We start from the raw sequence: 54,963 nt of genomic DNA, 5'->3' as shown, positions 1-54,963 counted from the left end.
CATTCGTCTTGTACCTGAGGCCCGGGTTCTGGAGCGCTCGGCGCTCCGGAGGCCCGGGCGATCTGTGTGGAGAAGACATGGCTGCAGCTGGCAACAGGGCGGAGATCATCCGCTCTCTCTTCGCCGCCTATCTCGCCAATGACCGCGCGAGCGTCGAGGCGGCGTTTGCGGAGAATTTCCGCTTCTCGACGCCCTATGGCGAGAACATCGACAAGCCACGCTATTTCGCCGAGTGCTGGCGCGACTCGGGCTGGATCGGCCGCCACGAGATCGAGCGCATCATGGTCGACGGCGTCGAGGCCTTCGTCACCTATCGCTGCGTGGCGAAGGACGGCAAGAGCTTCCGCAACACCGAGTTCTTCGTGTTCGACGGCGACAAGGTGTCGCGGATCGACGTCTATTTCGGCCCGTCGCATCAGGACGGCGAACTCGTCAGGCAGGAGCGATAGGGCGGCCTCGTGATCGCGCGCTCACCCGGGCGTCGTCGTCGGCGAGCGTGAACTCTGCAAAGGAAACCGGACAATGTCGATAGCAAGTGAGGGCAGTGGTCTGTCGCAGGCACGGCTCGGACGCATGCGCGAGGTTCTGGCGCGGCGTATCGACGATGGCGACGTACCGGGCCTCGTGGCGCTGGTCAGCCGTCGCGGCGAGATCCATGCCGATGTGCTCGGACGCATGGCGGTGGGCGGGCCGCCGATGCAGCGCGACACCATTTTCCGCATCTCCTCGATGACCAAGCCGGTGACGGCGGTCGCCGCGATGATCCTGGTCGAGGAATGCCGGCTCAAGCTCGACGATCCCCTCGACCGCTGGCTGCCCGAGCTCGCCGATCGCCGTGTGTTGCGCACCATCGAATCCGAGGTCGACGACATGGTGCCGGCAAGGCGTGCGATCACGCTGCGCGATCTGCTCACCTTCCGCCTCGGGCTCGGCATGATCCCGATGTATCCGGCGCGCTATCCGATCCAGATGGCGATCGCCGATGCCGGCTTCGCGCCCGGGCCGGTGTTTCCGTCGTTTCCGCCGGACGAGTTGCTGCGCCGCTACGGCACGCTGCCGCTGGCCTATCAACCCGGCGAGCGCTGGCTCTACGACAGCGGGAGCCTGATCCTCGGCGTCCTGATCGCGCGCGTTGCCGGAACCTCGTTCGCGGGCTTCCTGCAGCAACGGATATTTGAACCGCTCGGCATGAAGGATACGGCCTTCCACGTGCCGCAACACAAGCTGACGCGGTTTGCGACCTGCTATGGCAGCGATCACGCGACCGGCACGCTGAAAGTGTTCGACGAACCCGCGACCGGCAAATATGCCGCGCCGCCGGCATTCGAGAGTGGTGGCGCCGGGCTGGTATCGACCGCGGACGATTTCAACGCCTTCGCCCAGATGATGCTCAATGGCGGGCGGCTCGGCACCGAGCGCATCCTGTCGCGTCCCTCGGTGGAGCTGATGACCTCGAACCAGATCACGCCGGAACAGAAACTTGGCTCCGAGTTCTTGCTCGGCGCGCGAGGCTGGGGTTTCGGGCTGTCGGTCGTGACCACGCGGGACGATCTCTGTGATGTGCCCGGCCGCTACGGTTGGGACGGCGGTTACGGCACCTCCTGGTATTCCGACCCGCGCGAGGCGATGACCGGAATCCTGCTGACCCAGCGCATGATGGATTCGCCGCAGCCGCTTCCGGTGTTTTCGGATTTCTGGACGCTCGCCTATCAGGCGATCGACGACTAGCGCGCGTGTCAATGACCTCGGAAATAATTTCAATGACCGTGTCGGTCGCGCAAATCCTCCATCGTCTTTCAACCGAGCGCCGGTGCTGAGATCGGCTCGGAGACAACGGAGCACGACGATGAAGTTCATGGTGATCGTGAAGGCGAACAAGGATACCGAGGCCGGCGTGATGCCGAGCACAGATCTGCTCGCCGCAATGGGCAAGTTCAACGAGGAGATGGTCAAGGCCGGCGTGATGCAGGCCGGCGAGGGCCTGCATCCGACCAGCAAGGGCGCGCGGGTCAGATATGCCGGCGGGCAGGGCACGGTGTCGCGCGGACCGTTCGGCCTGAGCAGCGATCTGGTTTGCGGCTTCTGGCTGATCGAGACCAAATCGCTCGATGAGGCGATCGACTGGATGAAGCGCGCGCCGTTCGACGGCGGCTCCGAGATCGAGATCCGTCAGGTGTTCGCTGCGGAGGATTTCGGCGAGGCGCTGACGCCCGAATTGCGCGAGCAGGAAGAGCGCCTGCGTGCGCAGGCAGGGCAAAAGTGACACCCGACGTCATTCCACGATATCGCTCGGGCGCACGGCGCGGACGACATGACCATCGTCGCATGTCATGGATTCCGGGCCTGTGTCTGGTGAAGCATCCTGGAATGACGAGCGTGAAGATTGCGAGTGATTCAACCGACAAGGAAATCCGACCAATGCGTTTCATGATGCTGATGATCCCGCTCGGCTACGAGTCCGCGCCGGCCAAGCTCGAGCTCGACCCGGAACGGGTCGCCGCGATGATGCGCTACAATCAGACGCTGAAGGACGCCGGCGTGCTGATCACGCTGGAGGGCCTGCATCCGCCGGCCGCCGGCGCGCGCGTCAAGTTCGACGCCGGTGAGCCCGTCGTGATCGACGGTCCGTTCACCGAGGCCAAGGAAGTGATCGGCGGCTTCTGGATGATCGAGGTCGCCTCGCGCGCGGAAGCGATCGCATGGGCGAAGCAGTGCCCGGCCACCGCGAACGAGATGATCGAGATCCGCCAGGTGCAGGAGGTGGCGGATTTCTCCGAGGAGGTGCAGCAGGCGGCTGCGACCTTCGAGCATCCGCAGGGCGGCTGGGGCAAGGCGCTGCGCTAGCATGATCCGGAAAAGTGCGAAGCGGTTTTCCGAAAAGATCGTGCGCAAAACAAAAGAGTCGAACAAGATGCGATGCCGCCGCACGGCGTCATCGTGCCACCAACCGATCGTCACACCACCAACCACCACAACGGAGAAGCACGATGAGCACCAACACCTTCCTCGCCGTTTATCTCGGCAGCAAGAACGGCTCGCGGATGGCGGCCTGGAACGCGATGCCGGAGGCCGAGCGGCGCGCCAAGGAACAGCAGGGCATGGCCGCGTGGGGCGCCTGGGTCGAGAAGCACCACGACGTGATCGTCGAGATGGGCGGACCGCTCGGCAAGACCAAGAAGGTCGGCGAGGGCGGTACCTCCGACATCACCAATCAGCTCACCGGCTTCACCGTGGTGCGCGCGCCCTCGCATGAGGCGGCGGCCAAGCTGTTCGAGAACCACCCGCACTTTTCGATCTTCCCGGGCGAAGCCGTAGAGATCATGCCGGTGCTGCCGATCCCGGGGCGCTAGTCCCCGGGACGCTAGTCCCCGGGGCGTTAGGCCACCAGTTCCCTGAACCTCTCCCGCTTGCGGGGTCGAGACGAGCGAAGCTCGCTCTTAGGTCGCATCGCATCATCGATGCGATGCGGGTGGGGGCTTTCTCCACGATGCGACATGCGGAGACAGCCCCCACCCCCCGGGAGCGACGTCGCTCTTACGTCACGCCGGCCCAATCCAATCTGAACTCTGGGTGGAGATTTGCGCGATGGCGAAGCTCGTCTTCGGATTGAACCAGTCGCTCGACGGCTATGTCGATCACGACCAGCCGATGCCGCCAGAACCTAGGCTGTTTCGTCATTTCATCGAGCAGGTGCGTGGCGTGACCGGTATGTTGTACGGCCGCCGCATGTACGAGGTGATGCGCTACTGGGACGACGACCTCCCCGATTGGGGCACGGAGGAGCGCGAGTACGCGGCCGCGTGGCGGAGCCGGCCAAAATGGGTCGTGTCGCGTTCGCTGACGTCGGTCGGGCCCAACGCGACCCTGGTCGCGGGCGATCTCGAGGCGGCGGTGCGCGAGTTGAAGGCGCGGCTCGACGGTGAGATCGAAGTCGCCGGACCGGAGCTCGCGGGACGTTTGACCGAGCTCGGCCTGATCGATGAGTATCAGATCTACCTGCGGCCCGTCGTGCTCGGGCGCGGCAAGCCCTTCTTCGCCGGCCCCCGTGCCCCGCTGCGCCTCGTGGCAAGCGATCGGCTGGGCGAGAACACGATCAGGTTGACCTACGTCCCCGCCTAGTCGCGCGTTCAGCCCGCCGGTCCGTTAATCTTGATGATCCCGTGACCCCGCCGCTAGTGACCTTTGCCGCCCGCTCATGTAAAAGCCGTTCACATGAGCTGGCGCAAGGACCAAGGCCGCGCCGAGCGCGGCTATCATCACGGCAATCTCAAAGAGGCGTTGCTGCAGGCCGCCCTCGACCTGATCTCGAAGAAGGGGCCGGCCGGCTTCACCTTCGCCGATGCCGCGCGCATGGCCGGTGTCAGCCCCGCCGCACCGTACCGGCACTTCCGCGACCGTGACGAACTGATCGCCAGCATCGCGCAGCGCGGCTTCGAGCAGTTCGAGTCTTTGCTGACGCAAGCCTGGGACGACGGCCGCCCCGATACCGTCACGGCGTTCGAGCGGGTCGGCAAGGCCTATCTCGCCTTCGCGCGCGAGGAGCCCGCGTTCTATTCCGCGATGTTCGAATCCGGCCTGCCGCCCGACGCGAATCCAACCTTGATGGCTGCAAGCGAGCGGGCGTTCGCGATCATTCGCGCCGCCGCCGAACGGCTCGCGGCGTTGGCGCCGCCGGGCATGCCGCGGCCGCCGGCGATGATGATGGCGCTGCACATCTGGTCGATGTCGCATGGTGTCGCCTCGCTGTTCGGCCGTGGCGATGCCGCGCGGCGCAAGCTGCCGATGTCGCCGGAGGACCTGCTCGAGGCCGAAGTCCTGATCTATCTGCGCGGCCTCGGCTTCCGGACCGACCAGCGGCCGGGAACCGCGGCCGCCGACGACAAGCCGGCGGGCGAGAAGGCTGGTCCGTGGGGCAAGGCGAAATGAGGTTCAACGACTGAGCCAAAAATAATCTGAGGGGTGCGTCATCCGCGCTGCTTGACTTTCCCGGGGGATGGGCTACCTATGTAAATGTTATTTACATTCACAACGGCGTGATGCCGTGATGGAGAAGGAAATGGCCTACACCGCTGATGTCAATCGCTGGCGCGGCCCCGTCGAAGAGCCCTACCGTCCCTACTTCTACGCGACGCCGTGGCATCCCCTGAAGATCGCCGGGATCATCCTAGGCTTCATGATCTGGTGGCCGATCGGCCTCGCCCTTCTCTTTTTCACACTCGGGAGCAGAAAGATGGCCTGTTGGAGTCACAACGACATGGATCGCTGGCAAAACAAGATGGAGCGCATGCAGGACAAGATGGAGCGGATGAAGAGCCGCATGGAGCGCCGCGGCTTCCCGTTCGGCGGCTTCGGCCCGCCCTCCAGCGGCAACCGCGCGTTCGACGAGTACCGCCAGGATACGCTGCGCCGTCTCGAGGAAGAGCAGGTCGAGTTCAAGAACTTCCTCGATCGCCTGCGTCACGCCAAGGACAAGGAAGAGTTCGACGCCTTCATGGCGCAGCACAAGACCCGTCCGACCCCGCCGAACGATCAGCCGCCGCAGAGCTGATCGAGGCAAGCGCTAGCCTTCAGGCGATGTGCCCCCATAGAACCTGATGGCCCTGAGCCGCCCGTTTGCGACAAGCAAGCGGGCGGTTTGCATTTTGGGGTAGTCACGCCCACTATCGTGTGAGCACGCGTGACGAGGCGAAGATGATGGCGGGATCTGCGACGGCGAGTTCTGACGATCTCTGGTCTGCGATCCGGCGCGAGGCGGAAGCTGCAATCGTCGCCGATCCCTTCCTCGAAGCGTCGGCTGCCTTCATTCTCGATCAAGGCGATCTCGGCGGCGCGCTCGCTTTCCTGATTGGCCGGGCAATCTGCCGCACCGATGCCGATCGCGCGCAGTTCATGCGGGCGGCGCGCGAGGCGTTCGCGGCGGAGCCCGCGCTGGTCGATGCCGCAGTCGTTGATCTCACGGCGATCGTCCGTCGCGACCCGGCGATTACGGGCTTGCTGCCGCCGCTCCTCAACTTCAAGGGCTACGCAGCGCTGCAGGCCTGGCGCGTGTCGAACTGGTTGTGGCGGGAGGATCGCCCCGACCTCGCGCTGATGATGCAAAGCGCGACGGCGGATCAGTTGCAGATCAGCATTCACCCGTCGGCCCAAATCGGAACCGCTGTGTTCCTCGATCACGGCACCGGCATCATCATCGGCGCGCTGGCCTCGGTCGGCGACGAGGTCACGATCCTGCAGAACGTCACCATCGCGCGGCATCAGGACGACCCGCGCCACGCCCCGACGATCGGCCGTGGCGTGCTGCTCAGCGCCGGCGCAACAGTCATCGGCAATCTCAGCATCGGAGATTTCGCCAAGATCGGCGCCGGCGCGCTGGTGACGTCGGACGTGCCCGCCGGCTGCACCGCCGTCGGCGTGCCGGCGCGGCTGACCAATTGCACGGAAGCGGGAGTTGTCGGCGTGAGGTGAGCTTGCGAGGAAGAATGCAGCCTGTAAGGCGAGCACACCTCCCAGGCTCCCTCTCCCCTTGCGGGAGAGGGTGGGGAGAGGGGTGGCCCCGGGCGCAATGCGCGCGACAGGATGATCGTCGGTCAAGGCGCGTCGCGAGCTGGTTCTTACAGAGAGCGGAGCAAGCGGTACCCCTCTCCCCAACCCTCCCCCGCAAGGGGGGAGGGAGCCCTGCCAGCGTGCTTACCTCACCGCTTCCGGCGATCGCAGTTGTTCACCCAACACATTCGACCCATGGATCGGGCCTGCACATCGTCACGCCGGCACGAGCGCGTCGGCGAGCTGCGTAAAACTGTCGACTTGGAGGTCGAACCAGGGCTCCGGCGCGACGTCGACCTTCGCCGCTGGCCCGAACTCCAGCGGGCGGGCGACGAACGCGGTGCGCATGCCGAAGGCGCGGGCGGCCTTCAGATCGTATTTGTGGCAGGCGACCATCAGGATCTTGTCGGCGGGATAGCCGAGATAGTCGACGGCGAGCTGATACACCGCCGGTGACGGCTTGTAGCTGCGCGCAAGCTCCGCAGTCAGCACGGCATCGAACGGCAGCTTGGCGTGCTTGACCACCGCCACCACGGCGGCCATGCCGGCATTCGACAATGTCGAGGTCACGAACCGGCTGCGCAGGCGCGCCAGCCCTTCGACGCTGTCGGGCCAGGCGTCGAGCTTGCTCCACACCCCGTTCAGTTCGTCGCGCTCATCTTTGGAGAAAGCCTCCGACAGGCCGTGGCGGTCGACCAGCACGTCCAGCGCCTCGCGATAGATGCGGTCGACCCGGATCCACGGCCGCTTGCCGGCGATCACGTCGTCGAGCGCGGCACGATAGAGATCGCGCCATTCGCTCGAGAGCTTGGCCCAGTCGAGCGCGAGCCCCTTCGCGGCGTTGACGGCTTGCCCGGCACGCAGGATCGGCTGATAGAAGTCGACGCATGTCCCCTGGACGTCGAACGCGATTGCGCGAATCTCATCGCGCCACGTCGCGGCCCTTGCCGGCTGCATCCCCGTCATCGCGGCCATGATCGATAGTCCTCCAGAGGTCATGAAGTGTCGTCTGGTCAGATCGGGTAGCACGGTTCTGTCCCTGGTTGCGGTATTGGAATCGGACACGACTCGTACGTCAGGTGAGCACGCGTCTCAGGCTCCCTCTCCCCTTGCGGGAGAGGGTGGGGAGAGGGGTGGCCCCGGGCGCGATAGACGAGGTGCTATAACGCTGCATCAATCGACGTACCGAGCATCGTCGTTTCTAACGGAGAGTGGAGCAAGCGGTACCCCTCTCCCCGACCCTCCCCCGCAAGGGGGGAGGGAGCCCTCACAGGGTGCTCGCCTCACTGCATCATCTGGCGAAGCAACCCCGCCCTCACACATTCGACCCATGGATCGCGTCGATCACCGCGTCCGTCACTTCCTTCGTCGTCGCCTTGCCGCCGACGTCGGGCGTCAGCACGCCGGCCGCGCAGACTTTCTCGACGGCCGCCATCAGGCGCGCCGCGGCGTCCTTTTCGCCGAGATGCTCCAGCATCTGCGCGCCGGTCCAAAAGGTCGCGACCGGGTTGGCGATGCCCTTGCCCGTGATGTCGAACGCCGAGCCGTGGATCGGCTCGAACATCGAGGGGAAGCGGCGCTGCGGGTCGATGTTGCCGGTCGGTGCCACGCCGAGGCTGCCGGCCAGGGCGCCGGCGAGATCGGACAGGATGTCGGCGTGCAGATTGGTCGCCACGATGGTGTCGAGGCTCTTCGGATTGAGCGTCATCCGCACCGTCATGGCGTCGACCAGCATCTTGTCCCAGGTGACGTCGGGGAAGTCCTGCGCCACTTCGGCGGCGATCTCGTCCCACATCACCATGCCGTGGCGCTGCGCGTTCGACTTCGTCACCACGGTGAGGAATTTGCGCGGCCGCGACTGCGCGAGCTGGAACGCGTAGCGCATGATCCGCGTCACGCCGACCCGCGTGAAGACTGCGACTTCAGTGCCGACCTCTTCCGGCAGGCCCTTGTGCGCGCGGCCGCCCATGCCGGCATATTCGCCCTCCGAATTCTCGCGCACGATCACCCAGTCGAGATCGCCGACGCCGACATTGCGCAGCGGCGAGGCGACGCCGGGCAGGATTTTTGTCGGCCGCACATTGGCGTATTGGTCAAAGCCCTGGCAGATCGGCAGCCGCAGGCCCCACAGCGTGATGTGGTCGGGCACGTCGGGCGCGCCGACCGCGCCGAAATAGATTGCGTCGAAGTTCTTCAGCTCGGCGAGCCCGTCGGCCGGCATCATCACGCCGTGCTTCTTGTAATAGTCCGAGCCCCAGTCGAAGGTCTTGACGTTGAAGCTGATGTCGCCTGAGCGCTTCGCCAGTGCCTCCAGCACGCGAACACCCGCGGAGATCACTTCGGGGCCGATGCCGTCGGCGGGGATGGCGGCGATGGAATGGGTACGCATGATTTTGTCTCCGGATGAGTGATTAGTGGGTTCGCACGGGATTGGGTTGCGGTTCGGATTGTGCAGGCGCGCCTTGCGCGCGCGACAGCAGCAGCGTGAGCACGGCTGACAGCACCAGCAGGCCGGCGACGAAATACAGGCCGCCGTCGAAGCTGCCGGTGCGTTCCTTGATCCAGCCGATCATCGCCGGCCCGACGAAGCCGCCGAGATTGCCGATCGAGTTGATGGTGGCGATCCCCGCTGCGGCGGCCGAGCCCGACAGGAACATGGTCGGCATGCTCCACAGCGGCGGCTTCGAGGAGGAGATGCCGATATTGACCAAGGTCAGCGCCGCGATCACGGCAACGAGCCCGGTCCATAGTCCTGCAAGCGCTAAACCAGCCGCCGCCATCAGGCAGGCCAGCACCACGTGCCAGGTGCGCTCGCCGGTGCGGTCGGAATGCCGCGCCCACAACACCATGGCGATCACGGCGATGGTCGCCGGCACCGCGTTGAGGAAGCCGACCTGGATCGACGACAGGCCGAACGCCTTGATGATCTGCGGCGCCCATACACCGAGTGTGTAGAGCCCGGCCGAGGTGCCGAAATAGACCATCGCCAGCGCCAGCACGCGCGGATCGGCAAGCCCGCGCCAGATGCTGCGGCTCGCGGTCGCGGCCTTGCCGTCGGTCTCGGCCTTCATGGCCTTCACCAGCCAGGCGCGCTCGTCGTCGGCGAGCCATTTGGCCTGCTCCGGCCGGTCGGTCAGGAAGCCCAGCACGACGAAGCCGAGCAGCACGGCGGGCACCGCCTCCAGCACGAACAGCCATTGCCAGCCCTTGAAGCCGAGCAGGCCGTCCATCTCCAGCAGCGCGCCAGACACCGGTGAGCCGAGCACGGTCGAGAGCGGCGCCGCGGCCATGAACAGCGCGGTGACGGCGGCGCGCTGCCGCGCCGGGAACCAGTAGGAGAGGTAGAGGATGATGCCGGGAAAGAAGCCGGCTTCGGCGGCGCCGAGCAGGAAGCGCAGCACGTAGAAGCTGGTCGCGCCCTGCACCAGCGCCATCGCCGCCGAAACGATACCCCAGGTGATCATCACCCGCGCGATCCAGATCCGCGCGCCGATCTTGTGCAGGATGATGTTGGAGGGCACCTCGAACAGAAAGTAGCCCCAGAAGAAGATACCGGCGCCGAAGCCGTAGACCGTCGGCGACAGGCCGATGTCCTTGTTCATGGTCAGCGAGGCGAAGCCGATATTGACGCGGTCGATGAAGGCCACGAAGTACAGCAGCATGATGAACGGCACGATGCGCAGTGAGATCTTGCGCAACACGCGCGTGCCAAGCTCGCTTTCCATGGGCTTCCTCAGGGTTCGTCTTGTTGTTGGGACGGCGCGTTTCGCCGCACCACCGGGAAGCCTAGAAGGCAGCGCCCTTCCGCTTCAACCCGTGTGGGTTTATACAAAAAAATGATATAATCCTGGTTCCGTCATTGCGAGGAGCGAAGCGACGAAGCAATCCACCGCTCCGCATATGCGGTGGCCATGGATTGCTTCGCGGAGCCTGTCATCCGGCGGCGCTTCGCGTCGACCGGGTGGCTCGCAATGACGGCGGGCCGTTTGGAGTAAACACATCTTGGAACTGCACCAGCTTCGCTGCTTCGTAGCGGCCGCCGAGGACCTGCATTTCGGCCGCGCGGCGCAGCGCCTGCAGATGATGCCGTCGGCGCTGGGCCGCCACATCAAGCTGCTGGAAGAGGACCTCGGGGTGCGGCTGTTCGCGCGCACCACGCGCGCGGTGTCGCTGACCGAGGATGGCGCCACCCTGCTGCGCGAGGGACGCGCGCTGCTCGGCCGCGCCGAGGCGATCGAGGACGGCTTTCGCCGACGGCCGCGCAAGCCGCAGGCGCGGCGCTTCCGGATCGGCGCGATCGACAGCGCCGCGGCCGGGCTGCTGCCGCCGCTGCTGCGCGACGTCCGCGCTGCCCATCCCGATGTCGCCGTGCAACTGCTCGAGGAGAAGACCATCCGGCTGCTGCCGAAGCTGCTCTCGGGCGCGCTCGATCTCGCCTTCGTGCGCCCGCCGGCGCGGCCCGACCGGCGCATCGAGTTCGTTCCGCTGCTGCAGGAAACCGCCGTGGTGGCGCTGTCGCACCAGCATGCGCTGGCGCGACGCAAGCAGATCGTGCTGCCCGACATCGCCGATCAGCCGTTGATCGTGCCGGAGCGCCGCTCACGGCCGCACAGCCACGATCTCACAACCAAACTGTTCGACGAGGCCGGGCTGACGCCGCGCATCCAGGAGATCGCCGACGAGAAGCAGACCATCGTCAACATGGTGGCCGCACGGCTCGGCGTCGCCATCGTGCCGCGCTGGACCGCGCGGATGGCGATCCCGGGCGTCCGCTTTGTGCCACTTCGCCTGAAGCGCGGCAGCAGCGCCGGCCGCCTGCCGCTCGCCGCCGCCTGGCTGAAAGGCTCCCGCGATCCGGTCCGCGACCAGGTGATCGCCGTGCTGGAGGCAAGGTTGAAGAGTTACGCAAAGGAGGCGTGACGATGCAAAGCGAGTGTCATATTAGCCTGCTAGCGATTCCGCCGCGGCTGCAAATGCACTTCCCGCGTCGGAGTAGCCCCGCGCTTTGCCGACAGTCTTTGACCGGAGGGATCATGCTACGCATTGCCACCTGTCTGACGCTTCTGATTTCCCTTCATGCGGCCGCGGCACAAGACAGGGCGCCGGGCGCCCCACCGCAACCCTATTTGGGCGGCTCCACAACGCCGCCGACTGATCTGCCGTCCGGGATCGGCAGTTATTGCATCTACGACAACCTCATCTACTCGATTGGCTCGCCCATCTGCGTCGGCAAGACGAGCTACGTATGTGCTCCTGCGACAAACGAAGCCGAGCTCAATCAGCGGGCGTATTGGTCAGCAAGACCAGCTGACCCAAAACTGACCGCGCCGGTGTGCCAGTAGACTGGCTCCCGCGTCTCACGCATCTTACCGGCGCGATGAGACAACCCGCATCGTCGTCCTGGCGAGAAAGCCAGGACGACGTCGGAGAGAGCTGCACACGGGTCTCCTTGCCCAGATGGCCGCCCTGGTTGGCCGGCGGCGCGTTCCAGGGCCGGCCTGTGCGCAAGCCCACCGGCGGTTCCATCCGGGTGGATCCGGTGCCCGCGCAGCTCAAATCTCTTCCGGTTTTGCGGATCGGCCATGAGTTCCGCGTTTGTAGACTCGCGTTATGTTATAATATAACAGTCTCTCCATGGCGCATACGCACACCCATGACCACCACCATCACGGCCACGCCCACCCCCACGGGCACAGCCATGGCCCGGCCGCCCATCCGGCCCAGACTGCGCACTGGTCGATCCTGCGCATGCCCGTGCCGGCCAGGCTGCTCGCGGCGCTCGCGGTCTCTGCCTGCCTTTGGGGCGTGGTCTGGCTGGCGATGAGGTGAGACCCGTGGCTGCCCTTGTCACCTTCCGCGACGTCACCCTCGGCTATGACCGCCACCCGGCGGTGCATCATCTCAACGGCGCCGTCGAGGCGGGCGCGCTGCTGGCCGTGATCGGCCCGAACGGCGCCGGCAAGTCGACGTTGCTGCGCGGCATTGCCGGCGTACTCAAGCCGCTGTCGGGCGTGATCGATCTCGATGGGCTCGAGCACCGTGACATCGCCTATCTGCCGCAATCCGCCGACATCGACAGAACCTTCCCGATCTCGGTGTTCGACTTCGTCGGCACCGGGCTGTGGCGCTCCACCGGCTTCTTCGGCGGCATCGGCAAGGCCGCGCGCGGCAAGATCTTGGCGGCACTGGCCGCGGTCGGTCTCAACGGCTTCGAGAACCGGCCGATCGGCACGCTGTCCGGCGGCCAGACCCAGCGGATGCTGTTCGCGCGCGTGCTGCTGCAGGATGCCCGCCTGATCGTGCTCGACGAGCCCTTCAACGCCATCGATGCCAAGACCACCGCCGATCTCCTGGCGCTGGTGAAACGCTGGAACGGCGAGGGCCGCACGGTGCTGGCGGCGCTGCACGACCTCGACATGGTGCGCAACAATTTCCCGGAAACGCTGCTGCTGGCGCGCGGCCCGGTGGAATGGGGCCCGACCGCGCAGACGCTGACCGCGGACAATCTGACGGTCGCGATGCGGATGTGCGAGGCGTTCGACGACTCAGCGGGCGCATGCGCCGTCGATCCGCGCTCGAGGGCTGCCTGACGCCGATGCTGACAGACGCGCTGATCACGCCCTTCACCGAATTCGAGTTCATGCGCCGCGCGCTCGCGGCCGTGATCGCGCTGTCGCTCGGCGGTGCGCCGATCGGCGTATTCCTGATGCTGCGGCGGATGAGCCTGGTCGGCGACGCCATGGCGCATGCGATCCTGCCGGGCGCTGCGATCGGCTTCCTGCTGTCAGGGCTCAATCTGTTCGCGATGACGACCGGCGGCCTGATCGCGGGCTTTGCCGTGGCGCTGCTCGCCGGCCTCGTCGCCCGCACCACCGAATTGAAGGAGGACGCGTCGCTCGCGACCTTCTATCTGGTCTCGCTCGCGCTCGGCGTCACCATCGTCTCCATCAAGGGCACCAATATCGACCTGCTGCACGTGCTGTTCGGTAATATTCTGGCGATGGACGACCAGACCCTGCTGGTGATCGCGTTCAACGCCACTCTCACGCTGCTGGTGCTCGCGGTGATCTATCGGCCGCTGGTGATCGAATGCGTCGATCCGGTATTCCTGCGCACGGTGAGCCGGGCCGGCGCGCCGGCGCATCTGGCCTTCCTCGCGCTGGTCGTGGTCAACCTCGTCAACGGCTTCCACGCCCTCGGCACGCTGCTCGGCGTCGGGCTGATGATCCTGCCCGCGGGCATCGCGCGGTTCTGGTCGCGCGACATCACCACCATGATCTGCATCGCGGTCGCGGGCGCGATGCTGTCAGGCTATGCCGGGCTGGTGCTGTCGTACCAGACCCGGATTCCCTCCGGCCCCGCGATCATCCTGGTTGCGGCGGGGCTCTATATCGTGTCGCTGCTGTTCGGCAATGTCAGCGGCCTGGTGCGGCAGCTGTTTCCCGGCCGCCATCTCGAGGCATGACGATGCGGCGTTTGCTTGGATTGATCGGTCTGGCGCTGATGCTGGCGAGCGGACCGGCGCGTGCCGCTGAACGCATCAATGTCGTCGCGAGCTTCTCGATCCTTGCCGACATGGTGCGCAATGTCGGCGGCAACGACGTCGACGTGGCGGCGCTGGTCGGGCCCGATGGCGACGCACATGTCTATGCGCCGACGCCGGCGGACGCCAAGAAAGTCGCCGACGCAAAACTCCTCGTCATCAACGGCCTCGGCTTCGAGGGCTGGATGCCGCGGCTGCTACAAGCGTCCGGCAGCAAGGCGCCGGTCGCGGTGGCAACCAAGGGCATCATGCCCCGGAAGATGGGCGGCCATGACGATCCGCATGCCTGGCAATCCGTGGCCAATGCGAAGATCTACGTCATCAATATTCGCGACGGGCTGATCGCTGTTGCCCCAGACCGGGCCGCCACCTTCAAGGCCAATGCCGACGCCTATCTGGCCAAACTGGAGGCGCTCGACCGCGAGGTGCACGAGGCGGTGGCGAAAATACCGGAGGCGCGGCGCAAGGTGATCTCGACCCACGGCGCATTCGGCTATTTTGCCGACGCCTACGGGATCACGTTCTTCTCGCCGCTGTCCGTCTCCACCGATTCCGAGCCCAGCGCACGCGACATCGCCGCCATCATCGCCCAGATCAAGCTTGCGAAAATTCCGGCAGTTTTTCTCGAAAATATCAGCGATCCCCGCCTGATCGAACGGATCGCGGCCGAGACCGGCGCCCGGGTTGGCGGGACGCTCTATTCGGACAGTTTGACGGGCGAAAAGGGCCAAGCACCCACTTACATTGATATGGTCAGGCACAATATAAAGGCCCTGACCAGCGCGCTCGCCGACTAGGGGCAGGGGCCTCCCTGCCGGGGTTGAGCGCGAACCCAAGTTCCCGGAGTTGTTATGGCTGAAGCTTCGCAAAAAATTCCTGTGACCGTGCTGACGGGCTATCTCGGCGCCGGCAAGACCACGCTGCTGAACCGCATCCTGTCGGAAAATCACGGCAAGAAATACGCCGTCATCGTCAACGAATTCGGCGAGATCGGCATCGACAACGACCTCATCATCGGCGCCGATGAGGAAGTGTTCGAGATGAACAATGGCTGCGTCTGCTGCACGGTGCGCGGCGACCTCGTCCGCATCATGGACGGCTTGATGAAGCGCAAGGGCAAGTTCGACGCCATCATCGTCGAGACCACCGGCCTTGCCGATCCGGCGCCGGTCGCGCAGACCTTCTTCGTCGACGAGGACGTGCAGAAGAACGCCCGGCTCGATGCCGTCGTCACCGTCGCCGACGCCAAATGGCTGAGCGATCGCCTCAAGGATGCGCCGGAAGCCAAGAACCAGATCGCGTTCGCCGACGTCATCGTGCTGAACAAGACGGACCTGGTCTCCAAGCCCGAGCTCGCCGAGGTCGAAGCCCGCATCCGCGGCATCAACCCCTATGCCAAGCTGCACCGCACCGAGCGTTGCCAGGTTGGCTTGACCGACGTGCTGGAGCGTGGCGCGTTCGACCTCGACCGCATCCTGGAGATCGAGCCGGATTTCCTCGAGGCCGGCGACGATCACGATCGCGACCATGATCATCACCACCACGATCATGATCACCACCACCATCATCACGATCATGATCACGGCCATGGCGGGCTGAAGCACTATCACGACGAGGACATGCAATCGCTGTCACTGCGCTCGGAGAAGCCGCTCGACCCGACCAAGTTCATGCCGTGGCTGCAGAACCTCGTCGCCACCGAGGGCCAGAAGATCCTGCGCTCGAAGGGCATCCTCGCCTTCACCGGCGATGACGACCGCTACGTGTTCCAGGGCGTCCACATGATGCTGGAGGGCGACCACCAGCGCAAATGGAAGGACGGCGAGAAGCGCGAGAGCCGCGTCGTGTTCATCGGTCGCGAACTGCCTGAGCAGGCGATCCGCGACGGCTTCGAGCAGTGCATCACCACGTGATGAAAGAGTTCGATCCGGGCGAGGCCCCTTCTTCCATCGTGTCGATCACCGACCGCGTCAAGCAGCTTCCGCTTGGCGCGGCGGTCGGTTCAGTGCATTTCCTCGGCGACCGTGCGTTCTTCGTCGGCGCCGAGGAGAGCGTTGCGATCGCCACCCTAGAGGGCGAGATCACACGCACCGAGACCCATTTCGGCGCCATCCTGTGTGCGGCCTCCGACGGCAAGCGGCTCGTCACCGGCGGTGACGACGGCAAGCTGATCGCAATCGACGCCAAGGGCGAGATCTCGACGGTGGCGACCGACGCCAAGCGGCGCTGGATCGACAATGTCGCGCTGCACAGCGACGGCACCGTGGCGTGGTCCGCGGGCAAGACCGCCTTCGTGCGCAATCCGAAGGGCGAGGAGAAAACCTTCGAGGTGCCGTCGACCGTCGGCGGGCTGGCGTTCGCGCCGAAGGGCCTGCGGCTTGCGATCGCGCATTACAACGGCGTGACCTTGTGGTTTCCCAACATGGCCGCCAATCCGGAATTCCTGGAATGGGCCGGCTCGCATCTTGCGGTCTCCTTCAGCCCGGACAACAAATTCCTCGTCACGGCGATGCATGAGGCCGCGATGCATGGCTGGCGGCTTGCCGACAACAGGCATATGCGGATGAGCGGTTATCCCGGCCGCGTGCGCTCGATGTCGTGGAGCGTCGGCGGCAAGGGACTCGCGACCTCGGGCGCCGATACCGTGATCGTCTGGCCGTTCACCAGCAAGGACGGGCCGATGGGCAAGGAGCCGGCGATGCTGGCGCCGATGCCGGCCCGGGTCGCCGTGGTCGCCTGCCATCCGAAGAACGACATCATGGCGGTCGGCTATGCCGACGGCACCGTGCTGATGGTCCGGCTCGAGGACGGCGCCGAGATCCTGGTGCGCCGGAACACCGGCACGACGGTGTCCGCGCTGGGCTGGAATGCCAAGGGGACGCTGCTCGCCTTCGGCACGGAAGATGGTGACGCGGGCATCCTGGAAATGTAAGAGATCGCTGCATCCGAAGCGGATTCGAGCGAACTGGGTACCGGCAGCGTCATGCGATTCCTCACGACATTCCAGCTCGCCGATTTCATCGACACGCTGATCAGCCTGACCTCGGCCTTTGTGCTCGGCACCCTGATTGGGGCCGAGCGGCAGTACCGGCAGCGCACCGCGGGGCTGCGCACCAACGTGCTGGTCGCGGTCGGAGCGGCCGCCTTCGTCGACCTCGCGATGCACCTTGCCGGCGCCGACGGCGCGGTGCGGGTGATCGCCTATGTGGTGTCGGGGATCGGCTTCCTCGGCGCCGGCGTCATCATGAAGCAGGGCATGGATGTGCGCGGCCTCAACACCGCGGCGACGCTGTGGGCCTCGGCTGCGGTCGGCTCCTGCGCCGGCGCCGACCTCGTGGCGCAGGCGGCGGCGCTGACCGTGTTCGTGATCGCCGGCAACACGCTGCTGCGTCCGCTGGTCAATGCCATCAACCGCATCCCGTTGAACGAGAAGGCGCTGGAAGCGACCTACTATTTCAAGGTCGTAGTCACCCCGGAAATGCTGCCCGACATGCGCGACGCCGTCGTGGAGAAGCTCGAGGCCGCGAACTATCCGGTCGCCGATGTCAACGTGGTCGAGGCCGGTGACGACTTCCTCGAGATCGTGGCGGAGCTGGTCTCGACCGCGGTCGAGCCCAACGAGCTGAACGCCGTGGTGGTCGACATCCAACATCAGCCCGGCGTACGCCACGCGACCTGGGAAATCAGCACCACGGATTAAAGCACTTTCGAGCGAAGTGGATACCGGTTCGCGTGAAGAAAACGCGTCAAAACAAAATCAAGAGCCCCGTTCCGATTCAATCGGAACGGAAACGGCTCTGAGGCCAGGTTCCCGCAGGCCGCGCTCAGGAACCATGCGGTGACCGGATCGTTGATCTCGCTGACACGATGCGGGGTGAACGAGATGGCTGCGGATCGGACCAGCTTGCGGAAGGACATCCTGATCGCCTCGACCTTGGTCGTAGCGGGCGTCGCGATCGCGGCGCTGGCGCTGCACGCGATCAACGCCTCTTCGCCGCAAGAGCTGGCGCAGGCGACCCAGCCGCTGCAATCGTCGCCGACGCCCGAGCCGCAGAAGACGACGGCGCCTGCCGAATCGAAGCCGGGCGGCGAGCGGCCGACCACGCCGGCGCCGCAGCCTGCTCGTCCCGATGACGAAGCGCAGAAGGCCGGCGCCAAGCCGATGCTGCCGCCCGCGCCCGCCGAGAAGACCGCCCCGCCGATCGAGAAGAAATAGCCTCTCCGGTCAGCGCATGTGACGCGCATTTGACTGCTGCTGCCGATTATACGGTCTCGCCTCCGTCATCCCCGCCCGCCATAATCCGTCGTCTTGCCAACGACAGATGGGGCTATCCATGAAGATCGAGGACGTCCGGCGCACCGCCTATTCGATGCCGCTCACCAACCCGTCGTTTCCGCCGGGGCCGTACCGGTTCTTCGACCGCGAATATTTCATCATCACCTACAAGACCGACCTGGAAGCGCTCCAGGCCGTGGTGCCGGAGCCGCTCGAGGTCGCCGAGCCCGTGGTGAAGTATGAATTCATTCGCATGCCGGACTCGACCGGCTTCGGCGACTACACCGAGACCGGGCAGGTGATCCCGGTCCGCTTCAGGGGCGAGGAGGGCGCCTACACCCACGCCATGTATCTCGACGACGAGGGCCCGATCGCCGGCGGCCGCGAGCTGTGGGGATTTCCGAAGAAGCTGGCGAAGCCCAAGATCGAGGTCGAGAGCGACGTGCTGGTCGGCTCGCTGCATTATGGCTCGGTGCTCTGCGCCTCCGCCACCATGGGCTACAAGCACCGCAAGGTCGACCACGACACCGTGCTGAAATCGATGACGGCGCCGAACTTTATTCTCAAGATCATCCCGCATGTCGACGGCAGCCCGCGGATCTGCGAGCTGGTGCGGTTTCATCTCGAGGATATCACCTTGAAGGAAGCCTGGACCGGCCCCGCCGCGCTCGGCCTGTTTCCCCACGCGCTGTGCGACGTCGCCCGCCTGCCGGTGCGCGAGGTGGTCTCGGCGCTGCATTTCAAGGCGGACCTGACGCTCGGCCTCGGCTCGGTCGCATTCGACTACATGGCGAGGTGAGCTGCGCCTGACAGCAAAATGCCCGGCGTGAGGGCCGGGCATTTTCCTTCTCAAGGCGCGCTTCGCGATCAGCGCACCAGGATGTTCTTGAACTGCCAGGGATCCGACGTGTCGATATCTTCCGGGAACAGTCCCGGACGATCCGTCAGCGGGGTCCAGTCGGTGTAGAAACCCTTCACCGGGCCGAGATATGGCAGCTGGATTTCCAGCAGGCGATCGAAATCCATCTCGTCGGCTTCGACGATGCCTTCGTTCGGATTTTCCAGCGCCCACACCATGCCGCCGAGCACGGCGGAGGTCACCTGCAGGCCGGTGGCGTTCTGATAGGGCGCGAGCTCGCGGGTCTCCTCGATGGAGAGCTGCGAGCCGTACCAATAGGCATTGTTGTCGTGGCCGAACAGCAGCACGCCGAGTTCGTCGATGCCGTCGACGATCTCGTTCTCGTCGAGGATGTGGTGCTTCTCCTGCATCTTCGCGGCGCGGCCGAACATCTCATGCAGCGACAGCACGGCATCGTCGCAGGGATGATAGGCGTAGTGGCAGGTCGGCCGGTAGATCGCCTTGCCCGATGCGTCGCGCACCGTGAAGTAATCGGAGATCGAGATCGACTCGTTGTGGGTGACGAGGAAGCCATACTGCGCGCCGCGGGTCGGGCACCAGGTCCGCACCCGCGTGTTGGCGCCGGGCTGCATCAGATAGATCGCAGCGCCGCAGCCGGCTTCGTGGGTATGCGCATTCTCGGGCATCCATTTTTCATGGGTGCCCCAGCCGAGTTCGGACGGCTGCACACCCTCCGACAGGAAACCTTCCACCGACCAGGTGTTGACGAAGACATCGGGCTCCTTCGGCGACTTGGCGCGCTGGGTGTCGCGTTCGGCGATGTGGATGCCTTTGATGCCGGCCTGCCGCATCAGGTCCGCCCATTCGCCCTTGGTCTTCGGCCGCGGCGCATTGAGCTTCAGATCAGCGGCGACATTGAGCAGCGCCTGCTTGACGAAGAAGGAGACCATGCCGGGATTGGCGCCGCAGCAGGAGACGGCCGTCGTCGAGCCCGCCGGGCGCGCCTTCTTGGCGGCCAGCGTCACTTCGCGCAGCGCGTAGTTGGAGCGTGCTTCCGGGCCCTTCGACGCATCGAAATAGAATCCGAGCCAGGGCTCGTTGACGGTGTCGATATAGAGCGCGCCGACCTCGTTGCAGAGCTCCATGATGTCGGTGGAGCCGGTATCGACCGAGAGATTGACGCAAAAGCCCTGGCCGCCGCCCTCGGTGAGCAGCGGGGTCAGCAGCTCGCGATAATTATCCTTGGTCACGGCCTTCTGGATGAATTTGACGTTCTGCTTCTCGCAATGCGCCTTGCGGCCCTCGTCCTTGGGATCGATCACGGTGATGCGCGACTTGTCGTAATCGAGATGCCGCTCGATCATCGGCAACGTGCCTTTGCCTATCGAGCCGAAGCCGATCATGACAATGGGGCCGGTGATTTTCGCGTAGATCTGCGAGGAGGGGCTCATCATTTTCTCCAGGAGAACGCCTAGCGGCGGGTAGAGTGGATCAGGGGTTGCGACGCTTTGCGGTGACTTCGATTTCGACCTTCATCTCGGGCTTGTAGAGCCCCGCGACGATCAGCAGCGTCGCGGCCGGGCGGATGTCGCCGAGGACCTCGCCGCAGACCGCGAAATGCGCGTCCGCGTCGTTGACGTCGGTGAGGTAGTAGGTCGCTCGGACGATGTCGGCCATCGTGAAGCCTCCCTCGCTAAGGGCGGCCTCGATGGTCTTGAAGCAGTTCCGTGACTGGCTCGTGACATCTGATGGCATCGTCATCGTGGTGTAGTCGTAGCCGGTGGTTCCCGCGACGAAGGCGAAATCGCCGTCGATCACGGCACGGCTATAGCCGGCGGTCTTCTCGAACGGCGAGCCGGTGGAAATCAGGCGGCGGGACATGCTGGACCTCGACTGAAAAGGGCTTTGCGCGGGGTTTACGGACATTTTTGGCGCCCGCGCAACCCCTTGGAGTCTGACCTGGGATTCTGGCCTTGCGGCCGGTGGTTAGCGGGACTGCTGCGTGGTGTCCGGCGGCGACGGCGGCGAGCCGGCCCAGCGGCGGATCAGGATGTCCCTGACGATCATGACCGAGATCAGGACCAGCATCACCGTGGTGACGAGGCCGCGCCAACGCGGGCGCGCGCCATCGATTGCGGGAAGGTTCTCCGACATGGCGCCCGCCCTTAGGCCGCGTGCGGCACGGCGAACGGTGCCTTCCGGGTACGGGCGGTCCTGCTCTTGCTGGGCAGCAATGCTCCGGTCGGCACGATCATGCCCCAGGCGCCGTCGAGCGCGCCCTCGACCAGTTCGAGGCCGAGCAGCCGCTCGCGCGCGAAGGCGCCCGGCAGCGACAGCTCACCGGTCTTGGCGGCCGTAAAGCCGAAACGGGCGTAGTAGGGCGCATCGCCAAGCAGGATCACCGCGCCATGGCCGCGGGTCTTGGCGACAGCCAGCGCGCGCCGCATCAGCGCGGCGCCGACGCTGAGGCCGCGGCAGCCGTCATCGACTGCCAGCGGCCCCAGCATCAGCGCGCTGCGGCCCCCCGCGCTGACGTGCCACAGCCGCACGGTTCCAACCAACCGGCCGTCCTGGCGCACGGCCGCAAGGCTCAGGCCTTGGGCCGGCGCGCGTCCGCCACGCAGGCGCTGGCAGGTGCGCGTATGGCGATCCTCGCCAAAGCAGGCATCCAGCAGCGCTTCGCGCGCGACGACGTCCGAGACACGCTCCGCACGGATCGCGAACGGTGCGGCTTCTCGGATGAGGGCAACGGGGGTGTTCCGTTTTGCAGTCATGGCACGTCAGTCCCCGCTTGCAACGACATGTCGTACGCCGCGGCAAGCGTCGTTCAGAAAAATCAAAAATGATCGGGAAGGAGCCGGCGGGGCCGGCTCCCGGTTTATCAGGCCTCGATCGGGAGGCGGCTTAGATGTGGTAGGTCTTCAGCGGCGGAATGCCGTTGAACGCCACCGACGAGTAGGTCGACGTATAGGCGCCGGTGCCTTCGATCAGCAGCTTGTCGCCGATCTCGAGCGTCACCGGAAGCGGATACGGCAGCTTCTCGTACAGCACGTCGGCGCTATCGCAGGTCGGGCCCGCGAGCACGCACGGTGTCATGTCCGCCCCGTCATGCGGGGTGCGGATGGCGTAGCGGATCGACTCGTCCATCGTCTCGGCGAGACCGCCGAACTTGCCGATGTCGAGATAGACCCAGCGCACCTCGTCCTCGTCGCTCTTCTTCGAGATCAGAACGACTTCGGTCTCGATGATCCCGGCATTGCCGACCATGCCGCGGCCCGGCTCGATGATCGTCTCCGGGATCTGGTTGCCGAAATGCTTGCGCAGCGCGCGGAAGATCGACCGGCCATATTGCAGCACCGGCGGAACGTCCTTGAGATACTTGGTCGGGAAGCCGCCGCCCATGTTGACCATGGTGAGGTTGATCCCGCGCTCGGCGCAGTCACGGAACACGGTCGACGCCATCGCCAGCGCGCGGTCCCACGCCTTCACCTTGCGCTGCTGCGAGCCGACATGGAACGAGATGCCGCACGGCTCGAGCCCGAGGCGCTTGGCGAGGTCGAGCACGTCGACCGCCATCTCCGGATCGCAGCCGAACTTGCGCGACAGCGGCCACTCGGCGCCGGCGCAATCATAGAGGATGCGGCAGAACACCTTAGCGCCGGGAGCAGCGCGCGCGACCTTCTCGACTTCGGCGGCGCAGTCGACAGCGAACAGGCGAATGCCGAGCGCGAAGGCGCGCGCAATGTCGCGCTCCTTCTTGATCGTGTTGCCATAGGAGATGCGGTCCGGGGTCGCACCAGCGGCCAGCGCCATCTCAATCTCCGCAACGGTTGCGGTGTCGAAGCAGGAGCCGAGCGAGGCCAGCAGCGACAGCACTTCGGGCGCCGGGTTGGCCTTCACCGCGTAGAACACGCGGCTGTCCGGCAGCACCTTCGCGAAGGTCTGGTAGTTGTCGCGCACGACTTCGAGGTCGACGACGAGGCACGGCTCGGTGTCGAGTCCATCCTGACGGCGGTTGCGCAGGAATTCCTGGATACGTTCGGTCATGGCACTCTCCAACGGCCCTAGCGACGGGATCCGCATCAACGTGACGTCGGATAAGAGCGCTTCGGCCACATCGCGCGATGGAGGCGCGCTGAGGCCAAGAGACTCAAACCAGACTGTGCTGCCGTGGATTGGTTGGGAGAGTTTCCCGCCCGCTCACCTGGCAATGAAGGACAAGCCTTTTCAGTAGCCCGCGCCGGCGTTGGACCGCCGGTAGAGACCAAAAAAGCCCGATCCGTCGTTGCTTTAAGTCGCGTCCCCCGTTGAGAGCGGGGTGCGCCGGTTCGCCTCCGGCTGCCAGTCACGGTTGCAAAGAGTGGTGAGACCTTCAACAAGGCATCCCTGGAGAGAGATGCTGGCCGCCTCGTGTCCTCTCGGACGTAAGCGACCCTCGGTTCTTCCACCCCTTGGCGGCTGTCCGGCCTCTTGTCCGGATACCTACCGACTGACACACGACCACAGGCACGTGCGAAATTGGGCAAGGCAGGAAATAAATCTTTTGACTTCGCGGCGCAAGAATTTTTTTGCGATAGCGGCAAATTTCCCTAAGGCGTGCTTGCGATCTCGCGCACAGCACGTGTTGGAGATGAACAGCTGTTAAGAATGACTAACGAAGCGTGTGCGTTTTAGCCCTGTGCCGCAGCGCTTTCTTGAATCGCGTAAAGCTCACGCGCGACGCGTGAACGGCTCGACGCGTTGCGCAGCGCGGATGAAGGCGATCATGATCAGGACGCCGAGGCCGAACAGCACGGCCTGCAGGATGTGCGCAGCGGTGTCGTTGAGCCCGAGCAGGATCGCGAGCGCCCAGCCGCCGGCGAACGCCGCGCCGAACACTTCGGCGCCGATCAGGATCGCCGCCGAGATCACGGTGATGACGCTCGGCCAGTAGATCCGGCTGTTGCCTGAGGCGGTGGGCTGCATGCTCATGAAATAGGTCCTGTTCAGGGGGCGCAATCTCTCCGAAAAGTGCCCATCTATCAAGCGCAAAAGGCCCAAAAATGCCGTATCGCGTGATATAGATTGGGCCGCATTTTCAAGGCGAAAAACGGGATATTCGATGTCAGAAACCAGCGCAGAGGCCATTGCCAACCCCCTCCTGAAGGCGTGGCAGACGCCGCTCGAGACGCCGCCCTTCGCCGAGATCAAGCCGGAGCATTTCCTCCCCGCCTTCGAGCAGGCCTTCGCCGATCATTCGGCGGAAGTGGCTGCGATCACCCACGATCCGGCGCTGCCCGACTTCGACAACACCATCACGGCGCTGGAGCGCTCCGGCAAGCTGCTGTCGAAGGTTTCGGCCGTGTTCTACGACCTGGTCTCGGCCCACTCCAACCCGGCGATCCTGGAGATCGACAAGGAGGTGTCGCCGAGGATGGCGCGACACTGGAATCCGATCATGATGAACGCTGTGCTGTTTGGCCGCATCGCCATGCTGCACGAGAAGCGCGCCTCGCTCGGTCTGACCGGCGAGCAGATGCGGCTCTTGGAGCGCACCTATACCCGCTTCCATCGCTCCGGCGCCGGGCTCGACGACGCCGCCAAGGCCCGCATGGCCGAGATCAACGAGCGGCTCGCCCATCTCGGCACCTCGTTCAGCCACCATCTGCTCGGCGACGAGCAGGAGTGGTCGATGGAGCTCGGCGAGGGCGACCGCGCCGGCCTGTCCGACACATTTGTGGCGGCCGCCAAGGCTGCGGCGGAAGAGCGCGGCATGGCCGGCAAGGCGATCGTAACGCTGTCGCGCTCCTCGGTCGAGCCGTTCCTGCAGAGCTCGCAGCGGCGCGACCTGCGCGAGAAGGTCTACAAGGCCTTCACCGCCCGCGGCGACAATGGCAACGCCAACGACAACAACGCGACCATCGTGGAGATCCTCAGGCTCCGCGAGGAGACCGCGAAGATCCTGGGCTTCCCGACCTACGCCGCCTATCGCCTGGAGGATTCCATGGCCAAGACGCCGGAGGCGGTGCGCGGCCTGCTGGAGCGGGTCTGGAAGCCAGCGCGGGCGCGGGCGCTTGCCGACCGTGACGCACTGCAGGAGCTGATCACGGAGGAGGGCGGCAATTTCACCTTGGCGTCCTGGGATTGGCGCTACTACGCCGAGAAGCTGCGCCAGGCCAAAGCCAATTTCGACGATTCCGCGATCAAGCCCTATCTGGTGCTCGACCACATGATTGAGGCCGCCTTCGACTGCGCCACCCGCCTGTTCGGCGTCACCTTCGAGGAGCGCAAGGACATCCCGGTCTGGCACCCGGACGTCCGGGTCTGGGAGGTCAAGGGTCGCGACGGCCAGCACAAGGCGCTGTTCTACGGCGACTACTTCGCGCGGCCCTCGAAGCGCTCCGGCGCCTGGATGACCTCGCTGCGCGACCAGCAGAAGCTCGACGGCGAAGTCGCGCCGCTGGTCATCAATGTCTGCAACTTCGCCAAGGGCGCCGACGGCGCGCCGTCGCTGTTGTCGCCCGACGACGCGCGGACCCTGTTCCACGAATTCGGCCACGGCCTGCACGGCATGCTCTCGAACGTGACCTACCCGTCACTGTCGGGAACCTCCGTGTTCACCGACTTCGTCGAGCTGCCCTCGCAGCTCTACGAGCACTGGCAGGAGCGGCCCGAGGTGCTGCAGCGCTTCGCCCGCCACTACCAGACCGGGGAGGCGCTGCCTGACGATTTGCTCAAGCGCTTCCTCGCCGCGCGCAAGTTCAACCAGGGCTTTGCCACCGTGGAGTTCGTCTCCTCGGCGCTGGTCGACCTCGAATTCCACACCCAGCCGGCGGCCGCGAGCTGGGACGTCCGCGCCTTCGAACAGAAGGAGCTGGAGAAGATCGGCATGCCGGCCGAAATCTCGCTGCGGCACCGGCCGACCCAGTTCGGCCACATCTTCTCCGGCGACCACTATGCGTCGGGCTACTACAGCTACATGTGGTCGGAGGTGATGGACGCCGACGCCTTCGGCGCGTTCGAGGAGGCCGGCGATATCTTCGATCCCGCGACCGCCAAGCGGCTGCATGACGACATCTATTCGTCGGGCGGCTCGCGCGATCCGGAGGAGGCCTATGTCGCCTTCCGCGGCCGCGAACCCGAGCCGGATGCGCTGCTGCGCCGCCGCGGCCTGCTCGAGACATCAGAGGCGGCCTGAAGGTGAGGCCGTCACTGAACCGGCTGATCACCGGGTTCGTGCTCGCGGTGTCCGTCGTGCTCGGCACGGCGGAGGCCTGGGCCCATCCGCATGTCTGGATCGTCGCCAAAAGCGAGTTGATCTACGCGCCTGACGGCACCATTACCGGGGTCCGCCACGCCTGGACCTTCGACGACATGTTCTCGACCTACGCATTGCAGGGCATCGAGACCAAGGTGAAGGGCGCCTACAGCCGCGAGGAGCTGGCGCCGCTGGCGCAGACCAATGTCGAGTCGCTGAAGGAATACGCCTTCTTCACCTTCGCCAAGGGCGACGGCAAGAAGCAGAAGTTCACCGAGCCGGTCGACTACTTCCTCGAATACAAGGACTCGTCCCTGACACTGCACTTCACCCTGCCGGTGAAGACGCCGTTCAAGGCCCGGCAGCTCTCGCTCGAAGTGTTCGACCCGACCTATTTCATCGACTTCCAGTTCGCCGAGAAGGAGCCGGTCAAGCTGGTCGGCGCTGCGGCCGACTGCAAGATGCAGTTCGAGCGGCCGAGCAGTGACGGCACCGCTGCCGCGCAGAAGCTCGGCGAGCAGAACTTCCTCGATGGCGGCAACGGCAATTTCGGCATGATGTTTGCCAATAAGATCACGGTGGATTGCCCATGACGCCGATCGCCTCCCGCCTGATGCGTGGCTTCGCCGTCAGCGCTGCGGTGCTCGCGGCATTCGCGCTGCTCGATGGCGCGGTTCATGCGCTGCTCGCGCAAAACCCGTTCGGCGCGCCGCGCGCAGCGGAGCCGCAGGGCGGGCTGGTCGGTTGGCTGTTGGCAAAACAGTCGGAGTTCTATCGCGAGATGTCGCAGACCATCCGCGCCGCGAAATCCGACGGATCGGCGGTCTGGACGCTGCTTGCGATCTCGTTTGCCTACGGGATTTTTCATGCCGCAGGGCCCGGCCACGGCAAGGCGGTGATCTCGTCCTACATGGTTGCCAACCGCGAGACCGCGCGGCGCGGCATCGTGCTGTCGTTCGCCTCGGCGCTGATGCAGTCGCTGGTCGCCGTTGCCATCGTCGGGATCTGCGCCTGGCTGCTCAATGCGACGGCGAAGACGATGTGCGGGGCGGAGAAGGCGATCGAGATCGCCAGCTACGCGCTGATCGCAGCCTTCGGCGCCCGGCTGGTCTGGGTCAAGGGCGGTGGCTTCCTCCGCGCGCTGCAGGTGCCGCGTCCGGCGCTGGCGATGGCCGGTGCGCAGCAGCACGGTCACGATCACCATGATCACGCCCATCACGATCACGCCCATCACGACCATGGCCACCACCGCCATGCGCATGACGATCACGACCATCATCACGATCATGGCCACGGCCATGACGCGGGCCACGTCCATGACGAGCATTGCGGCCATTCGCATGGACCGACGCCGGCCGAACTTGCCGGTCCCGGCGGCTGGCGGCGCGGCCTCAGTGCGATCCTCACGGTCGGGATCCGGCCTTGCTCGGGCGCGATCCTGGTGCTGGTGTTCGCGCTGGCGCAGGGCCTGTTCTGGGCCGGCGTTGCCGCGACCTTCGTGATGGGGCTCGGTACCGCCATTACGGTGGCGGCGATCGCGCTGGTTGCGGTGTCGGCGCGCGGCGTGGCCGAGCGGCTCAGCGGCGCGCGCGACGGCGGGGGCATGGTGATCATGCGCGGCCTGGAATTCGTAGCCGCCGCGCTTGTGCTGCTGTTCGGCCTCGGCCTGCTGTTCGGTTATGTCGCGGCCGAACGGGCGACGTGTCTTTGAGGTCACCTCGCCCCGCTTGCAGTCTCCTGAGTGAGGGACGCATCCCTGCGAGGGTTCCCTCTCCCCTTGCGGGAGAGGGTAGGGAGAGGGGTGCCGCTTGCTCCGGCGCTTGTTAAGTGCGAGCGCTTGCCAAGTGGTGAGCGAGATGTTGGCTGATGGAGCTTTGCTCGCCCTCGTACATCTCGCCCGGCGCCACCCCTCTCCCCACCCTCTCCCGCAAGGGGAGAGGGAGCCTGACCGGCGTACTCACCTCACGTAAGAACGGAGGCGGGGAGAGAGGCAACTCAGCTCGTCAGATAGCCCCGGATCGCCGGCAGCAGGAAGATCGCGATGTTGATCGCAAAGCCGATGCTCCAGAGGATCGAGCGCAGCGTCGGGCGGTTGCCGATATAGGTGAAGACGTAGGCGATCCGCACGATCAGGAACAGCACCGCGAGCTCGTCGATCAGCCGTAGCGGGCCGACGCGGAATTCGGCGAGCAGCACGGCGAAGGCGAAGAACGGAAAGGCCTCGAGGCCGTTCTGGTGGGCGCCGAGCGCGCGCGAGCGGATCGGGTCGTCGTAGAAATCGGGATCGCGCGGCCTGGAATTATCGAAACCGCGGATGCCGGCCCATTTCACCGACACGATCGTCAGCAGTGAGAGCAGCAGCGTCCCGAAGACGCACCATTCGGCGATCGTCATGGTTCCTCCCCATTCACGGAGCGGAACGTAGCCAACCGGCGCTTGGCTTGACAAGGTTGGAGCAACGCGCGAAGCCCAAAGCCCCCAAGCGAAGGACCAGGCGCAAGGCCATCATGAGCACGGTGATCCCCTTCGAGAGCGCGAAGCCGGCTGCGGCGCCGAAGCCGGAGCGCGTCGGCGTGCTGCTGGTCAATCTCGGCACGCCGGATACGGCTGATGCCGCGGGCGTGCGGGTTTATCTCAAAGAATTCCTGTCCGATCCGCGGGTGATCGAGGATCAGGGCCTCGTCTGGAAGCTGATCCTCAACGGCATCATCCTGCGCGTCCGCCCGGCCCGCAAGGCACGCGACTATCTGAAGATCTGGAACACCGAGAAGAACGAGTCGCCGCTGAAGACCATCACGCGCTCGCAGGCCGACAAGCTGGCGGAGGCGATTGCCGATCACGACCATGTCGTGGTCGATTGGGCGATGCGCTACGGCAATCCGTCGATCAAGGAGCGCATCGAAGCGCTGGCGGCGCAGGGCTGCGGCCGGCTGCTGCTGGTGTCGCTCTATCCGCAATATTCCGCGGCCACGTCGGCGACCGTTTGCGACGAAGCGTTTCGCGTGCTGGCCGGCATGCGCGCGCAGCCGATCCTGCGGGTGACGCCGCCGTATTACGACGATCCCGATTACATCGAGGCGCTCGCGGTCTCGATCAATGCGCATCTTGCGACGCTGCCGTTCCAGCCCGAGGTCATCCTCGCCTCGTTCCACGGCATGCCGAAGGAGTACGTCGACAAGGGCGATCCCTATCAGTTGCAGTGCATTGCCACGACCAACGCACTGCGCAAGCGGCTCGGGCTCGATGCCTCGCGGTTGCTTCTCACCTTTCAGTCGCGTTTCGGCAATGCCGAGTGGCTACAGCCCTATACTGACAAGACCGTCGAGAAGCTGGCCAAGGGCGGCGTGCGGCGAATGGCCGTGGTCACGCCCGGCTTCTCCGCCGATTGCCTGGAGACGCTGGAGGAGATCGCGCAGGAGAATGCCGAAATCTTCCGGCATAATGGCGGCGAGCAGTTCGCGGCGATCCCCTGCCTCAACGACAGCGACGGCGGCATGGACGTGATCCGCCAGCTCGTGCTGCGCGAGCTTCAGGGCTGGATCTAATAAGGCTGGAGCTGATTGTTAACGATCGGTGACACCGGACGCAGCCATTCATTTGCATCTGGTAGTCTCGCAGCAGCTTCCTATGTGCTAGGGAAAACAACAGCCGGCTGAACCGGCGAAGCGGTCCTGCCGACCAATGCACGACCGTGCCTGGAGGACTTTATGACTGGCTTCGACATTTTCGCGATTGCGTTTGTTCTTCTCGTCATCGTTACGCTGTTCGCCGGGATCAAGACCGTTCCGCAGGGCTTTGACTGGACCATCGAGCGGTTCGGCAAATACACCCGCACGCTGTCGCCCGGCCTCAATCTGATCGTGCCGTATTTCGATCGCATCGGGCGCAAGATCAACATGATGGAGCAGGTGATCAACATCCCCGAGCAGGAGGTGATCACCAAGGACAACGCCACCGTGACGGTGGACGGCGTCGCGTTCTACCAGGTGTTCGATGCGGCGAAGGCGAGCTACGAGGTCGCCAACCTCAACCAGGCGATCACGGTCCTGACCATGACCAACATCCGCTCGGTGATGGGCTCGATGGATCTCGACCAGGTGCTGTCGCATCGCGACGAGATCAACGAGCGGCTGCTGCGCGTGGTCGATGCCGCGGTGTCGCCGTGGGGCGTCAAGGTCAACCGCATCGAGATCAAGGACATCGTGCCGCCGGCCGACCTCGTCGAGGCGATGGGCCGGCAGATGAAGGCCGAGCGCGTCAAGCGCGCCGACATTTTGCAGGCGGAGGGCCAGCGGCAGTCCGAGATCCTGCGTGCCGAGGGCGCCAAGCAGGGCCAGATACTGCAAGCGGAGGGCCGCCGCGAGGCCGCCTTCCGCGACGCCGAGGCGCGCGAGCGGCTTGCGGAAGCCGAAGCCAAGGCGACCCAGATGGTGTCGGAATCGATTGCCAAGGGCGACGTCGCGGCGCTGAACTATTTCATCGCCGACAAATACATCAAGGCGTTCGGCCAGCTCGCTGAGTCGCCGAACCAGAAGGTGCTGATGCTGCCGATCGAAACCTCGAGCGTGCTGGGCTCGCTGGCCGGCATCGGCGAGATCGCCCGCGCCACCTTCGGCGAGAGCGCGGCGTCGGCCAGCGCAGCGGCGCGGCGCGGCGGCTCGGTGCCGCCGGCTGGTCCGACGCCGCCACCGCCGGTGCCGCCGCAGCGGTAAGGGCGTGACAAAGAATCTTGCGGCAGACTCACTTCACCTCTCCCCTTGTGGGAGAGGTCGGATCGCATCGAAGATGCGATCCGGGTGAGGGGTCTCTCTCCGCAGAGGGACTGCTACCCCTCACCCCAACCCCTCTCCCAGTCGAAGTCGGATATATCCGACTTCGACAATTGCAGGAGGGCCAACTCGGGTAAACCCGAGTAGGCTGGGAGAGGCGCTTTTGACTGTTGAGAGGTCGTCATGGCCGAGATGTTTTCGACGTTGGGTACCTGGAACTGGCTGATCTTCGGCTTCATCCTGATGGCGCTGGAGCTCGCAGCGCCCGGGGTGTTCCTGTTCTGGCTCGGGCTCGCGGCGCTCGTGGTCGGCCTGCTGTCGTTCGTGTTCACGCCGTCCTGGCAGATGCAGCTGTTGATGTTCGCGGTGTTCGCCGCGCTGGCGGTGCCGGCCTGGCGGCATTTTGCCAAGGGCGCGACCGCGGCGAGCAAGACCAATCCGTTCCTCAACCGCCGCAACGAAGCCCTGGTCGGCCGCGAGTTCACGCTGGAGAAACCGATCATCGACGGCTCCGGCACGGTGCGGATCGACGACACAGTCTGGCGCGTCGCCGGCCCCGATGCGCCGGCTGGCAGCCGGGTCAAGGTCATCCGCGCCGACGGCGCCAGCCTGACGGTGGCCGCGGTCTAGCTGCCAGCGTGCTTGCTCCAGCGCTCAGCGAAGCGATTGAGCGGCGTGAAGGTCTGGAATAGCTCGCGGCCGAGCGCGGTGAGGCTGTAACCATCATCCGTCAGCTCGACGAACCTGGCCTCGCGCAATTCGGTCAATCGCGTCTGCAGGATCGTCGGTGACGCCTCGTCGCAGGCGGTGCGCAGCGCGCGCGAGGTCAGTGCGCCTTCGCGCAGCTCCCAGACGATGCGCAAGGTCCAGCGCCGGCCCAGCAGATCCAGCAGCGCCATGATCGGGCGGCCGCTCCGCGAGCCGCGGACGCCGGGTCTTGTCGCTGGAACCTGCTTCGGCATGTCGCCCATCCCCTTCGAATCTCTCTTGCGTCGCTCGCTACAGATATTGTAGCGTTGCGCTACATTAAATGTAGCAATGGGATCAGCCCATGTCACGCATCGCGCCGCTCGATCCGCCCTATGCGGCGGACGTTCAACAGCATTTCGACCGCATCATGCGCGGCAAGCCGCCGCTGCTGCTGTTCCGCATGATGGCCGGTCATCCACGCGCCTGGGAGAAGTTTCGCGGCGGCGGCCTGCTCGACCGCGGGCCGCTGCCGTTGCGGGAACGGGAGATCGTGATCGACCGCACCTGCGCGCTCAATGAATGCGAATATGAATGGGGCGTGCACGTCACCGCGTTCGGCGCCGCGGCCGGATTGTCGGAGCAGCAGGTCCACGCCACCGTGCATGGTGCGGCCGATGCCGGCTGCTGGTCGCCGGCCGAGCAGGCGTTGATCGCGGCGGTCGACGCGCTGCATGCGCGCGCGACGTTGAGCGAGCAGGAATATGCCGCGCTGTCGGCGCACTACGACGACGATCAGGTGCTGGAGATCATCCTGTTGTGCGGCTTCTACCGCACCGTCTCCTACCTCGCCAACGCGCTGGCCCTGCCGCTGGAGGCGACCGCGGCGCGGTTTCCGGCGCAGCCACAGTCATTCCGGGGCGATGCATAGCATCGAACCCGGAATCTCGAGATTCCGGGTTCACGCTTCGCGTGCCCCGGAATGACGGAGCGAAATTACGCCACGCCAGCGCGCAGCAGATCGTGCAGATGGATGATGCCGACCGGTTTCTTCGCATCGGTCACGATCAGCGTCGTGATCTTCGAGGCGTTGAGCAATTCCAGCGCTTCGCCGGCGAGCGTGTCGCGGCTGATCGTCTTCGGCGTTCTGGTCATGACCTCGTCGACCGACAGCGTCAGCAGGTCCGGGCGCATCTGCCGGCGCAAATCGCCGTCGGTGACGATGCCGGCGAGATGGCCGTGGCTGTCGACGATGCCGACGCAGCCGAAGCCCTTGGACGTCATCTCGACCAGCGCATCCGACATCTTGGTGCCGAGCGGCTTCAACGGCAGCGCCTCGCCGCTGTGCATCAGGTCGCGGGCATATTTCAGCAGCGCGCCGAGCTTGCCGCCCGGATGCAGCACACTGAAATCAGTCGAAGTGAACCCGCGGCCCTCGAGCAGCGCGATCGCCAAGGCATCGCCGAGCGCCAGCATCATCAGCGAGGAGGTGGTCGGCGCCAGATTGTGCGGGCAGGCCTCGCGGGCCTTCGGCAGCGTCAGCTGCACGTCGGCGGCCTTGCTCAGCGTCGAGTCCTTGTCGGCGGTCATCGCGATCAGCGGAATGCCGAAGCGCGCCGCATAGGCGATCAGATTGCGCATCTCCGGCTGCTCGCCGGACCATGACAGCGCGAGGATCACGTCCTCGGCGGTGATCATGCCGAGGTCACCGTGGCTCGCTTCGGCCGCGTGCACGAAGAACGCCGGCGTGCCGGTCGAGGCGAAGGTCGCGGCGATCTTGCGGCCGATATGGCCCGACTTGCCGAGCCCGGTCACGATCAGCCGTCCCTTGGCCTTGCAGATCAGCTCGGCCGCCGCGGTGAACGGCGCGCCGAGGTCGGACTTGAGTGCCGCGGAGATTGCCGCGACGCCGCTCGCCTCGGCATCGAGGGTGCGGAGCGCCGACTGAACGGCGCCATCATCAGGGCCGGATGATTTGGTCATCAGCGGTTTCGGTTTGGCCATTTCGGATTCCAGGGGAGGGGTTTTGCACCCGGGCGTCTCCCTTAGCACGTTCGATTCCGCGATGCGACGCGCGGCGGCGGATCCTCAACGGCTCATTAACCATAATTGTTTTAACTCCATTAACGACGTTTTTCGCCGCCCGGCGGGATGCGTACGTCAAGTGCATGAATTCGTTGGGGTATTTCCATCGTGTGGCGGCGGCCAGCAAGCGGCCCAAATCGGCGCGGACGCCTCGTTCGCGTGGTTTTGCCATGCGTTGGGCTGACTGCGGCGACCGGGCTCGCCAACGCCCAGACCGTGACGCCGGATCTGTTCAGCCCGAACCGGCAGAGCCAGGTGATCACGCAGGATTCGCCGCTGCGCCGGACCACGGCCGACGCGATGGATCCGCTCAACGGCCTGAAGCTGCCGGACGCCGATCCCAGCCGGCGTGCCTCGTCGTCCGCAACACCATCGGAGCGCGTCGGACAGATCCCGACCTACGGTCTTCCGGCCGCCAACGGCGCTTCGACATCAGGCTATGACTCGCTCAACCGGAAGCGCCTGAAGCCGAAATATTATCCGGGCCAGGCCAAGCCGAAGCCGCCGCCGGGACCCGGCTCGCCGGTGCCCACAGCGCCGCCGTTGACTGCGGCCGGGCAGTTGCGGCTGTCGATCCCGCCGTCGGAGACCGCCAGCAAGCCGCCGGTGCCGCCGGCGATGGCCGGCACCATCGTCGGCCAGCCGCCGCGCAGGCGGCTCAAGATCGACGACGATCCGTTCGGCGCGGTCGGCGACTACGCCGGCTCGTTCATGGTCAAGACTGCGGTCGAGGTGATGGCCGGCTACGACACCAATCCGGGCCGCCTGTATCAGCCGCAGGGCAAGGCGTTCTACATGGTCGCGCCGGAATTCGTCGCGATGTCGGACTGGGAGCGCCACGCCGTCGTCGCCGATCTGCGCGGCTCCTTTACCGGCTACGGCTCCCAGCTGACGCCGATTGACGGCACGCCGCTGTCGGCGCCGCTCGACGTCGATCGTCCGAGCTTCACCGGCCATATCGACGGCCGTCTCGATGTCTCGAGGGACACGCATCTCACGGCGCAGGCCCGCCTGCTGGTCTCGACCGACAATCCCGGCAGCCCGAACGTGCAGGCCGGCCTCGCCAAATATCCGCTCTACTCTACGGTCGGCGGCACCTTCGGCATCGACCAGCATTTCAACCGCATGCAGGTCTCGCTCGGCGCCACCGTCGACCGCACCGATTATCAATGGTCGAAGCTCACTGACGGCACCTCGTCGTCGAACGACGACCGCAACTTCATCCAATATGGCGGCATCGGCCGCGTCAGCTATGAGCTCAATCCGGCCGTGAAGCCGTTCGTCGAGGTGCAGGGCGACAGCCGCGTCCACGATCTCTATCTCGACCGCGCCGGCTACGCGCGCGATTCATCGGGCGGTTATGTCAAGGCCGGTACCTCGTTCGAGTTCACGCGGCTGCTGTTCGGCGAGGTCTCGATCGGCTACGCGATGCGCGACTACGCCGACACAAGGCTCAACCGGCTCGAGGGCTTGCTCACCACGGCCTCGCTGACCTGGACCGCGACGCCGCTGACCACGGCCAAATTCTATTCCGACACCCAGCTCGGCGAGACCACGCTGCCCGGCACCTCCGGCGTGCTGTCGCGCACCTACACCATCGAGGTCGACCACGACTTCCGCCGCTGGCTGACCGGCATCGGCAAGTTCACCTACGGCACGCTCGAGTACCAGGGCGACAACCGCAACGACACGATCTACTCGGTGTCGGCCGACCTGATCTACAAGATGACCCGCAGCCTCTGGATCAAAGGCACCGTGCGCCGCGACTGGCTGGATTCGAATTTGGCCGGACAGAGCTCGGCATCGACGGTGGTGATGCTCGGCGTGCGCGTGCAGAACTAGGCTAGCGGTGAGGATGCTTCGGTCGCACCACGAGTGAAGTGTCATGCCCCGCGCAGGCGGGGCATCCAGTACGCCGAGGCCTATCGGCTCAATCTCTGATGTCTCTGGAATACTGGATCGCCCGCTTTCGCGGGCGATGACAGTCAGTGTGTGGATGTGGCTTGCCGCAGCGGCCGGGGCACTTACCCCGGCAGGTCGGTCTTCCCCATCAGGAAGCTGTCGATCGAGCGCGCGCACTGGCGGCCTTCGCGGATCGCCCAGACCACGAGCGACTGGCCGCGGCGCATGTCGCCGGCCGAGAAGATCTTGGCGCGCGAGGTCTGGTAGTCGTGCAGAGACGCACGGACGTTGCCGCGCTGGTCGAGCTCGACGCCCAGCGTCTTCAGCAGGCCCTCGTGCACCGGATGCACGAAGCCCATAGCCAGCAGCACCAGCTCGGCGTCGAGCGTGAACTCGGTGCCGGGCAGCGGCTTGAACTTGTCGTCGACCTTGACGCAATGCAGTTTTGTCACTTTGCCGTCGACGCCTTCGAACCTCTGCGTCAGCACGGCGTATTCGCGCACGGCGCCCTCGGCCTGGCTCGACGAGGTCCGCATCTTCAGCGGCCAGTTCGGCCAGGTCACGCCCTTGTTCTCGTGCTCGGGCGGCGCCGGCATAATCTCGAGCTGGGTCACCGACTTGGCGCCCTGACGGAACGAGGTGCCGATGCAGTCCGAACCGGTGTCGCCGCCGCCGATCACGACGACATGCTTGCCGCCGGCGAGGATGTCGGCGGTGCCGTTCAGCGGCTCGCCGGAGACGCGGCGGTTCTGCTGCGGCAGGAAGTCCATCGCGAAGTGGATGCCGGTGAGATCGCGGCCCGGGATCGGCAGGTCGCGCGGGGCTTCCGCGCCGCCGGTCAGCGCCACCGCGTCATATTGCTTGGCGAGCTCCTGCGGATCGATCGCGCCCGGGGTGCTTCCACCAACGGCCTTGCCGTAGTGGAAGGTGACGCCCTCGGCTTCCATCTGCTGAACGCGGCGGTTGATGATGCCCTTCTCCATCTTGAAGTCGGGAATGCCGTAGCGCAGCAGGCCGCCGGCCTTGGCGAACTTCTCGTAGACATGCACTTCGTGGCCGGCGCGCGCGAGCTGCTGCGCGGCAGCGAGGCCCGCGGGGCCCGAGCCGATCACGGCGACCTTCTTGCCGGTCTTCTCGGCGGCGATCTCCGGCTTCAGCCAGCCATTGTCCCAGGCGCGGTCGACGATCGCGCATTCGATGGTCTTGATGGTGACCGGGTTGTCGTCGATGTTCAGCGTGCAGGACGCCTCGCACGGCGCCGGACAGATCCGGCCGGTGAATTCGGGGAAATTGTTGGTCGAGTGCAGGTTGCGCGAGGCCTCTTCCCAGTTGCCCTGATAGACGAGGTCGTTGAAATCGGGGATCTGGTTGTTGACCGGGCAGCCCGGCGTGCCCGGCTGGACCGAGCCGGTGCCGTGGCAATAAGGGATGCCGCAATTCATGCAGCGCGCGGCCTGGTCGCGCGTGTCCTTCTCGCTCAGGGGAATGACGAACTCGTTGAAGTTCTTGAGCCGATCGGCGACCGGCTCGTACTTGCGGTCATGCCGCTCGATCTCGAGAAAACCTGTGATCTTACCCATTGAAACCCGATGCCCCTGCATCTCAGTTGTTCCGTCATTCCGGGTTGCGCCGCATGGCGCAGACCCGAAGTCTCGAAGTGGCTTTTGCGCAATTCCGGGTTCGCGCCTGGCGCGCCCCGGAATCACGCGTGGTCGTGACTTACGCGCCGATCGCGATTTTCGGCTCGGCGTCGGCGTTGGCCTTCATTTCCTTCAGCGCGCGGCGGTACTCCACCGGCATCACCTTGCGGAATTTCGGCAGCCAGGCCTTCCAGTTGGCGAGGATCTCCGCCGCCTTCTTCGAGCCGGTCAGCTTGGCGTGACGCGTGATCAGGACATGCAGCCGCTCCACGTCGGAGTCGAGCAGGTTCTGGAACACGTCGACCCGGCCATGCGCCTCGAGATCGCCGGAGTGATGGTAGGTGTCGGCGTTGATCATCTCCTCCGACAGCACCGGCTCGAGCTCGACCATCGAGAGGTTGCAGAGCTTGTCGAAGTCACCGGTCTCGTCCAGCACATAGGCGATGCCGCCGGACATGCCGGCCGCGAAGTTGCGCCCGGTCTTGCCGAGCACCACCACGATGCCGCCGGTCATGTATTCGCAGCAATGGTCGCCGGCGCCTTCGACGACCGCGACCGCGCCGGAGTTGCGCACCGCGAAGCGCTCGCCGGCGATGCCGCGGAAGTAGCACTCGCCCGCGATCGCGCCGTACATCACGGTGTTACCGACGATGATCGACTCTTCCGGCACGATGCCGGAGATCTTCGGCGGCTTGACGATGATGCAGCCGCCCGAGAGGCCCTTGCCGACATAGTCGTTGCCTTCACCCTCGAGCTCGAAGGTGACACCCTTGGCGAGCCAGGCACCGAACGCCTGTCCCGCCGTGCCCTTCAGGCCGACATGAATGGTGTCGAGCGGCAGGCCGGCATGGCCGTAGATCTTGGCCACCGCGCCCGACAGCATCGCGCCGGCGGAACGGTCGGTGTTGTTGATCTCTTCCTCGATCTTGACCGGCGCGCCGCGGTCGAGCGCGGCCTGCGCCTGCTCGATCAGCCGGCGGTCGAGCACGGCTTCCAGATGGTGGTTCTGGCTCTCCGAGTGATAGATGGTCTGGCCCTTCTCCTCCTTCTGCCGCACGAACAGCTTGGAGAAATCGAGGCCCTTGGCCTTCCAGTGCGAGACCAGCGCGGTCTGGTCCAGCATCTGGACCTGGCCGACCATGTCGTCGAACTTCTTGTAGCCGAGCTGCGCCATGATCTCGCGGACTTCCTCGGCGACGAAGAAGAAGTAGTTGATGACGTGCTCGGGCTGGCCGGTGAAGCGCTTGCGCAGGATCGGATCCTGGGTCGCGACGCCGACCGGGCAGGTGTTGAGGTGGCACTTGCGCATCATGATGCAGCCCGCCGCGATCAAGGGCGCGGTGGCGAAGCCGAACTCGTCGGCGCCGAGCAGCGCGCCGATCACGACGTCACGGCCGGTGCGGAAGCCGCCGTCGACCTGCACGGCGATGCGGCTGCGCAGCCGCTGACGCACCAGCGTCTGATGGGTTTCGGCAAGACCGATCTCCCACGGCGAGCCGGCATGCTTGATCGAGGTCAGCGGCGAGGCACCGGTGCCGCCCTCGAAGCCCGCGATGGTGACATGGTCGGCGCGCGCCTTGGCGACGCCGGCGGCAACCGTGCCGACGCCGACCTCGGACACCAGCTTGACCGAGACCTGGCCGTCGGGATTGACGTTCTTGAGGTCGTAGATCAGCTGGGCGAGGTCTTCGATCGAGTAGATGTCGTGATGCGGCGGCGGCGAGATCAGGCCGACGCCCGGCGTCGAGTGCCGCACGCGGGCGATGGTCGCGTCGACCTTGTGGCCGGGCAACTGGCCGCCTTCGCCGGGCTTGGCACCCTGCGCCATCTTGATCTGCATCATGTCGGAGTTGACGAGGTATTCCGTCGTCACGCCGAATCGGCCCGAGGCGACCTGCTTGATCGCCGAGCGCATGCTGTCGCCGTTCGGCATCGGCTTGAAGCGGTCGGACTCCTCGCCGCCTTCGCCGGTGTTCGACTTGCCGCCGATCCGGTTCATCGCGATCGCGAGCGTGGTGTGCGCCTCGCGCGAGATCGAGCCGAACGACATCGCGCCGGTCGAGAACCGCTTGACGATGTCCTTGGCCGGCTCGACGTCCTCGAGCTTGACCGGCTTGCGCTTGTCGTCCTCGGCGCCCTTGATCCGGAACAGGCCGCGCAGCGTCAACAGACGCTCGGACTGCTCGTTGAGGATCTTGGCGAATGCCCGGTAGCGCTCCTGCGAGTTGCCGCGCACGGCATGCTGCAGGGTCGAGACCGATTCCGCGGTCCAGGCATGGTCCTCGCCGCGGGTGCGGTAGGCATATTCGCCGCCGACATCGAGCGCGCTCTTGTAGATCTGGCCGTCGCCGAACGCGTCGGTGTGGCGCCGTACGGTCTCCTCGGCGATCTCGCCGAGGCCTACGCCCTCGATGCGGGTGTGCGTGCCGGCGAAATACTTGGCGACGAAGTCCGCCTTGAGGCCGACCGCGTCGAAGATCTGCGCGCCGCAATAGGACTGGTAGGTCGAGATGCCCATCTTGGACATCACCTTGAGCAGGCCCTTGCCGATCGACTTGATGTAGCGCTTGACGATCTCGTAGTCGTCGAGCGCGCCGGGCAGCCGGTCCTTCATCGCGAGGATGGTTTCGAACGCAAGATAGGGGTTGATCGCTTCGGCGCCGTAGCCGGCGAGGCAGGCGAAGTGATGCACTTCGCGCGGCTCACCGGATTCGACCACGAGGCCGACCGAGGTGCGCAGGCCGGTGCGGATCAGGTGATGATGCACGGCGGCGCAGGCGAGCAGCGACGGGATCGGGATCCGGTCAGTGCCGGTCATGCGGTCCGACAGGATGATGATGTTGATGCCCTCGCGCACCGCGCCTTCGGCGCGCGCGCAGAGCTCGTCGAGCACCTGCTCCATGCCCGCCGCGCCGAAGCCGGCGTGGAAGGTGGTGTCGAGCGTGCGCGACTTGAAGTGGGTCTCGGCGACGTCGGAGATCGAGCGGATCTTTTCGAGGTCGGTATCGGTCAGGATCGGCTGCCGCACTTCGAGGCGCTGGGTCGAGGCGACGCCCTGCAGGTCGAACAGGTTCGGCCGCGGCCCGATGATCGAGACGAGGCTCATGACGATTTCCTCGCGGATCGGATCGATCGGCGGGTTGGTCACCTGCGCGAAGTTCTGCTTGAAGTAGGTGAACAGCTGCTTCGGCTTGTCCGACAGCGCCGAGATCGGCGTGTCGTTGCCCATCGAGCCGGCGGCTTCCTCGCCGATGGCCGCCATCGGCGTCATCAGGATGTTGATGTCTTCCTGGCTGTAGCCGAACGCCTGCTGGCGATCGAGCAGCGGCAGGTTGGAGCGCACGCCCTTGGCCGGCGCGTCCGGCAGCTCCTCGAGCTGGATCTGGGTGCGATGCAGCCAGTCGGCGTAGGGATGGCTCTTGGCGAGGTCGGCCTTGATTTCATCGTCGGGAATCAGGCGGCCCTGCTCGAGGTCGACGAGCAGCATCTTGCCGGGCTGCAGCCGCCACTTGGTGACGATCTGGTCCTCCGGAATCTTCAAGACGCCCATTTCGGACGCCATCACGATGCGGTCGTCCTTGGTGACGAGATAGCGTGCCGGGCGCAGGCCGTTGCGATCGAGCGTCGCGCCGATCTTGCGGCCGTCGGTGAAGGCGATCGCGGCCGGGCCGTCCCACGGCTCCATCAGCGCGGCGTGATATTCGTAGAAGGCGCGGCGCTGTTCATCCATCAGCGGATTGCCGGCCCACGCTTCCGGAATCATCATCATCACGGCGTGCGGCAGCGAGTAACCGCCCTGCACCAGGAATTCGAGCGCGTTGTCGAAGCAGGCGGTGTCGCTCTGGCCTTCATAGGAGATCGGCCACAGCCGGCTGATGTCCTTGCCGTAGAGCTCGGAATGCACGGAGGCCTGCCGCGCCGCCATCCAGTTGACGTTGCCGCGCAGCGTGTTGATTTCGCCGTTATGGGCGATCATCCGGTAGGGATGCGCCAGCGACCAGGTCGGGAAGGTGTTGGTCGAGAAGCGCTGATGCACCAGCGCCAGCGCGCTATCGAAATCGGCTTCGTGCAGATCGGGATAGTACTTGCCGAGCTGGTCGGCGAGGAACATGCCCTTGTAGATCACGGTGCGGCACGAGAACGAGCACGGATAGTAGCCCGCCATGCCGCGGTCGCGGCGCTGATAGATCGCCTGCGAGATCGACTTGCGCAGGATGTAGAGCCGGCGCTCGAAATCGTCCTCGTTCTTGGCCGCACCATTGCGGCCGATGAAGACCTGCATGTGGTAGGGCTCGGTCGGCTTCACGGTGACGCCAAGCGAGGAATTGTCACTGGGCACGTCGCGCCAGCCGAGCAGCTTGAAGCCCTCGTTCTTGATCTCGTCGGCGATGATGCTCTTGATCACGTTCCGCCACGCGGCATCGCGCGGCATGAACAGCGCGCCGATGGCGTATTCGCCGGGCTGCGGCAGCTTGAAGCCGAGCTCGGAGGTCTTGCGCGCGAAGAAGGTGTGCGGGATCTGCACCAGGATGCCGGCGCCGTCACCTGCGCGCGGATCGGCGCCGACGGCGCCGCGATGCTCGAGGTTGCACAGGATGCTCAGCGCGTCGGAGACGATCTGATGCGACTTCTGGCCCTTGATGTTGGCGATGAAGCCGACGCCGCAGGAGTCCTTCTCCAGGCTCGGATCAAACAGGCCTTCGGCTTCAGGACGCCATGTATGCAGCTCACGCGCGGGTTCGGCGGCTTTCGAGTCCGCGGTCGCCGACAGCGCACCTGCCACGATGATTTCGCGCTCGAATTCCGACCCGCTCATGTGTCCTCTCCCTTTCGTAAGGGGCCTCACCGTATTTGGCGCACCTTGGACGTTGCGGCACCCACCGGGCCACCGCTCGTCCGCCGCGAGCCGCATTTTCCTAGATTCAGGCGACGGGCGTTTCAACGTCCCCTAGGGGACGGCCCTGCCTGCAGCATTCTCGGAGCCCGGGGCGGCGAGGTCCTCCTTACGAAGGGTCTCGTTGCAATCCCCATGCCGGGATGGCCTCGAAATTGAGACAGCCTTACTGTCCTAACCTCGACCTTGCCAAATTTTTGTCTATCACACAAGCGCGAGGAAGTCCTCGCCCGCATGCTTGGAATGAACGGCTCGGCCGGCTCGCCGCGCCCCCGATTCGAAGCAAACACGCCGTGATCTGGCCCAAGGAGCGACCAAGGACCGCCGAATTTCAAACTGAAATTTTGCTCCCGGGCAAGCCTCCAAGAGAGCGGGAAGCTCCTTAGGGCGGGGCAGACAGGAGTTACGGCGATGAAGTTGTTCACAGGTTCGGTTGCAGCCGCCGCCCTCGCGCTCAGCGCAGTCTCGGCCGAGGCGCAGCTCGCGACGTCCGCCCGGATCGGCAGCCCGGCTTTCGTCAGGGTCTCCGACATGGATGGGCCTTTGGACGGGCCCTACGCCGCCATGCCCGAAGTTCCGCCGCCGCCGCGCTTTGGCCGCGTCCCGAGCCTGCTGCCGCCGGTCGAGATCTACACCGTGCTGCGCGAGAACGGCTATCTGCCGCTCGGCGCCCCGCAGCAGCGCGGCTTCGTCTACACGATCTCGGTAATCGACCAGGGCGGCGACGACGGCCGGCTGGTGATCGACGCCCGCGACGGGCACATCATCCGCTTCACCCCGGCCAACCGGCTCGGCGACAATTACGAGGAGGAGATGAGCGCGACCTACGGCCCGGTCGGTCCGATGCCGCGGGCGATCCAGGCCCGCGTGCCGCGGCCGCCGCTCCCGATCCCCCATGTCGCGAGCCGTGTGCCGGTGCCGAAGCGCAGCCCGCTCAACGCCAAGGCGCAGGCTCCCGCTGCTGCTCCGGCGACCCAGGCTCCCGCTCCGGCGGCCCAGGCCGCCGTGCCGCCGACCGCCACGTCGCAGCCAGCGCCCGCCCAGGCAGCCGCACCCGCGCCGGCCGAGCAGGCCGCGGCTGCGCCGAAACCGGCCGAGACCCAGGCAGCCGCGGCGCCGAAGCCTGTCCAGCAAGCCGAAGTTCCGACCGTCGGGCAGGCCGCGCCACCGCCGGCGGCACCCGCGCCCGCGATCCTGCCGACCCAGGAAATGCCCAAGGTGCAGGGGCTGGAATAGCGGCAACCGGCAACAAAAAAACGCCCCGGTTTCCCGGGGCGTTTTCGCGTTCAGCCAATATCTGCTGACGCGGGGGGCATTCCTTAGGCCGCGACCTTCGCCGAGCCGTCGACGACCTGCGGGGCCTTCTCGCCGCCGCCGATCGGAATGTTGCGGGGCTTCTTGGCCTCGGGAATCTCGCGGACGAGATCGACGTGGAGCAGGCCGTTCTCGAGCGAAGCGTTCTTCACCTGCACGAAGTCGGCAAGCTGGAAGACGCGCTCGAACGCGCGGGAGGCGATACCGCGATAGAGCACTTCCGAACCGTTGCCGGAGTTCTCGTTGGCGGATTTCTCGCCCTTGATCGTCAGCGTGTTCTCCTTCGCGACGATCGAAAGCTCGGCCTGCGAGAAGCCTGAGACCGCGACGCTGATCCGGTAAGCGTTCTCGCCGGTGCGCTCGATGTTGTAGGGGGGATAGCCGGGGCTGCCGTCCGAGGTCACCTGATCGAGCAGGTTGAAGAGGCGGTCGAAGCCGACGGTGGAACGATAGAACGGAGTGAGGTCGTAGCTACGCATAGGGTAGTCCTCCAATGAGCGACTGTTTCAGTTACCCGCCCGCCATCGGGCCGGGCTTAGATGTGTGCAGCCTCATGTTCCGGTTCCGAAACACTGGTAGCGGCCTGCACTGAGGTGATATGGGAGGGGTCACGTCGCGTTCAAGAGGCGGAAACCGCGTCGCTTTTTTTGGCGCAGGCGTCCTTGATCTCCACCCTGTCTCACCACGCCGGTCTCCCGCATGACGCTCGTCTCGATTCCCGCCAATCCGGTCCCGGAGGACGTGGTCAGCGGCACCATCAAGACTCCAGACGGAGCTGAGCTGCGCTTTGCGCGCTGGGCTCCGCCGCCCGGCCGCAAGGGCACGGTCTGCGTGTTCGGCGGGCGTGGCGAGATGATCGAGAAATATTTCGAGACCGTGCGTGACCTGCGCGACCGCGGCTTTGCGGTGGCGATGATCGACTGGCGCGGGCAGGGCCATTCGTCGCGGCGGCTACGTGATCCGCGCAAGGGCTATGTACGCGACTTCGCCGACTATGAGACCGACGTCGAGACCTTCGTACAGCAGGTGGTGCTGCCGGATTGCCCGCCGCCCTATTTCGCGTTGGCCCATTCGATGGGCGGCGCGGTCCTGCTGCGGGTCGCACATGCCGGCAAGCGCTGGTTCGACCGCATGGTGCTGTCGGCGCCGATGATCGACCTGCCGCGCAAGCGCGTGTCGTTCTTTCCGAGCGCACTGCTTCGGATCATGCGCTGGACCGGGCAGGGCGGCAACTACGTTCCGGGCGGCGGCAGCGAGCTGGTCGGCCTCGCGCCCTTCATCGGCAATCCCGTGACCAGCGATCCGGTGCGCCACGCCCGCAACGCGGCGATCCTGGAGGAAGACCCGACGCTCGGCATCGCCGCACCGACGATCGCATGGGCCGACACCGCGTTCACCGCGATGCGCACCTTCCGCGGCATGTCGTATCCGTCCGAGATTCGCCAGCCGATCCTGATGTTGGCGGCGAGCAATGACGAGGTGGTGTCGACGGCCGCGATCGAGGAGTTCGCCTATCATTTGCGCGCCGGCTCGCATCTCGTGATCGCCGGCTCCAAGCACGAGATCCTGCAGGAGCAGGACCGCTACCGCGCGCAGTTCTGGGCGGCGTTCGACGCCTTCGTGCCGGGCACGCCGCTGTTCAAGTGAACCATAGCGTTTTCGAGCGAGGTGGACGCCGGCTCGCGTGAAGAAAACGCGTCAAAAAAAGAATCTAGCTCTACAGCAGCGCAACGATGCGGTCGGGAAAGCGCTTTTCCACAAACAGGGTCCTGACCTCGGCGACGCTGAGATAGCGATCCTTGCCTTCGCCCTTGCCCATGATGTCGAGCAGCACCGGCCACTCGCCGAGCATCAAGAGCGGATAGTAGCAGTGCAGCATGGCGTAGGACGGCGGATGCTCGTCCTTGGCGCGCTGGAAGTTCGCGGCCATGAAGGTCTTGATCTCGGAGGCCGATAGCCCGCGTTCGACGCTGCCGTCGGGGGTCTTGTAGTCGCTGCCGAAGGTCGCGAGCCGCGCGATCTCGTCCTCATGCACGACGGCATGCTGGTCGAGGATGCGCGAGCCGGCGCCGTGCTTGTCGAGCGGGCCGTTGCGCAATTCGTCGAGGATCGCGCCCTGCAACAGGCTGCGCATTTGGCTGAACGGGCCGATGCCGTTGGCCATCTGCGCGACCATGAAGATCTTGGCGCCGGCGTTGAGCGCCGGAAGGCCGGTCTTGCCGGTAGCGCGGTCGATGGTTTCGGTCAGCTCTCGCAGCGGCACGATATGGCCGCCGACATAGCCGCCGGCGACCAGTGCACGCAGGAACGGGCAGGGATTGTCAGGGGAGACCTGCGGGGCAGGCACCGCGCTTGCAGCCGTATCGGACATCAAACCACATCCTGAAAAGCTTCAGCTTAAAAAGCATCCATTACCGGTGGATGAATTCGCTCAGGAGTCGACGGCGAATTTCGACGCGGATGCAACCAGAGCGATTTTGCCGAACGGGAGGCCGGCTTTCAAGAGGCCGTCGCGATAATGCGCGATGTCGGCCGGGTTCTTCCAGTGGAAATTGCGCAAGTGACGTTCGACCGTCAGCTTGGGATGGTTGGCGAGCAGCGCCTCGGCTGCCTGCGCGGCCTCCTCAGTGCGGCCGAGCTGGGCGAGCGCCGCGGCGCGCACCGCAAGACCCTGCAAATGGTTCGGGTTGAGGTAGAGCGTTTCGCGCGACCACGACAGCGATGCATCATACTGTCCGAGCAAATAATGGCTGAACGCGTTCAAGGCGCCCCACTGGTAGCGCGGGTCGCTGTTGCCGCGCTGGACCGCCGTCGAGAACAGCTCGACCGCCTGGCGATGGTCGCCGATCACCATGTGGCAGATTCCGAGCACGCCGCGCGCGCCCATGTCGTAGGGGTTGAGCTCGATCGCCCGCTTGATGGCATCCATCGCGGCTTCGTAATGGCCCTGCATCGCGTGCAGATAGGCCAGCAGCGAAAATGCGAACGAGGAGCGCGGATCAAGTCGGACGCTGCTCTCGGCCAGGCTGACCGACGAGGCCCACAATTCGCGCGTGCTCGGAATCCAGCCGAACTGGATGCTCTGGATCTGGATCAGCGCGAGATAGGCGCGCGCGATCGACAGCGCGGGATCGAGCTCGATCGCTTCCTTGAACAGCGCGATCGAGGTTTCGCAATCGTTCTTGGTCTGCTGGTAGTAGTGCGACAGACCCTTCAGGAAGCGATCCCACGCGGTCAGCTCGGAGTTCGGCGAGCGTGCCGGCGCCGATGCTTCGGCGCGGTAGATCTCCTGCGCGACCGCAGCGGAGAGATTTGCGGTGATCTCGTCCTGCATCGCGAACAGGTCGCCCATGTCGCGATCGTAGCGGCCGGTCCACAACTGCTCGCCCTTTTCGGGCGCGATCAGCTCGGCGGTGACGCGGATCTTGTTGCCGGCGCGCCGCACCGAACCCTGGATCAGATAGGTGGCGTCGATCTCGCGCGCGATCAGGCGGGTCGAGACGTTCTTGCCCTTGTAGGCGAAGGTCGAGTTGCGGCTCAGCACGCGATAGAAGGATTGCAGCGACAGCGCGTGGATCAGATCCTCGGTCAGGCCGTCCGAAAAATATTCGTCGGCGCTGCCGCTCAGATTGTCGAATGGCAGCACGCCGACGATCGCGGTCCGGTATTGTCCCGGCAGATGCGGCCCGTCCTCCGGCGCGTGCTCCTGGGTGTCAGTCCCGGCCGGCGCCCAGGTCCAGACATTGACCGGTTCGGCGATGTTCTTGAAGCGATGCGGGCCGGCATCGACCAGGCTGACGGCAAGCCGCCGTCCCGCCTCGGTGCGGGCCTTGTCCGACACCGCGATGCCGCCGGGCGTCGCGACCGTCTCGAGACGGACGGCGATGTTGACGTCGTCGCCGAACACCTCGTCCTCGTCGGCCATCACGTCGCCCATGTGGACGCCCATTCGGAAATGCATGGCGCGGTCGGCCGGCAGATGCTCGTTGCGCTCGGCCATCAGGGTCTGCATCGCGACGGCGGCCTCGATCGCGCCGATGATGCTCGGAAATTCCAGCAGGAAGCCGTCGCCGGTGTTTTTGACGATTCGGCCGCCATGGTTGAGGATGATCGGGTAGATCGCGCTGCGATGGGCCTTGAACGAGGCATGCGTCCCCGCCTCGTCGACCCCCATCATGCGGGAATAGCCGGCGATGTCAGCGCAAAGAATGGCAGCGAGCCGTCTTTCCATGTCTCCTGTGCCCTGGAATGGCCACTTAGCCGAGGTGACCGAATCCGATACTTACAAGACAGGCCGGGTCCGGCGGAAGCTCGGTTTGCGGGCACCTATAATGCATAGTAGCAGGAATTGGCATGCGACCAACGGATCGTACAGCCCGTTTCTCTACTGAATTCGTGTGTCGCTGGGATGGCGCAGGTTGGCTGACCGTCCTTTCCGGTTCGTTACTTACATAGGATAATCTCGCCGAATGCTGGGAATTCACGAACTTTGGCTGTTTGTCCTGTCCGGGCTGCTGCTTAACGTCACGCCGGGGCCGGATACCGCTTATATCATCGGGCGCACGATTCAGCTCGGATGGCGCGGCGGTGCCGCTGCGGCGATCGGTATCAGCTGCGGCTGCCTGGTCCATGTGCTGGGCGCGGCGATCGGGCTGTCGGCGCTCCTGATGGCGTCGTCGACCGCATTCCTGGCCGTCAAGCTGATCGGCGCGGCCTATCTGGTGCTGACCGGCCTGCAGATGCTGCTGGCGCGCGCCAAGCCGATCGCCGAGATCGCGGGGCAGGCCGGCGAGACCTCGATCTCGCGCGTGTTCTGGCAGGGGGCGCTGACCAACATCCTCAACCCCAAGGTGGCGCTGTTCTTCCTGGCGTTCCTGCCGCAATTCGTGGCGGCGGATTCAGCCCACAAGACGCTCGCCTTCCTGGTGCTCGGGCTGATCTTCATCACCGGCGGCACGCTGTGGTGTCTTGGCCTTGCGGCCTTCGCGGCGAAGGCCGCCGGCCGCATCCGGCAATCGACCGGCGTGATCGCGTGGATCAACCGTTCGCTCGGCGCGCTGTTCATCTATCTCGGCGTCCGCGTCGCGATGCTGGAGGCGCGCTAGGCGTCGCCAGAGCGTTTTCGAGCGAAGTGGTTTACCGCTTCGCGTGAAGAAAACGCGTCGAACAAGATTCTAGCCGTGGATCTTGAGCAGCGCGCTGCCGGCAAGATAGATCCCGAGCAGGATCATCGCGATCAGGAACCAGCGGCGGAAGACGTCCGGCTGCATCCGGGTGCGGACCGCCTGGCCGATGAACATGCCGATGAATGACGCCACCATCGCCACCGCGCCGGGCAGCGCAGTCGCCGCGGTCAGCAGCCCCGAGGCCGTGAGGTTGAAGGCGAGCGCCAGGGTCGCGGTGGTGAAGAAGACGCCGAGCGCCTGCACCAATTCGTCCCTTTCCATGCCGATCGCCTGCATGAACGGCATCGAGGGGATGACCTGAACGCCGGTCGCCGCCGAGATCAGCCCGGTGATGACGCCGACGATGCCGCCGATCCATTTCTCATTGCGCCGCGCGACCTTGAAGTTGAACCTGCTGAGGCCGACGATCGCGTAGATCACCAGCAGCACGCCGAGCACGACAGTGCCGTAGGCTGCGTAAGGTCCGGTCAATAGTCCGGCATTGATCCAGATTCCGGCGACGGTGCCGAGCATCAGCGGCCACAGCCGCCTGAGGATGTCGCGCAGATAGGGGCCGACGAAGGTCTGCCAGATATTGGTGACGATCGCCGGCACGATCACGATCGCGATCGCCTGGCCCGGCGCCATCGTGGTCGCGAGCAGCCCCATCGCGACCGTCGGCAGACCGAGGCCGAGCGTGCCCTTGACGAAACCGGCGAGCAGGAAGGCGAACGCGATGAAGATCAGGAGATGGTCGACCATGGCCGGACATTGACCGATCGACGCGATCGGCACAATCTGGAGGTTACGGAGTTAGCCTTCGCGATATCCGAAGGAATGGGGCGGGACACGTCATGCGGTTCGACCTGATCGATTTGCAATTGTTCATCGCGGTGTCCGATGCACGCAGCATCACGCAGGGCGCTGCGCGGGCGAACATGGCGCTAGCCTCGGCCAGCGAGCGAATCAAGGGCCTCGAGGAGGCGCTCGGCGTCGCGCTGCTCAAACGCGGCCGCCGCGGCGTCGAATTGACGGCGGCAGGCGAGAGCCTGCTCGGCCACGCCCGCATCGTGATCCACAATGTCGAGGCGCTGCAGAGCGATCTTGCCGCCTATGCCAGCGGCGTCCGCGCCAACGTGCTGCTGCTCGCCAACACCTCGGGCCTGTCGGAGCATCTGCCGCGGGCGCTTGCGGCCTTCCTGCACGAACATCCCGATATCAGCGTCGATGTCGAGGAGCGCGAGAGCACCGATATCGCGACCGCGATCGCCAGCGGCGCCGCCGATCTCGGTTTCGCAGCGGAGCACGCGCTGCCGGACAGCGTCGAGCGCTTCCTGTTCAGCGAGGACCGCCTGATGCTGGTGGCGCCGCGGCGCAGCGATCTCGGCAACCGCCGCCAGATCGACTTCCAGGAGGTGGTCGGGCGCGATTTCGTCGGCCTCACGGCGACGTCTGCGTTGCAGGTCCATATTTCCCGCCATGCGGCAAAGCTTGGCGCGCGGCTGCGATTCCGCGCCCGCCTGCGCGGCTTCGACGCCATCTGCCAGATGGTCGCCGCCGATGTCGGCGTCGCCGTGATCCCGGAAACCGCGGCGCGCCGCTGTGCGGCGTCGATGGCGATCACGACGATCCGGATCCGCGACGGCTGGGCCAACCGCCGGCTGACGATCTGCGCCCGCAGCTTCAAGGCGCTGCCGCGCGCGGCCAAGCAGCTCGTGGAATATTTGCGGTCTGAAGCGCAGCGCTGACGACACGCTACTTCGTCGTCACCACGCCGGCATCCTGGATCACCTTCGCCCATCGCTTGATGTCGGCGGCGATGAAGTCGCGGAAATGCTCCGGCGTGTCGCCCGCCAGCGTCAGGCCTTGCTCGGCGAGTTTTGCCTTGACCGCCGGATCGGCCATCGCATCGGTCGCGAGTTTGTTCAGTCTTGCGACGATCGCCGGCGGCGTTCCGGCAGGCGCGACCATGCCATACCAGTTCTCGATGATCAGATCGGGCATGCCGACCTCGGTCGTGGTCGGCACGTCGGGCGCGGTCGGGGCGCGTTCGCGGCCGCCGAGCGCGATCGGCCGCAGCGCGCCGGCCTTGATCTGCGGCAGGATCACCGGCAGGTCGAGGAAGGTCATCTGCACCTGCTGACCCAAGAGATCGTTCACCGCCGGCGCCGCGCCGCGATAGGGCACGTGGACGATGTCGATCTTCGCCGTCAGCTTGAACAATTCGCAGGCCAGATGCGGCAGGCTGCCGGGGCCTGAGGAGGCGAAGTTGAGCTTGCCCGGCTGCGCCTTGGCAAGCGCGACCAGTTCGCTCATGTTGTTCGCCGGCACGTTGGTGGCGACGACCAGCATCTCCGGCACGGTCGCGACCAGCGTCACCGGCGCGAGATCCTTCAGCGTGTCGTAGGCGACTTTTTCCATGCTCGGGCTGATCGCCAATGCGCCGGCGCTCGCGATCGCAACCGTGTAGCCGTCGGGCGCGGCCTTCGCGGCCGCGTCGGTGCCGAGCACGCCGCCCTGGCCGGCGCGGTTGTCGACGATGATCGGCTGCTTCACCAGTTCCGACATCTTCTGCCCGATCACCCGCGCGATGATGTCGTTTGGCCCGCCGGGCGGGAACGGGACGATCAGCCGGATCGGCTTGGCCGGGAATTCCTGGGCCGAGGTGGCAACGGGCGCGAGAAGCAGGAGAAGGACTGCCAGCAGCCTGCCGCACATCGTCATGCCGCCCATCCCTGACTTTTCTCGTTGCCGTCAGGATGGGCGCAGATCAGCCGGCCGGCAACTCAAGAAATCAGGCGATGAGAAGCTCAGGCGTTGAGCAGCTTCATCGCAGCTTCATGCACGCGCGGATCGCCGGCTGCGATGATGCGGCCGCCGCCTTGCGCCGGCTTGCCGTCCCAGGTGGTGACGACGCCACCGGCGCCGGTGACGATCGGGATCAGGCCGGCAATATCGTAGGGTTTCAGCTCGGTCTCGATCACGAGGTCGACGTGGCCGGCTGCGAGCATGCAATAAGAGTAGCAGTCGCCGCCGTAGCGCGACAGGCGCACCGCTTGCTCGACGCGGCCGAAGCGGGCGCGGTCATCCGGATTCATCAGTAGCGGGCTCGTGGTGAAGACCGTCGCCTCTTTCAGCGTGGCGCAGCGCCGCACCGAGAGCCGCCGTTCGCCCGACGGCCCGGAATAGTTCGCCGAGCCGTTGTCGCCCAGGAAGCGCTCGCCGATATAGGGCTGGTGCATCATGCCGAATACCGGCGTACCTTTGTGCAGCAGCGCGATCAGCGTGCCCCAGATCGGGAAGCCGGCGATGAAGGACTTCGTGCCGTCGATCGGGTCGAGCACCCAGACATAGTCGGCGTCCTGCCGCTCATTGCCGAACTCCTCGCCGACGATGCCGTGCTGGGGGAAGTTTGCCTTGATCAGCCGCCGCATCACCGCCTCGGCGGCCCGGTCGGCCTCGGTGACCGGATCGAAATCGTTCGAGCTCTTGTTGTCGACCGAGAGCGAGGTGCGGAAGAAGGGCAGGATGGTTTCGCCGGATGCGGTCGCGAGGCGGCCGATGAAGGCGGTAAAGTCGATGACCGTCACGGCATGTCCCCGAAATGCGCAAACGACGCGGAAAGCATCGAATGTGCTCTTGCCTAGAGCCTTTTCCGTTCCGATGAAACCGGAACGGGGCTCTAGATTCTTGTCTGACGCGTTTTCTTTGCGCGAACCGGTATCCACTTCGCTCGAAAACGCTCTAGCTCAATCCAATGCGGCGCGCACGATTAACGGAGTGTTATCCCAGCCTGATGACCGGTTCCGGACTTTCGATTTGGCTTCGGATTCGAAAGCCTCCCCGGCTCCAGAGCGGATCACGAAGTCGCGAGTTCTGGTATACAAGCTATGCGCAAACCGCCATCCGGCCGGAATTTCTTCTTTAAGATGTTGATATTGAATAACAAAAATTGCCGATCTGGACCTGTGGCAAATTCGACAGCCTACTAACAAATACGCGGGAAATGTTTCGAAAGTTCTTGCGTTTTGTGCAGCGCGGTCGCATATTGTTGCGGTGCGGTAGCGCCTCGCGCTATCGCTGCCCTCCTTGGGCGTTTCCTCCCTAGACTTGGGCCGCTTGTTCATTCAAGCGGCCCTTTTTTCTTGGCTCTTCCTTGGCTCTACGTTTCCAGGCGTGAATGCAGAATCCAATTTCGCATCCGGTCACGCCGCCAACTGAATTCCCGGTTCACGACTTCGTCGATCACCGCAGTCGATTCGAGGACGCCGCTACTCCGCCGCCGCCTGGAACGGGCCGAGATCACCGAACGGGATCTTTGCGAGCGCATCCGCGAGCGTCGCGAAGTCGGCTGCCACCTGGGCGAAGCGCGGTCCGCGCTCGCGGTGGCGCTCATCCATATAGACCGCGCGGTTGAACTCGATCTGCACGGTGTGCAGGCCGCTCGCCGGGTTGCCGTAGTGCTCGGTGATGAAGCCGCCGGCATAGGGCTTGTTGCGGCCGATCGAATAGCCGAGCGAGCTCATGATCTCCTCGACCAGATCGGGCAGCAGCGGCGCGCAGCTCGTGCCGTAGCGGTCGCCGATCACGACATCGGGCCGGCGCGGCTCGTCGCGCGATACGCCGACCGACGGCATCGAGTGGCAGTCGACCAGGATCACGGCTCCGAACGCCTGGTGCGCCTTGTTGATCAGCCGGCGCAGCGCGCGGTGGTAGGGCTTGTAGAGCACCTCGATCCGCCGCAGCGCCTCGTCGACGTCGAGCCGCTCGCGGTAGATCTCCTGCCCGTCGCCGACCACGCGCGGGATGGTGCCGAGGCCGCCGGCCACCCGCATCGAGCGCGTGTTGGCAAAGCTCGGCAGCCGCCCGGTGAACATCCGCGGGTCGAGCTCATAGGGCTCGCGGTTCACGTCGACATAGGAGCGCGGGAAGTTGACCCGGACGATGGGAAAGCCGCGATCGCTCACGCCGGCGATCAACTCGTCCATGAAGCTGTCTTCGGAGCGGCGCAGCGACGCCACATCTATGCGCGACGCCTCGAGGAATTCGGCAGGATAGACCGAGCCCGAATGCGGGGAATTGAAGATGATAGGCGCGCGCCAGGCCTGCGGCTCAACGATCTCGAACGGGGGCGACAACTCGCCAGCAAATTCGGTCATTCCCTTGGCGCCGTCCCTTGCGTCCGCCTCGCTCCGCAAGAACTGATTCTGCGGGAAAAGCGGAGATTTATGGGCAGGCATTGTCGGTAATCGCGATCATTCTGCCAAGTGAAAAGAGTGTGGCACGCCCTGGAACGCGTCTTAAAAGCGGGAAATGCCGCACCCGGTTGATTCGATGGCGGGTTGGGTCCAGAAATGCGTGGTGCGCATTTGCCGCTGGCTTGACGCAAATTTCACCCGAAATTTACCGTCTGTCGGGCTTACTGTTCGGACTGCTCCTCAAGCCGGATTCGACGATTCCTGCCATGCCGAAAATACTTCTCGCCGAAGACGACACCGATATGCGCCGCTTCCTGGTCAAGGCGCTCGAAAATGCGGGTTTCAAGGTCTCGCCGCACGACAACGGCATGTCGGCCTACCAGCGGCTGCGCGAGGAGCCGTTCGAAATGCTGCTGACCGACATCGTGATGCCCGAGATGGACGGCATCGAGCTGGCGCGCCGCGCCTCGGAACTCGATCCCGATATCAAGATCATGTTTATCACCGGCTTCGCCGCGGTGGCCCTCAATTCCGATTCGGAGGCGCCGAAAAACGCCAAGGTGCTGGCCAAGCCCGTGCACCTCAGGGAATTGGTTAGCGAAGTGAATAAGTTGCTGGCGGCCTGATTCGCCAAAAAACCTTCACTTTGTATCCTTGCCTGCCCCGCCGGTGTCCGTTATAGGGACCCGATCCAAACATGGCTTTGGGTGCGTAGCTCAGCGGGAGAGCACTACCTTGACATGGTAGGGGTCACAGGTTCGATCCCTGTCGCACCCACCATCCTTCGCTCGCGAAGCGAGAGAAGGATGCCACGCCGAAGCCCAACGGGCGGAGCCGGGCCGTTGGCCGCG

Annotated in this window: 54 protein-coding genes and 1 tRNA gene; 34 read left to right on the top strand and 21 right to left on the bottom strand. The window is 65.3% G+C overall.

The window, feature by feature from the left end; all coding sequences use genetic code 11:
• The first annotated feature begins 77 nt into the window (after positions 1 to 77).
• From QMZ05_RS21810 to QMZ05_RS21770, 9 genes are all read left to right on the top strand, one after another.
• Positions 78 to 449, top strand: a complete 372-nt coding sequence (locus QMZ05_RS21810; protein ID WP_353702600.1) for a nuclear transport factor 2 family protein — start codon at positions 78 to 80, stop codon at positions 447 to 449.
• Between the two features lie 73 nt (positions 450 to 522).
• Positions 523 to 1,728: a serine hydrolase domain-containing protein gene (locus tag QMZ05_RS21805; protein WP_353702599.1), complete on the top strand. Its 1,206-nt coding sequence runs from the start codon at positions 523 to 525 to the stop codon at positions 1,726 to 1,728.
• A 118-nt stretch (positions 1,729 to 1,846) separates the two neighbouring features.
• The gene (locus QMZ05_RS21800) at positions 1,847 to 2,263 is read left to right on the top strand and encodes a YciI family protein (RefSeq protein WP_353702598.1); all 417 of its coding nucleotides are present in this window, start codon (positions 1,847 to 1,849) and stop codon (positions 2,261 to 2,263) included.
• 155 nt (positions 2,264 to 2,418) lie between these two features.
• On the top strand, positions 2,419 to 2,844 hold the full coding sequence (locus QMZ05_RS21795) for a YciI family protein (RefSeq protein ID WP_353702597.1): 426 nt from the start codon (positions 2,419 to 2,421) through the stop codon (positions 2,842 to 2,844).
• Between the two features lie 143 nt (positions 2,845 to 2,987).
• Positions 2,988 to 3,350, top strand: coding sequence for a hypothetical protein (locus tag QMZ05_RS21790; protein ID WP_353702596.1), 363 nt, complete (start codon positions 2,988 to 2,990; stop codon positions 3,348 to 3,350).
• A gap of 235 nt (positions 3,351 to 3,585) precedes the next feature.
• Positions 3,586 to 4,119 (top strand): dihydrofolate reductase family protein, encoded by a 534-nt coding sequence (locus tag QMZ05_RS21785; RefSeq protein WP_353702595.1) that lies wholly within the window; start codon positions 3,586 to 3,588, stop codon positions 4,117 to 4,119.
• Between the two features lie 93 nt (positions 4,120 to 4,212).
• A complete protein-coding gene (locus tag QMZ05_RS21780) occupies positions 4,213 to 4,926 on the top strand; it encodes a TetR/AcrR family transcriptional regulator (RefSeq protein WP_353702594.1) in 714 nt (237 codons plus the stop codon).
• Between the two features lie 130 nt (positions 4,927 to 5,056).
• Positions 5,057 to 5,548: a DUF2852 domain-containing protein gene (locus QMZ05_RS21775; protein WP_021080144.1), complete on the top strand. Its 492-nt coding sequence runs from the start codon at positions 5,057 to 5,059 to the stop codon at positions 5,546 to 5,548.
• Between the two features lie 146 nt (positions 5,549 to 5,694).
• Positions 5,695 to 6,465 carry a serine acetyltransferase gene (locus QMZ05_RS21770; RefSeq protein ID WP_353702605.1) on the top strand — a complete coding sequence of 257 codons (771 nt, stop codon included), beginning with the start codon at positions 5,695 to 5,697 and terminating at the stop codon, positions 6,463 to 6,465.
• Between the two features lie 294 nt (positions 6,466 to 6,759).
• On the opposite strand, the gene QMZ05_RS21765 is transcribed toward QMZ05_RS21770, so the two are convergent.
• The 3 genes from QMZ05_RS21765 to QMZ05_RS21755 form a co-directional block, all read right to left on the bottom strand.
• Positions 6,760 to 7,518, bottom strand: a complete 759-nt coding sequence (locus QMZ05_RS21765; protein WP_353702593.1) for a haloacid dehalogenase type II — start codon at positions 7,516 to 7,518, stop codon at positions 6,760 to 6,762.
• A gap of 340 nt (positions 7,519 to 7,858) precedes the next feature.
• Positions 7,859 to 8,932 carry a tartrate dehydrogenase gene (locus QMZ05_RS21760; protein WP_353702592.1) on the bottom strand — a complete coding sequence of 358 codons (1,074 nt, stop codon included), beginning with the start codon at positions 8,930 to 8,932 and terminating at the stop codon, positions 7,859 to 7,861.
• A 22-nt stretch (positions 8,933 to 8,954) separates the two neighbouring features.
• Positions 8,955 to 10,268 (bottom strand): MFS transporter, encoded by a 1,314-nt coding sequence (locus QMZ05_RS21755; protein ID WP_353702591.1) that lies wholly within the window; start codon positions 10,266 to 10,268, stop codon positions 8,955 to 8,957.
• A 277-nt stretch (positions 10,269 to 10,545) separates the two neighbouring features.
• On the opposite strand from QMZ05_RS21755, the gene QMZ05_RS21750 reads away from it, so the two are divergent.
• From QMZ05_RS21750 to QMZ05_RS21700, 11 genes are all read left to right on the top strand, one after another.
• The gene (locus QMZ05_RS21750; protein ID WP_353702590.1) at positions 10,546 to 11,463 is read left to right on the top strand and encodes a LysR family transcriptional regulator; all 918 of its coding nucleotides are present in this window, start codon (positions 10,546 to 10,548) and stop codon (positions 11,461 to 11,463) included.
• A 113-nt stretch (positions 11,464 to 11,576) separates the two neighbouring features.
• Complete coding sequence (locus tag QMZ05_RS21745; RefSeq protein ID WP_128970429.1) at positions 11,577 to 11,885, top strand: hypothetical protein; 309 nt, start codon at positions 11,577 to 11,579, stop codon at positions 11,883 to 11,885.
• Between the two features lie 292 nt (positions 11,886 to 12,177).
• Positions 12,178 to 12,372 carry a hypothetical protein gene (locus tag QMZ05_RS21740; RefSeq protein ID WP_353702589.1) on the top strand — a complete coding sequence of 65 codons (195 nt, stop codon included), beginning with the start codon at positions 12,178 to 12,180 and terminating at the stop codon, positions 12,370 to 12,372.
• Between the two features lie 5 nt (positions 12,373 to 12,377).
• Complete coding sequence (locus QMZ05_RS21735) at positions 12,378 to 13,133, top strand: ABC transporter ATP-binding protein (protein ID WP_353702588.1); 756 nt, start codon at positions 12,378 to 12,380, stop codon at positions 13,131 to 13,133.
• Between the two features lie 5 nt (positions 13,134 to 13,138).
• Complete coding sequence (locus tag QMZ05_RS21730; RefSeq protein ID WP_353702604.1) at positions 13,139 to 14,008, top strand: metal ABC transporter permease; 870 nt, start codon at positions 13,139 to 13,141, stop codon at positions 14,006 to 14,008.
• Positions 14,009 to 14,010: 2 nt separating this feature from the next.
• Positions 14,011 to 14,883 (top strand): metal ABC transporter substrate-binding protein, encoded by an 873-nt coding sequence (locus tag QMZ05_RS21725; RefSeq protein ID WP_353702587.1) that lies wholly within the window; start codon positions 14,011 to 14,013, stop codon positions 14,881 to 14,883.
• Positions 14,884 to 14,937: 54 nt separating this feature from the next.
• A complete protein-coding gene (locus QMZ05_RS21720; protein WP_353702586.1) occupies positions 14,938 to 15,999 on the top strand; it encodes a GTP-binding protein in 1,062 nt (353 codons plus the stop codon).
• Entirely contained in the window at positions 15,999 to 17,018 is a 1,020-nt protein-coding gene (locus tag QMZ05_RS21715) for a WD40 repeat domain-containing protein (RefSeq protein WP_353702585.1), read from the top strand. The genes QMZ05_RS21720 and QMZ05_RS21715 overlap by 1 nt, the downstream gene beginning before the upstream one ends.
• 51 nt (positions 17,019 to 17,069) lie before the next feature.
• On the top strand, positions 17,070 to 17,786 hold the full coding sequence (locus QMZ05_RS21710; RefSeq protein ID WP_279710417.1) for an MgtC/SapB family protein: 717 nt from the start codon (positions 17,070 to 17,072) through the stop codon (positions 17,784 to 17,786).
• Between the two features lie 183 nt (positions 17,787 to 17,969).
• Positions 17,970 to 18,302 carry a hypothetical protein gene (locus tag QMZ05_RS21705; RefSeq protein ID WP_353702584.1) on the top strand — a complete coding sequence of 111 codons (333 nt, stop codon included), beginning with the start codon at positions 17,970 to 17,972 and terminating at the stop codon, positions 18,300 to 18,302.
• 118 nt (positions 18,303 to 18,420) lie between these two features.
• The gene (locus QMZ05_RS21700) at positions 18,421 to 19,161 is read left to right on the top strand and encodes an acetoacetate decarboxylase (protein ID WP_167529046.1); all 741 of its coding nucleotides are present in this window, start codon (positions 18,421 to 18,423) and stop codon (positions 19,159 to 19,161) included.
• Between the two features lie 68 nt (positions 19,162 to 19,229).
• Here QMZ05_RS21700 and QMZ05_RS21695 read toward each other — a convergent pair whose 3' ends face one another.
• The 6 genes from QMZ05_RS21695 to QMZ05_RS21670 all read right to left on the bottom strand — a co-directional run bounded on the left by QMZ05_RS21695 (position 19,230) and on the right by QMZ05_RS21670 (position 24,186).
• Positions 19,230 to 20,672 (bottom strand): homospermidine synthase, encoded by a 1,443-nt coding sequence (locus QMZ05_RS21695; RefSeq protein WP_353702583.1) that lies wholly within the window; start codon positions 20,670 to 20,672, stop codon positions 19,230 to 19,232.
• A 40-nt stretch (positions 20,673 to 20,712) separates the two neighbouring features.
• Positions 20,713 to 21,102, bottom strand: a complete 390-nt coding sequence (locus QMZ05_RS21690) for a RidA family protein (RefSeq protein WP_353702582.1) — start codon at positions 21,100 to 21,102, stop codon at positions 20,713 to 20,715.
• A gap of 105 nt (positions 21,103 to 21,207) precedes the next feature.
• Positions 21,208 to 21,375 (bottom strand): hypothetical protein, encoded by a 168-nt coding sequence (locus tag QMZ05_RS21685; RefSeq protein WP_167351880.1) that lies wholly within the window; start codon positions 21,373 to 21,375, stop codon positions 21,208 to 21,210.
• 11 nt (positions 21,376 to 21,386) lie between these two features.
• Positions 21,387 to 21,995: an N-acetyltransferase gene (locus QMZ05_RS21680; RefSeq protein ID WP_353702581.1), complete on the bottom strand. Its 609-nt coding sequence runs from the start codon at positions 21,993 to 21,995 to the stop codon at positions 21,387 to 21,389.
• A 130-nt stretch (positions 21,996 to 22,125) separates the two neighbouring features.
• Positions 22,126 to 23,268: a type III PLP-dependent enzyme gene (locus QMZ05_RS21675; RefSeq protein WP_353702580.1), complete on the bottom strand. Its 1,143-nt coding sequence runs from the start codon at positions 23,266 to 23,268 to the stop codon at positions 22,126 to 22,128.
• Between the two features lie 663 nt (positions 23,269 to 23,931).
• On the bottom strand, positions 23,932 to 24,186 hold the full coding sequence (locus tag QMZ05_RS21670; RefSeq protein WP_193399689.1) for a hypothetical protein: 255 nt from the start codon (positions 24,184 to 24,186) through the stop codon (positions 23,932 to 23,934).
• Positions 24,187 to 24,322: 136 nt separating this feature from the next.
• Here QMZ05_RS21670 and QMZ05_RS21665 point away from each other — a divergent pair, with 136 nt between their 5' ends.
• The 3 genes from QMZ05_RS21665 to QMZ05_RS21655 are packed head-to-tail and all read left to right on the top strand — an operon-like array spanning position 24,323 to position 28,169.
• A complete protein-coding gene (locus QMZ05_RS21665; protein WP_353702579.1) occupies positions 24,323 to 26,398 on the top strand; it encodes a M3 family metallopeptidase in 2,076 nt (691 codons plus the stop codon).
• A gap of 23 nt (positions 26,399 to 26,421) precedes the next feature.
• Positions 26,422 to 27,051, top strand: coding sequence for a DUF1007 family protein (locus QMZ05_RS21660; protein WP_353702603.1), 630 nt, complete (start codon positions 26,422 to 26,424; stop codon positions 27,049 to 27,051).
• Positions 27,042 to 28,169, top strand: a complete 1,128-nt coding sequence (locus QMZ05_RS21655) for a nickel/cobalt transporter (protein WP_353702578.1) — start codon at positions 27,042 to 27,044, stop codon at positions 28,167 to 28,169. The genes QMZ05_RS21660 and QMZ05_RS21655 overlap by 10 nt, the downstream gene beginning before the upstream one ends.
• Positions 28,170 to 28,453: 284 nt before the next feature.
• Here QMZ05_RS21655 and QMZ05_RS21650 read toward each other — a convergent pair whose 3' ends face one another.
• Positions 28,454 to 28,852 (bottom strand): MAPEG family protein, encoded by a 399-nt coding sequence (locus QMZ05_RS21650; protein ID WP_353702577.1) that lies wholly within the window; start codon positions 28,850 to 28,852, stop codon positions 28,454 to 28,456.
• Between the two features lie 113 nt (positions 28,853 to 28,965).
• On the opposite strand from QMZ05_RS21650, the gene hemH reads away from it, so the two are divergent.
• The 3 genes from hemH (at position 28,966) to QMZ05_RS21635 (ending at position 31,857) form a co-directional block, all read left to right on the top strand.
• Positions 28,966 to 30,003: a ferrochelatase gene (gene hemH, locus QMZ05_RS21645; protein WP_353702576.1), complete on the top strand. Its 1,038-nt coding sequence runs from the start codon at positions 28,966 to 28,968 to the stop codon at positions 30,001 to 30,003.
• A gap of 162 nt (positions 30,004 to 30,165) precedes the next feature.
• The gene (locus QMZ05_RS21640; protein ID WP_353702575.1) at positions 30,166 to 31,170 is read left to right on the top strand and encodes an SPFH domain-containing protein; all 1,005 of its coding nucleotides are present in this window, start codon (positions 30,166 to 30,168) and stop codon (positions 31,168 to 31,170) included.
• 240 nt (positions 31,171 to 31,410) lie between these two features.
• Positions 31,411 to 31,857 (top strand): NfeD family protein, encoded by a 447-nt coding sequence (locus QMZ05_RS21635; RefSeq protein ID WP_353702574.1) that lies wholly within the window; start codon positions 31,411 to 31,413, stop codon positions 31,855 to 31,857.
• Here the strand turns inward: QMZ05_RS21635 and QMZ05_RS21630 are convergent.
• Positions 31,854 to 32,189 (bottom strand): helix-turn-helix domain-containing protein, encoded by a 336-nt coding sequence (locus QMZ05_RS21630; RefSeq protein WP_353702573.1) that lies wholly within the window; start codon positions 32,187 to 32,189, stop codon positions 31,854 to 31,856. The two genes, QMZ05_RS21635 and QMZ05_RS21630, sit on opposite strands and share 4 nt — an antisense overlap.
• 89 nt (positions 32,190 to 32,278) lie before the next feature.
• On the opposite strand from QMZ05_RS21630, the gene QMZ05_RS21625 reads away from it, so the two are divergent.
• The gene (locus tag QMZ05_RS21625; RefSeq protein ID WP_353702572.1) at positions 32,279 to 32,845 is read left to right on the top strand and encodes a carboxymuconolactone decarboxylase family protein; all 567 of its coding nucleotides are present in this window, start codon (positions 32,279 to 32,281) and stop codon (positions 32,843 to 32,845) included.
• A 65-nt stretch (positions 32,846 to 32,910) separates the two neighbouring features.
• Here the strand turns inward: QMZ05_RS21625 and QMZ05_RS21620 are convergent, their stop codons facing one another.
• Positions 32,911 to 33,918 (bottom strand): KpsF/GutQ family sugar-phosphate isomerase, encoded by a 1,008-nt coding sequence (locus QMZ05_RS21620; protein WP_353702571.1) that lies wholly within the window; start codon positions 33,916 to 33,918, stop codon positions 32,911 to 32,913.
• Between the two features lie 240 nt (positions 33,919 to 34,158).
• On the opposite strand from QMZ05_RS21620, the gene QMZ05_RS21615 reads away from it, so the two are divergent.
• Entirely contained in the window at positions 34,159 to 35,841 is a 1,683-nt protein-coding gene (locus QMZ05_RS21615; RefSeq protein WP_353702570.1) for an outer membrane beta-barrel protein, read from the top strand.
• Positions 35,842 to 36,023: 182 nt separating this feature from the next.
• On the opposite strand, the gene QMZ05_RS21610 is transcribed toward QMZ05_RS21615, so the two are convergent.
• Both QMZ05_RS21610 and gltB read right to left on the bottom strand, forming a co-directional pair.
• Positions 36,024 to 37,481, bottom strand: coding sequence for a glutamate synthase subunit beta (locus QMZ05_RS21610; RefSeq protein ID WP_353702569.1), 1,458 nt, complete (start codon positions 37,479 to 37,481; stop codon positions 36,024 to 36,026).
• Between the two features lie 139 nt (positions 37,482 to 37,620).
• Entirely contained in the window at positions 37,621 to 42,357 is a 4,737-nt protein-coding gene (gene gltB, locus QMZ05_RS21605) for a glutamate synthase large subunit (RefSeq protein WP_353702568.1), read from the bottom strand.
• Between the two features lie 489 nt (positions 42,358 to 42,846).
• On the opposite strand from gltB, the gene QMZ05_RS21600 reads away from it, so the two are divergent.
• Positions 42,847 to 43,671, top strand: coding sequence for a hypothetical protein (locus QMZ05_RS21600; RefSeq protein ID WP_353702567.1), 825 nt, complete (start codon positions 42,847 to 42,849; stop codon positions 43,669 to 43,671).
• An 83-nt stretch (positions 43,672 to 43,754) separates the two neighbouring features.
• Here QMZ05_RS21600 and QMZ05_RS21595 read toward each other — a convergent pair whose 3' ends face one another.
• Positions 43,755 to 44,228, bottom strand: a complete 474-nt coding sequence (locus tag QMZ05_RS21595; RefSeq protein ID WP_279710437.1) for an Hsp20 family protein — start codon at positions 44,226 to 44,228, stop codon at positions 43,755 to 43,757.
• A gap of 220 nt (positions 44,229 to 44,448) precedes the next feature.
• On the opposite strand from QMZ05_RS21595, the gene QMZ05_RS21590 reads away from it, so the two are divergent.
• Positions 44,449 to 45,396, top strand: coding sequence for an alpha/beta hydrolase (locus QMZ05_RS21590; protein WP_353702566.1), 948 nt, complete (start codon positions 44,449 to 44,451; stop codon positions 45,394 to 45,396).
• A gap of 70 nt (positions 45,397 to 45,466) precedes the next feature.
• Here the strand turns inward: QMZ05_RS21590 and QMZ05_RS21585 are convergent, their stop codons facing one another.
• Positions 45,467 to 46,120 carry a hypothetical protein gene (locus QMZ05_RS21585; RefSeq protein ID WP_353702565.1) on the bottom strand — a complete coding sequence of 218 codons (654 nt, stop codon included), beginning with the start codon at positions 46,118 to 46,120 and terminating at the stop codon, positions 45,467 to 45,469.
• 60 nt (positions 46,121 to 46,180) lie between these two features.
• Positions 46,181 to 47,980 (bottom strand): tetratricopeptide repeat protein, encoded by a 1,800-nt coding sequence (locus tag QMZ05_RS21580; protein ID WP_353702564.1) that lies wholly within the window; start codon positions 47,978 to 47,980, stop codon positions 46,181 to 46,183.
• A 238-nt stretch (positions 47,981 to 48,218) separates the two neighbouring features.
• Here QMZ05_RS21580 and QMZ05_RS21575 point away from each other — a divergent pair, with 238 nt between their 5' ends.
• The gene (locus tag QMZ05_RS21575) at positions 48,219 to 48,854 is read left to right on the top strand and encodes a LysE family translocator (RefSeq protein ID WP_353702563.1); all 636 of its coding nucleotides are present in this window, start codon (positions 48,219 to 48,221) and stop codon (positions 48,852 to 48,854) included.
• Between the two features lie 69 nt (positions 48,855 to 48,923).
• Here QMZ05_RS21575 and QMZ05_RS21570 read toward each other — a convergent pair whose 3' ends face one another.
• Positions 48,924 to 49,676 carry a sulfite exporter TauE/SafE family protein gene (locus QMZ05_RS21570; RefSeq protein ID WP_074131861.1) on the bottom strand — a complete coding sequence of 251 codons (753 nt, stop codon included), beginning with the start codon at positions 49,674 to 49,676 and terminating at the stop codon, positions 48,924 to 48,926.
• A 92-nt stretch (positions 49,677 to 49,768) separates the two neighbouring features.
• On the opposite strand from QMZ05_RS21570, the gene QMZ05_RS21565 reads away from it, so the two are divergent.
• The gene (locus QMZ05_RS21565; RefSeq protein WP_074131862.1) at positions 49,769 to 50,662 is read left to right on the top strand and encodes a LysR family transcriptional regulator; all 894 of its coding nucleotides are present in this window, start codon (positions 49,769 to 49,771) and stop codon (positions 50,660 to 50,662) included.
• 7 nt (positions 50,663 to 50,669) lie between these two features.
• On the opposite strand, the gene QMZ05_RS21560 is transcribed toward QMZ05_RS21565, so the two are convergent.
• The 3 genes from QMZ05_RS21560 to QMZ05_RS21550 form a co-directional block, all read right to left on the bottom strand.
• Positions 50,670 to 51,638, bottom strand: coding sequence for a tripartite tricarboxylate transporter substrate binding protein (locus QMZ05_RS21560; protein ID WP_353702602.1), 969 nt, complete (start codon positions 51,636 to 51,638; stop codon positions 50,670 to 50,672).
• A gap of 86 nt (positions 51,639 to 51,724) precedes the next feature.
• Entirely contained in the window at positions 51,725 to 52,504 is a 780-nt protein-coding gene (hisN, locus tag QMZ05_RS21555; protein WP_353702562.1) for a histidinol-phosphatase, read from the bottom strand.
• A gap of 681 nt (positions 52,505 to 53,185) precedes the next feature.
• Positions 53,186 to 54,073: an N-formylglutamate amidohydrolase gene (locus QMZ05_RS21550; protein ID WP_353702561.1), complete on the bottom strand. Its 888-nt coding sequence runs from the start codon at positions 54,071 to 54,073 to the stop codon at positions 53,186 to 53,188.
• Positions 54,074 to 54,378: 305 nt separating this feature from the next.
• Here QMZ05_RS21550 and cpdR point away from each other — a divergent pair, with 305 nt between their 5' ends.
• Both cpdR and QMZ05_RS21540 read left to right on the top strand, forming a co-directional pair.
• Entirely contained in the window at positions 54,379 to 54,738 is a 360-nt protein-coding gene (cpdR, locus tag QMZ05_RS21545) for a cell cycle two-component system response regulator CpdR (protein ID WP_016843340.1), read from the top strand.
• Between the two features lie 79 nt (positions 54,739 to 54,817).
• Positions 54,818 to 54,892 (top strand) — tRNA-Val (locus QMZ05_RS21540).
• Positions 54,893 to 54,963 lie beyond the last annotated feature (71 nt).

Source organism: Bradyrhizobium sp. INPA03-11B (genome assembly GCF_040446015.1).
Lineage (GTDB): Bacteria > Pseudomonadota > Alphaproteobacteria > Rhizobiales > Xanthobacteraceae > Bradyrhizobium > Bradyrhizobium macuxiense_A.
Note: the sequence above shows the minus strand (reverse complement) of the source record. Positions and strands in the feature narration are given on the sequence as shown.

What these genes read in the sequence shown, in the direction of transcription:
- QMZ05_RS21810 (WP_353702600.1), top strand. Translation starts at nt 78, where the DNA reads ATGGCTGCAGCTGGCAACAGGGCGGAGATCATCCGCTCTCTCTTCGCC.
- QMZ05_RS21805 (WP_353702599.1), top strand. Translation starts at nt 523, where the DNA reads ATGTCGATAGCAAGTGAGGGCAGTGGTCTGTCGCAGGCACGGCTCGGA.
- QMZ05_RS21800 (WP_353702598.1), top strand. Translation starts at nt 1,847, where the DNA reads ATGAAGTTCATGGTGATCGTGAAGGCGAACAAGGATACCGAGGCCGGC.
- QMZ05_RS21795 (WP_353702597.1), top strand. Translation starts at nt 2,419, where the DNA reads ATGCGTTTCATGATGCTGATGATCCCGCTCGGCTACGAGTCCGCGCCG.
- QMZ05_RS21790 (WP_353702596.1), top strand. Translation starts at nt 2,988, where the DNA reads ATGAGCACCAACACCTTCCTCGCCGTTTATCTCGGCAGCAAGAACGGC.
- QMZ05_RS21785 (WP_353702595.1), top strand. Translation starts at nt 3,586, where the DNA reads ATGGCGAAGCTCGTCTTCGGATTGAACCAGTCGCTCGACGGCTATGTC.
- QMZ05_RS21780 (WP_353702594.1), top strand. Translation starts at nt 4,213, where the DNA reads ATGAGCTGGCGCAAGGACCAAGGCCGCGCCGAGCGCGGCTATCATCAC.
- QMZ05_RS21775 (WP_021080144.1), top strand. Translation starts at nt 5,057, where the DNA reads ATGGCCTACACCGCTGATGTCAATCGCTGGCGCGGCCCCGTCGAAGAG.
- QMZ05_RS21770 (WP_353702605.1), top strand. Translation starts at nt 5,695, where the DNA reads ATGGCGGGATCTGCGACGGCGAGTTCTGACGATCTCTGGTCTGCGATC.
- QMZ05_RS21765 (WP_353702593.1), bottom strand. Translation starts at nt 7,518, where the DNA reads ATGGCCGCGATGACGGGGATGCAGCCGGCAAGGGCCGCGACGTGGCGC.
- QMZ05_RS21760 (WP_353702592.1), bottom strand. Translation starts at nt 8,932, where the DNA reads ATGCGTACCCATTCCATCGCCGCCATCCCCGCCGACGGCATCGGCCCC.
- QMZ05_RS21755 (WP_353702591.1), bottom strand. Translation starts at nt 10,268, where the DNA reads ATGGAAAGCGAGCTTGGCACGCGCGTGTTGCGCAAGATCTCACTGCGC.
- QMZ05_RS21745 (WP_128970429.1), top strand. Translation starts at nt 11,577, where the DNA reads ATGCTACGCATTGCCACCTGTCTGACGCTTCTGATTTCCCTTCATGCG.
- QMZ05_RS21740 (WP_353702589.1), top strand. Translation starts at nt 12,178, where the DNA reads ATGGCGCATACGCACACCCATGACCACCACCATCACGGCCACGCCCAC.
- QMZ05_RS21730 (WP_353702604.1), top strand. Translation starts at nt 13,139, where the DNA reads ATGCTGACAGACGCGCTGATCACGCCCTTCACCGAATTCGAGTTCATG.
- QMZ05_RS21725 (WP_353702587.1), top strand. Translation starts at nt 14,011, where the DNA reads ATGCGGCGTTTGCTTGGATTGATCGGTCTGGCGCTGATGCTGGCGAGC.
- QMZ05_RS21720 (WP_353702586.1), top strand. Translation starts at nt 14,938, where the DNA reads ATGGCTGAAGCTTCGCAAAAAATTCCTGTGACCGTGCTGACGGGCTAT.
- QMZ05_RS21715 (WP_353702585.1), top strand. Translation starts at nt 15,999, where the DNA reads ATGAAAGAGTTCGATCCGGGCGAGGCCCCTTCTTCCATCGTGTCGATC.
- QMZ05_RS21710 (WP_279710417.1), top strand. Translation starts at nt 17,070, where the DNA reads ATGCGATTCCTCACGACATTCCAGCTCGCCGATTTCATCGACACGCTG.
- QMZ05_RS21705 (WP_353702584.1), top strand. Translation starts at nt 17,970, where the DNA reads ATGGCTGCGGATCGGACCAGCTTGCGGAAGGACATCCTGATCGCCTCG.
- QMZ05_RS21700 (WP_167529046.1), top strand. Translation starts at nt 18,421, where the DNA reads ATGAAGATCGAGGACGTCCGGCGCACCGCCTATTCGATGCCGCTCACC.
- QMZ05_RS21695 (WP_353702583.1), bottom strand. Translation starts at nt 20,672, where the DNA reads ATGAGCCCCTCCTCGCAGATCTACGCGAAAATCACCGGCCCCATTGTC.
- QMZ05_RS21690 (WP_353702582.1), bottom strand. Translation starts at nt 21,102, where the DNA reads ATGTCCCGCCGCCTGATTTCCACCGGCTCGCCGTTCGAGAAGACCGCC.
- QMZ05_RS21685 (WP_167351880.1), bottom strand. Translation starts at nt 21,375, where the DNA reads ATGTCGGAGAACCTTCCCGCAATCGATGGCGCGCGCCCGCGTTGGCGC.
- QMZ05_RS21680 (WP_353702581.1), bottom strand. Translation starts at nt 21,995, where the DNA reads ATGACTGCAAAACGGAACACCCCCGTTGCCCTCATCCGAGAAGCCGCA.
- QMZ05_RS21675 (WP_353702580.1), bottom strand. Translation starts at nt 23,268, where the DNA reads ATGACCGAACGTATCCAGGAATTCCTGCGCAACCGCCGTCAGGATGGA.
- QMZ05_RS21670 (WP_193399689.1), bottom strand. Translation starts at nt 24,186, where the DNA reads ATGCAGCCCACCGCCTCAGGCAACAGCCGGATCTACTGGCCGAGCGTC.
- QMZ05_RS21665 (WP_353702579.1), top strand. Translation starts at nt 24,323, where the DNA reads ATGTCAGAAACCAGCGCAGAGGCCATTGCCAACCCCCTCCTGAAGGCG.
- QMZ05_RS21650 (WP_353702577.1), bottom strand. Translation starts at nt 28,852, where the DNA reads ATGACGATCGCCGAATGGTGCGTCTTCGGGACGCTGCTGCTCTCACTG.
- hemH (WP_353702576.1), top strand. Translation starts at nt 28,966, where the DNA reads ATGAGCACGGTGATCCCCTTCGAGAGCGCGAAGCCGGCTGCGGCGCCG.
- QMZ05_RS21640 (WP_353702575.1), top strand. Translation starts at nt 30,166, where the DNA reads ATGACTGGCTTCGACATTTTCGCGATTGCGTTTGTTCTTCTCGTCATC.
- QMZ05_RS21635 (WP_353702574.1), top strand. Translation starts at nt 31,411, where the DNA reads ATGGCCGAGATGTTTTCGACGTTGGGTACCTGGAACTGGCTGATCTTC.
- QMZ05_RS21630 (WP_353702573.1), bottom strand. Translation starts at nt 32,189, where the DNA reads ATGCCGAAGCAGGTTCCAGCGACAAGACCCGGCGTCCGCGGCTCGCGG.
- QMZ05_RS21625 (WP_353702572.1), top strand. Translation starts at nt 32,279, where the DNA reads ATGTCACGCATCGCGCCGCTCGATCCGCCCTATGCGGCGGACGTTCAA.
- QMZ05_RS21620 (WP_353702571.1), bottom strand. Translation starts at nt 33,918, where the DNA reads ATGGCCAAACCGAAACCGCTGATGACCAAATCATCCGGCCCTGATGAT.
- QMZ05_RS21610 (WP_353702569.1), bottom strand. Translation starts at nt 37,481, where the DNA reads ATGGGTAAGATCACAGGTTTTCTCGAGATCGAGCGGCATGACCGCAAG.
- gltB (WP_353702568.1), bottom strand. Translation starts at nt 42,357, where the DNA reads ATGAGCGGGTCGGAATTCGAGCGCGAAATCATCGTGGCAGGTGCGCTG.
- QMZ05_RS21600 (WP_353702567.1), top strand. Translation starts at nt 42,847, where the DNA reads ATGAAGTTGTTCACAGGTTCGGTTGCAGCCGCCGCCCTCGCGCTCAGC.
- QMZ05_RS21595 (WP_279710437.1), bottom strand. Translation starts at nt 44,228, where the DNA reads ATGCGTAGCTACGACCTCACTCCGTTCTATCGTTCCACCGTCGGCTTC.
- QMZ05_RS21590 (WP_353702566.1), top strand. Translation starts at nt 44,449, where the DNA reads ATGACGCTCGTCTCGATTCCCGCCAATCCGGTCCCGGAGGACGTGGTC.
- QMZ05_RS21585 (WP_353702565.1), bottom strand. Translation starts at nt 46,120, where the DNA reads ATGTCCGATACGGCTGCAAGCGCGGTGCCTGCCCCGCAGGTCTCCCCT.
- QMZ05_RS21580 (WP_353702564.1), bottom strand. Translation starts at nt 47,980, where the DNA reads ATGGAAAGACGGCTCGCTGCCATTCTTTGCGCTGACATCGCCGGCTAT.
- QMZ05_RS21575 (WP_353702563.1), top strand. Translation starts at nt 48,219, where the DNA reads ATGCTGGGAATTCACGAACTTTGGCTGTTTGTCCTGTCCGGGCTGCTG.
- QMZ05_RS21570 (WP_074131861.1), bottom strand. Translation starts at nt 49,676, where the DNA reads ATGGTCGACCATCTCCTGATCTTCATCGCGTTCGCCTTCCTGCTCGCC.
- QMZ05_RS21565 (WP_074131862.1), top strand. Translation starts at nt 49,769, where the DNA reads ATGCGGTTCGACCTGATCGATTTGCAATTGTTCATCGCGGTGTCCGAT.
- QMZ05_RS21560 (WP_353702602.1), bottom strand. Translation starts at nt 51,638, where the DNA reads ATGACGATGTGCGGCAGGCTGCTGGCAGTCCTTCTCCTGCTTCTCGCG.
- QMZ05_RS21550 (WP_353702561.1), bottom strand. Translation starts at nt 54,073, where the DNA reads ATGACCGAATTTGCTGGCGAGTTGTCGCCCCCGTTCGAGATCGTTGAG.
- cpdR (WP_016843340.1), top strand. Translation starts at nt 54,379, where the DNA reads ATGCCGAAAATACTTCTCGCCGAAGACGACACCGATATGCGCCGCTTC.